Raw genomic sequence first — 55536 nt, forward strand, 5'->3', positions numbered from 1 at the left:
GCGCACAAGGGTGACAAACAGAAAAGGCCGCTCCCCCGGAGCGGCCTTTTTCATGTCCACAAACGATCCGACACCCGAGATTATTCGACGAATAATCTCGCAGCCCGCCACTCAGTACGCCGTTTTCGATCACGGTGAACTGGGTCACAGACAGAATCATTACGCTGGGTCAATCTGTCTGTGTAAATCAAGACAGGGAGTGAGACAAATGCCGTTCCTCAGCAAAACCAATCCCGCCAGGATTATTGAAGCCGTTTACCGGTCGATCGCCCTCTGCGCGATGATGCAGAATCGTGTGAACAAGCTGCACTGAGCTGTCGCAGCCTCGGCCGGATCGTTCTGCCATCGGAAATATGGGCCGGATCAGGCAGTTCCAAGGTCACACTATGCTTGGGTCAGGTCGACGGAGACCACGGTCTCCGCCCGACCATAAGGTCCGCTTCTTCCGTTATCTCGTTCATATGATGCTCAAGGCTCTGGCGCAGCGTCTCGATCTCTTCTTCCGATGCCTTGCGCGGCACCGGATCGTGCCATTCCCGGCACAAGAACACGCCTTCGTTGCGCCAGGGGCGCGGTAGCAGAAGCCGGTCCCAGCTACCCATCTCGCGTCCGTGCCGGACAGAATAGGTAATGCCGAACACCCGCTTTCCTGAACTGCGCGCCCAGATCAGCGGGACAGTGGACGAAACCCGTTCCGGCCCGCGCGGGCCGTCTGCTGCAATCCCGATGGAAATTCCGCCCTTCATCTTGCCCAGAACTTCGCGCGAGAGGGCCACATGGCGTTTGTGGCTGGACATGGCGATGGTATCCATACCGAAGAGTTTCTGCACCCGGCCCACCATGCTGCCTGCACGCGCGGCGGAAGTAATCGAACAGATCCGCCCTTTGTCGAGCGGAAAGAAATAGGGTGATTGCGCCAGACGCTGGTGCCAGAGCACCACGATCACCGGTTCCCCCGCAGCCGCCAATTGGTCCAGTTGCTCATAGCCGATCCGCTGCCATTTGGTGTTGCGATGTATCAGGCGGATATAGGATGCGATCCGTCGGGCAACCCAATTCAGCACTGCTTCGCTGTCGGCAATCTTCTTGCGCAGGCTCATGGCGCCTCCTTCGGTTTGGATCGCTTCTGTCATACCCGACGAGAGGCGCGGTGCAACGCCTTTCCCGGCTCTCTTTTTGCTCCTGCTTGTCGAAAAGGGGCTTGAGTCCGCCGCATCGGTGGCATATCTCCATCGCCACGATAGGGGTATAGCTCAGTTGGTAGAGCGACGGTCTCCAAAACCGTAGGTCGCGGGTTCGAACCCTGCTGCCCCTGCCACTTTCCGACATCTTCATTATTTTGCGACCCAGCGGTTCTGGTGTCACGCTGATTTCTCTGGTCAAACCTTGCGCGCGGCATGAAGAGGTATGCCGTTATGCTGGAACGTCTGTTCCGGCGTCGGTGGCAACCTTCTGTCGAGAGAATTGGCGCCTTGCGAAACTTCGAGTAATTGGTTTCAGAAATCGATAAACCGAAGAAAAATGAAAGCATAGTGAGTGACAGTTTTCTGTACCGGGTCTATAACGTCCGATACAGGAGGCACGAGTCATGGACGCGGAAGCAAGACAGCACGAGATATTGCAGAAGCTGCGCCAGCAGGAGCGGGTTGGGGTCGACGAACTCACCCAGGATTTCGGGGTCAGCAGTCAGACGGTGCGGGCCGATCTGCGCGATCTGCACGACCGCGGACTGCTCAAGCGAACCCATGGCGGCGCGGTGCGGGTCGAGACGGTGTCGAACCGCGAATACGGTGCGCGCCGGCAGCTGCACCGAGGGCAAAAGGCGGCGATGGGGGCGCTGGCGGCAACGCTGATCCCCGATGACAGCTCGGTCACCCTGAATATCGGAACCTCGACGGAACAGGTCGCCCGCGCGCTGGCCGGGCATCGCGGGCTGACGGTTCTGTCCAACAATATCAACATCATCAACCTGTTGATCGGCACGCCGTCCAAGGAACTGGTGCTGGTCGGCGGCGCGGTCCGGCAAAGCGATGGCGCCATCGTGGGCGAGGATGCGGTCGAGTTCATTTCGCGCTACAAGGTGGATTTTGCGGTCATCGGTGCCTCGGCGATGGATGCCGACGGCGCGATCCTGGATTTCGACGCGCGCGAGGTCTCGGTGGCCCGCGCCATACTGCGCAATGCGCGCAGTCGGATTCTGGTCTGTGACGGGTCCAAATTCGACATCGCCGCCCCGGTCCGGATCTGCGATCTGACCGAGCTTGATTACGTGGTGACCGACCGGGCACCACCGGCCGAGTTTCTGCGGCGTGCCGAAGAGGCAGAGACCGAAATTCTGATTGCGGAGTATACCGATGACTGAGACCGACAACCGGGTCTATGACCTCTTTGTCATTGGCGGCGGGATCAATGGCTGCGGCATCGCGCGTGATGCGGCGGGGCGGGGGCTGTCGGTGGCTTTGGCCGAGATGAAGGATCTGGCCTGGGCCACCTCATCGGCCTCGACCAAGTTGTTTCATGGCGGGCTGCGCTATCTTGAATATTTCGAGTTCCGGCTGGTGCGCGAGGCGCTGATCGAGCGCGAGACACTGCTGCGTGCGATGCCGCATATCAGCTGGCCGATGCGTTTCGTGCTGCCCTATCACCCGGATATGCGGTTCGAGAATGACACGCCCACCTCGCGGTTGTTGTCGACGGTAATGCCCTGGATGAAGGGACGCCGCCCGGCCTGGCTGATCCGGCTGGGCCTGTTCATGTATGACCACCTGGGCGGTCGCAAAATCCTGCCCGGCACCCGCACGCTGGACCTGAGCAGCGACCCGGCGGGGGCGCCGTTGCAGGACCGGTTTCGCAAGGCCTATGAATACTCTGACTGCTGGGTCGAGGATGCCCGCCTTGTCGTGCTGAACGCACGCGACGCGGCGGCGCGCGGGGCGCGGATCATGACGCGGACACGGGTGGTTTCGGCCACACGCGCCGCCGATCACTGGGCTGTTACCCTAGAGGATACGGTGACAGGCGAAACTCGCGAGCTCTGCGCGCGCGTGCTGGTCAATGCGGGTGGCCCTTGGGTCGGAGAGCTGATCCATGGCGCGCTGCGGCTCAACTCTTCGGAGCGGGTGAGGCTGGTGCGGGGCAGCCATATCGTGACCCGGCGGCTGTTCGATCATGACCGCTGTTATTTCTTTCAGGGCACTGATGGGCGGATCATATTCGCGATCCCCTACGAGGGAGAGTTTACCCTGATCGGTACCACCGATCAGGAGCATACGGACCCGGGCACAAGACCCAACTGTACCGAGGGTGAGCGGGATTATCTTCTGCGCTTCGCCTCTGACTATTTCAAGCAGCAACTGACGCCCGAGGATGTGGTCTGGACCTATTCCGGGGTACGCCCGCTTTATGATGACGGGGCCAGTTCGGCTACGGCGGCGACGCGCGACTACGTGCTCAAGGTCGATCAGACAGGTGGGGCGCCGGTACTCAACGTCTTTGGCGGCAAGATCACCACCTATCGGCGGCTGGCGGAATCGGCGCTGGACAAGATCGCGCCTTTCTTTCCGGGCCTCTCCGGGAAATGGACGGCGGGTGTTGCCCTGCCGGGCGGTGACTTCCCGGTGGACGGGGTGGCGGCCCTGACCGAGGGCCTGATGCGGCAATACCCGTTCCTGACGCAGGCCTGGGCCGCGCGGCTGGTGCGGGCCTATGGCACCGAGGCGGTAGAGATGCTCGGCAAGGCCGACAGCGCCGAGGCGCTGGGCGAGGATTTCGGCGCCACCATCACCGCGTGCGAGCTGGATTGGGCCGTGTCGCGGGAATGGGTGCGCAGTGCCGAGGACTTTCTGTGGCGCCGTACCAAGCTGGGTTTGCGGCTCACCCCGGAACAGGCGGCGCGGGTCGAAGCCCATATCGCGGCGCGGAGCTGACCCCGCGCCCGTTTATCCGCGCAGGGTGGCAGGCACCCGGGTCGAGATCGACACGCCGCGAATGAACTCTTCGCATTCCTCCGGCGCGGTAATCGGGAGCATATGGCCGCGTCCGGGCAACAGTTCGCATCGCAGGCCGAATTTCTTCATCGGAACACCATGTTGGGTGGGGAGCAGCACCGCGTCCTCGGCCCCGAACAGGATGGCACCGGGGACATCAAGTTCGCGATAGCGCTGTGCCTGTGCCGCTATGCTGGCATCTGCGCCCACCACGTCCTGGGATGCGGTGACAAAGGCCTGTGGCCTGAGCCCGAGCGCGCCACCGGCACGGTCCAGAAAATCTTCGGGGAAATCCTCGGGGGCAAAGACTTGGGTCAGGGTCTGCTCTGCGGTCCAGTTCGCCATCGGTACCGCGATGGTATGCCCGATCAAGTAGCGCAGCCGTTCGTTACGGATTTCCAGCGGGCGGAACACGGCTGGCGGGCCTGCCATGTGATGGGTGAGCGGACAGATCAGCGCCAGCCCGGCCACCTTTCGCGGGCGGTCCAGTGCCATGGCCAGCGCAATCGCGCCGCCCAGCGAATGACCGACCAGCACAGGATCCTTGACCCCCTTGGCATCAAGGAACTCTCCGATCATCCGGGCCTGTTCCGGTAACCCGGCCAAGGCTGCGCCGTCACGGGTGGAATAACCGCAGCCGGGCCGGTCCAGTGCGATGACGTGATGATCCTGTGCCAGTCGGTCAACCAGCGCATAGGTGAAATGCTGCAACTGCCCGGCCAGCCCGTGGATCAACACCAGTGTCTGTTTGGCCGGGTCGCCGGCCTCGACATAGTGGATGGTGCCGCCGGTCACCGGCTGCACCTCGCCGGCCTGCGGTACCAGCGCCGCGCCGCGCCGCGCCAGCGACCGCGTTCTGAGCCAGCCCAATCCCAGCATCACGCCAATCAGGGCAAAGGGCAGGCAGACGAGCAGAAGCAGGGTGGACATGGCAACTCCGGGATCAGGTATGCGACGGGGGCGAGGTTAGATATTGTTCCATCCCGGCGCCAGCCATGCGTTTGCGATATTCGCCTACCGTGCCGGGCCAAAGTGTGGTGTTGCGGCCGGTGCTGTCCTGATACCACGAAGAGCAGCCACCGGCCTGCCAGACCGAGTCCGTCAACCGCTCCTGCATCTCGGCTTCAAACGCGGCCTGCGCCTGTGGTTTCGGCGAGATCGTGGCGAGACGCTGTTTCTGCATGGCATCCAGCAGCCGTCCGATATGTTCGACCTGCGCCTCGATCATCAGCACGACCGAGTTGTGGCCCAACCCGGTATGGGGCCCGAGCAGGACAAAGAAGTTGGGAAAGCCTACGACCGAGGTGCCCAGATGCGCGGACATGCCCTCGGACCAGGCCTCGCGGATGGTCAGCCCGTCGGCGCCGGTGATGTCCAGACGTTCGGCGGCGTCGGTGACGTGGAACCCGGTGCCCCAGATCAGAACGTCGGCCTGAATCCGGGTGCCGTCGGTGGCGATCAGCGTGTCGCCCTCGATCCGCGCCACGCCATGGGGGATCACCTCGACATTTTTCCGGGCCAAGGCCGGGTACCAGTCGTTGGAACTGAGGATGCGCTTGCAGCCAATGCGATAGGGCGGTGTCAGCTTGGCCTGTTCTTCGGGGTCGGGGATGGCATCGGTCAGTGCCCTTTGCCACATGCGCATGGCGAAATCGACGGCCCTCGGCTTGCCGCGAAACACCGCGTGGCGGAACTCGAACACCGCATAGATCAGAGCGCGGCGGATACGTGGCAACAGCGGCAGGCGGGCATATAGCCGCCGTACCCAGGGAGCGATCGGCCCGTCCGGTCGGGGCAGGACATAAGGCGGCGTGCGCTGAAAGATGCTGACACGGGCGGCCTTGGGCGCGATTTCGGGCACGAATTGCACCGCCGAGGCGCCGGTGCCCACGACCGCAATCCGTTTGTCGGCCAGATCGACGCCATGATCCCATTGGGCCGAGTGGAAGGCCGGGCCGGGAAAGCTGTGGGCGCCCGGCAGTTCGGGGATGTTCGGCACATGCAGCGCGCCGATGGCCGAGACCAAGAACCGCGCCGACCAATGCTGCCCCTCGTCGGTTTCGACCTGCCAGCGCGCGCCGTCCCAACGCGCCGCGCGCAGGGTCTGGCCGAAATGGCAGAGGTCATAGAGGCTTTCGTCGCGTGCAACCTTTTGAAGATAGCTTTGTATCTCGCCGCCACCCGCATAGGCCGTGGACCAGCCCGGGTTCGGGTGGCTTGCCAGTGAATAGAGATGCGAGGGCACGTCGCAGGCGACACCGGGATAGGTGTTCTCGCGCCAGGTGCCGCCGATATCATCGGCCTTTTCCAGGATGTCGATCCGGGCAAGGCCGCGCTTGCGGGCCTCCATCGCCATGATCAGTCCGGAAAACCCTGCCCCAACGATGAGCATATCCGTTTCGCGTGTCGCCATTCTGTCCGGCCTCCGCTCCTTGCCTTGATCAAGTCTAGCGGATCCGCGTCGCAGGGACAGAGTCTTGTCGTGGGGTCAATCCGTGGTATTCAGATCGGCCAATCGGGGCAGGGGCAACGCGTCAAGCAGGGCAAAGACCTGTTCGCGGCAGGAAGGCCCGGTCCAGCCCTTGGGCTGGAAGGCCAGGGGCAAATCCGGGTGGCGCAGCGCCACCCGCCGCCAGCGATGCACCAGCAATGTCCGCAGCGTCGCCACCTGAACCGGTGTCAGAAACGCCGGTATGCCCGCCGCCCGCAACGCGGCACAGTCCTGTTGCAAGCTGTGACAGGCCGCCCCCAGATCTTCGGGAAAGAGCCGGGTCTGAAGCCAGCCGGGAACGGCACGCGCGGTGACTTCGAACCCGGCCAGATCGTCGCAATCGCCCGGCACCGGCCCCGACCCCAGCGCCACGGTGCGGCCTAGCCCGGTATAGGTATCGGTCAGCAACAGGTCGTTGAGCGTGTTCAGGCTGCCGCCATCCTCGGCGATCAGGATATGCCAGGTCTCGGGCAACTCAGGTGCGCGGGTATAGATGCGCGGTGTCACCCGGTCCGATTGCGTGCGGCCAAACTCGGACAGGTAATGGACCGAGCTGCGCCCCTCGCGGCTGCTTTCGATCCAGCCGTCCTTGCGCAGCCGGTGCAGGGCCACGCGCATCGCTTCGGGCTTGATACCCATCGGCTGGGTGATGCGGGTCAGTGCGCTGCCCGAGATCCGGTCGCCCTTGCGCCGGGCGAGATCACCGAACAACGAGACGATGATCGACCAGACCCGCTGGTTCTGCGGGTCGGTCAGCCGGGTGACGGCCGTGTCAAACCAAGAGGTATCTCGTATCATGCAGACAGTCTAAGTCGCCCGGACATAAATGAGAATCGCTTTCTGGCCCCCGGCAGCCATGGCCGGGGGCCAGTGCATTCAATAGGCGTTCATGGTCAGCAGCTCGTATTCCGCGACCATCTCGTCATCCTGGTTGGTCAGCGTCACATGCCAGCGGACCTCGCCGTATTCGTCGGTGCGGCGGGTCTTTTTCTTGACTGTCAGGCGCACCTTGATGCTGTCCCCGGCCGAAACCGGCTTCATGAAGCGCAGGCCGTCCAGCCCGGTATTGGCCAGTACCGGCCCCTCGTTCGGCTCGACGAACAGACCGGCGGCGAAGCTGAGCAACAGATAGCCATGCGCCACCCGGCCCGGGAAGAACGGATTCCGCTTGGCGGCGGCGTCATCCATATGGGCATAGAAGGTGTCGCCGGTGAAATGGGCGAAATGTTCGATATCGTCCATGGTGACGGTGCGCGAGGCGGTGTTTAGCGTCTCGCCAATCGACAGTTCGTCATAGCGGCGGGTAAAGGGATGCGCGGGGCCTGCGACCTCGGTCGCGCCGGGCACCCATTTGCCGCCGATCCGGGCCAGCATCTCGGGCGAGCCCTGCACTGCGGTGCGCTGCATGTAATGTTTCACGCCACGCACGCCGCCCATCTCCTCGCCACCGCCGGCGCGGCCCGGGCCACCATGCACCATGTGGGGCAGGGGTGAGCCGTGACCGGTCGATTCCTTCATCGAGTCGCGGTTGTTGATGTAGATGCGCCCGTGAAAGGCGCCCGCGCCCATCACCACATCGCGCGCCACATCGGCGTCATGTGTGATCAGCGAGGTTACCAGCGAGCCGCCGCCGCGATTGGCCAGCGCCACCGCGTGATCCATGTCGCGATAGCCCATGACGGTCGAGACCGGGCCGAATGCCTCGGTATCGTGCACGCGCTGGGCGCGGTCGGGGTCGGCGCAGTGGAACAGCATCGGCGGCACAAAGGCGCCGTTGGCCAGATCGCCGGACAGGCCGGGATCCATGGTGAAGACCTGTTCTGCCTCTTGCCCGATGATCGCGGCCTTGGCCAGCACATCGGCCTTTTGCCCGCCCGAGACCAGCGCGCCCATGCGGGTTGCCTCGTCACGCGGGTCGCCGATCACGGTCTTTGCGAGGCGCGCACTCAGCGCCTCGATCACCGCCTCGACACGCGGCTGGGGCGCGATGATGCGGCGGATCGCGGTGCATTTCTGCCCCGCCTTGGTGGTCATCTCGCGCGCGACCTCCTTGATGAACAGGTCGAATTCGGGCGTGCCGGGTTCCGCATCGGGGCCAAGGATCGAGGCGTTCAGACTGTCCTGTTCGGCCACGAAACGCACCGCGTTTTGCAGGATCACCGGGTTCGAGCGCAGTTTCAGCGCGGTATCGGCGGAGCCGGTGAAGCTGACCACATCCTGGCAGTTCAGATGATCCAACATGTCGCCAAGGCCGCCCGACACCAGTTGCAGGGCGCCTGCGGGCAGAATGTCGGCCTCCAGCATGATGCGCACTGCCAGTTCGGTGACATAGCAGCTGTTGGTCGCGGGTTTCACGATAGAGGGGACACCGGCCAAGAGGGTGGGGGCCAGCTTTTCCAGCATGCCCCAGACAGGGAAGTTGAAGGCGTTGATATGCACCGCGACCCCTTGCAGCGGGGTGCAGACGTGCTGGCCCAGGAAGGTGCCGTTGCGGCTCAGCTGTTCCACCTCGCCGTCCAGATAGATCTGGCCGTCCGGCATCTCGCGCCGGCCTTTGGAGGCGAAGACGAACATGGTGCCGATGCCGCCGTCGATGTCGATCAGGTGGTCGGACTGGGTGGCGCCGGTGTCGAAACTGGCGGCGTACAGTTCGGCCTTGCGGGCGTTCAGCGCCTGACCCAGCGCCTTGATCATGCGGGCGCGGTCATGGAACCCTAGCTTGCGCAGGGCGGGGCCGCCGGTGTTGCGGGCATGATCGAGCATCGCCAGCACGTCGAGCGCGTCATTGCCTGCGCTGGCGATCGGTGCACCGTTGATGGCCGAGGCGATGGTGCGGGCGCCTGCGCCGGGTGCGACCCACTGGCCGGCGGCAAAGCTGGAAATCTGTTGAAGGGCCATGGCAGTCTCCTGTTCCTGTCGCCCGCCAGTCTAACCGGTTCAGGGCGCAAATTGTGAAGGATGGTATTCGCGACCGAACGGTCGGTCAATAAAATTCCAACATAGTGACGCACACAAACGAAAACCGCCGGACCTTTCGGCCCGGCGGATCACGTGTCAGTGACCCATCGCGCCCATCTGCTGGGGTAGGTAGAGCACCACTACCGGCACCAGCACGATCAGTGCCAGCCGGAAGATGTCGGCGATCCAGAACGGCGTCACCCCGCGAAAGATCGTGCCGGTCGAGACGTCGCCTACCACGCCCTTGAGGATGAACACATTGAGGCCCACGGGTGGCGTGATCAGGCTGATCTCGGTCACCACCACCACGACGATACCGAACCAGATCGGATCGTATCCCAGCGAGGTGACCAGCGGAAAGAAGATCGGCACGGTCAGCAGCAGCATCGACAGCGATTCGAACACGCAGCCCAGGATGATGTAGATGCCGAGGATCATCAGGATTACCACAAAGGGCGCCACATCATAGGCGGTGACCATGGCGATCAGCGCCTCGGGTAGGCCAGCGAGGTTGATGAAGTTGGAAAACACCTGCGCCCCGATCAGCACCGAAAAGAGGGATGCGGCGGTAAAGCTGGTCTCTTTCAGCACCTCGAAGGTGGAGCCAACCGTCAGCCCACCCCGGAAAAGCGCGATCAGAAAGGCGCCCGCCGCGCCCATGCCCGCCGCCTCGGTCGGTGAAAAGGTCAGATTCAGCGGGTGAAAGTCGAAGGCGCCATACAGCCCGCCGATCACCAGGAAGAACAGCAAGAGCACCGCCCAGACCGAACCCAGCGCGCGCACCCGTTCGCCCCAGCCCGCACGTTCACCTGCGGGGCCCGCCGCGGGATTGCGCCACACGGTCCAGCGCACGGCAAAGAGGTAGAACAATATGCCCAGGATACCCGGAATGATCCCCGCCATGAACAGCTTGCCGATCGAGGTTTCGGTCAACAACCCATAAATCACCAGAATGACCGAAGGCGGGATCAGGATGCCCAGCGTGCCCCCCGCCGCGATGGACGCGGTCGACAGCTCGTCGGTATAGCCGTAACGGCGCATTTCCGGCATCGCGACCTTGGACATGGTGGCCGCCGTTGCCAGGGACGAGCCGCAGATGGCCGAGAAGCCACCACAGGCGGCAACCGTTGCCATGGCGATGCCACCCCGGAAATGGCCCAGGAATGCGTTCGACACCGCATAAAGCTCGCGCGCCATGCCGCCCTTGTTGACGAAAAGCCCCATCAGGATGAACAGCGGCACCACGCTCAGGCCGTAATCCTGCGCGGTATCCATCACCTGACGGCCCACCATGGACATCGCAGCCTTGAGCCCGCGTTCATCCAGGATCGAACCGCCCCGCTCGTAGGCAAAGCCCAGCGTGCCGACGAGACCCATGGCAAAGACGATGGGCAGGCGCAGCAGCACCAGCACCAGGACAAGTGCAAAACCGATCAGTGCGGCAGTCATTTCAGGGCCTCCGAAAGCAGGCGGGGAGCGAAGAGATGCAAGAGGCCGGTGATGACCAGCGCCACCGCGCTGATGCCCACGGAAATGGCGATGAACCAGCCCACGATATAGGTCGGGATCGCCAGATACTCGGTCACGTCGCCATAGTCGCGCGAGCGTTCGGCCAGGATCCAGACGCGGCTCATCGGCCAGTAGAGCATGATGCCGCTGACCAGATGGATCAGCCCGTCACGGATACGGTCCAGCCGCAGGCGGTGAAACAGGCCATCGGTCAGGTCGACGGCGATCTGGCCATTGGTGACCGAGATGATGGGAAGGACCGAGAACACCAGCACCGCCATCAGGATGCGGGTCAGTTCGGTCGCGGCCTCGATGGGCGCGTTCAGGACGGATCTGAGGATCACGTCGCAGAAGGTCATCACCATCAGGACAAAGAGGGCAAGGCAGGCCACCAACACAGGCGCAAAGCTGGCGTGGCGGGCAAGCCGGATCAGGGACGTCATGGGTTCCTCCGGCGGGCTGGCTGGGGCGGCGAAACACGCCGCCCCGGTGAAAAGGCTCAGTTGGCGGCCATTTCCGATTTGATCAGGTCATAGGCGGCCTGGGCGTCGATCCCGGCGGCGGCGACCTCGGCAATCACCTTCTCGCGCACATCGGCGGCGATGGCGGAGAATTTCTCAAGATCGGCGGCCGAGGCGGCGTTGATTGCGTTGCCTTCGGTGGCCTCGGTCTCGGTCCGCCCGATGGCGTCGATCTCGTCCCAGATCTTGCCGATCTCGCGGCTCAGCGGCTCGCCGAACACCTTTTCTTCCAGTGCCTGCTGGATGTCCTCGGGCAGGTCGGCAAAGCTGTCTTCGTTCATGATGAAGGCGAAGGAGCCGCGATAGAGGCCACCGGGCATCTCATAGACGTTCTGGGCAACCTCGGTCAGCTTGAAGCCCTTGCGCGATTCAAACGGCATCACCACGCCATCGGCAGCCTTGGAGGCGAGCGTTTCATAGACCTTGGGGGCCGGAACCTGGATGCCGGTGGCGCCCAGGGCGGTGCCCACATCGCCGCCGACACCGCCGGGGATGCGCACCTTGAGGCCCGCGATCTGCGCCATGTCGGTAACCGGAGCGGTCGAGTGCAACTGTGCGGGGCCATGGGTGTGCAGCGCGATCAGCTTGACGCCGCGATGCTCGTCGGCCTTGCTCAGATACTGGTCATAGGCACGCCAATAGGCGACCGAAGCGGCCTCGGCCGAACCTTCGTAGCCCGGCAGTTCGATCAGCTTGGTGGTGACAAAGCGGCCCGGCTGGTAGCCGTGGAAGATGATCGACAGATCGGCGGCGCCGTCCTGGATCAGGTCCATCTGCGCGGGGGGCGGGGCGATGCCCAGTTTCAGTTCGGCAGTGACCTGACCGTCGGTGGCCTCTTCGACCATTTCGACGAATTTGGGCCACATCATCGCGTTGATGCCATGGGTCGGGGGCGCCCAGCTGGAGATGGTCAGCGTGTAATCCGCCGCCATCGCGATGGTGCCGCTGACGGCCATCGCCGCCGAGGCCAAAAGGGTGCTGATTTTGGTCAGTTTCATGGGTTTTACTCCTCCCTGAAAACGTGAGTCGAGAATGCGTTAATGGTCCTTTTTGTAACCATCAACGGCGGTTAAATTTCTGCAGAGGGGTTTCCCCCTGTCGCCAAAATCCACGAGCCGGGGCTTTCGTTGGCGACCAATTCCATGATTTTCATGATTTTTTTCCAGCCCTGCCGTTGGGCCAGATGCATCGGCCCGCCCCGGTGCCGGGGAAAGCCGTATCCGTGCAGTTGCACCATATCGACATCCTCGGCGCGCTCGGCGATGCCCTCGGAGACGATTCGCGCGCCTTCGTTGGCGAGCACCGCCAGCAGGCGCTGGGCGATCTCTTCGGCGTTGAACGGGCGACGGGTGATGCCTCGTTTGGCGGAGTAGTCGACGATCAGCGCCTCGACCTCGGGGTCGCGTTCCGGAGAGCGCGATCCTTCGGCATAGCCGTACCAGCCCTTGCCGCTGCGCTGGCCCAGACGATCCATCTCGCAGAGCGTATCGGCGATGCGCTCATAGCGTTCGGCGGGGTCGCGGGTGGCGGTCTGACGTTTGCGGTTGGCCCAGGCGATCTGCAACCCGGTCAGGTCCTGCAACTCGAACGGACCCATTGGCAGTCCCTCGGCCCGCATCGCGGCGTCCACCTCATGCGGCAGGGCACCGTCGGCCAGCAGGTATTCCGCCTCGCGCCGATAGGCGGCCAGCATCCGGTTGCCTATGAACCCGTCGCAGATGCCCGACAGGACCGAGACCTTGCGCAGCCGCTTGCCGAGCGCAAAGCCGGTGGCCAGCACCTCGGGCGCGGTATCGGGGGTGTGCACGATTTCGAGCAGCTTCATCACATGCGCGGGGCTGAAGAAATGCAGGCCCAGGCAGCGCCCCGGGTTCGCGATACCGGCAAAGATCAGCTGCGGATCGAGGTAGGAGGTATTGGTGGCCAGAATGGCATCGGGTCGCATCACGGCGGCCAGATCAGCAAAGACTGCGCGCTTGACGTCCAGATCCTCGAACACCGCTTCGATGGCCAGATCAGCATCAGATGCACCGACATAGGTGTCGGTGGTGCTGAGCCGCGTCAGCATGTCGGCCTCGGCGCTGGGGCTGATCTTGCCGCGCTTGACGCCCGCCGCGACCAGCTCGGCAACCCGCTCCTGCGCCGCCTGTGCCGCCGCCGCGTCGCGCTCGATGACGGTGACGGACAGTCCACCGCCAAGACAGGCCATGGCGATGCCGGCGCCCATCAGTCCGCCGCCGACAAGGGCAACGCGGGTCAGTTCGCGCGGGGCGACCCCGGCGATGGCGTCGGGCCGGGCGACAAGACGCTCGGCAAAGAAGGCATAGCGCAGGGCGCGGCTTTCCTCGGATTTGCGCAGGTCCAGATGCAGGGCGCGTTCGCGCGGCTGGCCCTGGTCAAAGGGCAGGGCCGCCCATTGCAGCGCTTCCAGATTGTGCAGCGGCGCGGCGCGGCCCTTGGCCGCCTTGGTCAGGGCGCGTTTGGCCTCGGTTAGCGCCTCAGGGTCCAGCGCCTGCACCTGCCGCAGCCGGGTCTTTTCCGGGCGAGGCGGCAGGCCCTTGGCAAAGCCCTGTGCGGCAGCCCGCAAATCGCCCTCGGCAACCTGGTCGAGGCCCCCCAGCGCCAGCATTTGTGTCGCATCCAGCATCTTGCCGGAACAGGCCATGTCGATGGCCGCCCGCATGCCGATCAGGCGCGGCGCGCGTTGGGTGCCGCCCGCGCCGGGGATCAGGCCCACATTGACCTCGGGCAGGCCAAACTTGGTGCCCGGCGCGGCGATGCGCCAGGCGCAGGCCAGCGCGATTTCGAACCCGCCGCCCAGGACGGTGCCATGCATCGCCGCGACAAAGGGTGTTTCGCTGTCCTCGATCATCTGCACCACGTCGGGCAGATGCGGTTCCTCGGCGGGGCGGTCGAACTCGGTCATGTCACCGCCTGCGACAAAGGTGCGGCCGGCGCAGGTCAGGATCGCGACGCGGGCGCCCTGCACCTCGGCCACCGCACGGGCCAGCCCGGCACGCACCGGCGTCGAGGTCGCGTTGACCGGCGGGCTGTCGATCTCGACCCAGGCGATATCGCCTTCGCGCCTTACCGTAACCACCTCGTTTTCGCCCATCGCTCCGCCTCCACCGGTCGAGAATCAATTGCGAAGAATTTATTGACCAACCGTTCGGTTTATGCAAGATGGTTGTTGAAACATTCGCAAAGCGGGGCGGAGATGAGCGATACGATTCTTGCGCAAGATCATGGGAACTGGGTGGAAATCACGCTGAACCGCCCGGATCGGCTGAACAGCTTCACCGACGAGATGCATCTGGCCCTGCGCGCCGCGCTTGAAGGCGCGCGCGACAATGGCGCCCGCGCGGTGCTGCTCACCGGGGCAGGGCGCGGGTTCTGCGCGGGTCAGGATCTGGGCGACCGCGATCCGTCGAAAATGGATGGCCCGCCCGACCTGGGCTATACCGTGCGTACCTTCTATGCGCCTTTGGTGCGGCTCATCCGCTCGCTCGATTTCCCGGTGATCTGCGCCGTCAATGGCGTGGCCGCGGGCGCGGGGGCCAATATCGCGCTGGCCTGCGATATCGTGCTGGCGGGCGAAAGCGCCAAGTTCATCCAGTCCTTTGCCAAGGTGGGGCTGATCCCCGATACCGGCGGTTCTTGGCACCTGCCGCGCCTGTTGGGCGAGGCGCGCGCCAAGGGGCTGGCGCTGACCGCGCAACCCCTGCCCGCGAAACAGGCCGAGGACTGGGGCCTGATCTGGCAGGCGCTGCCCGACGACCAGTTGATGACCGAGGCCCGCGCCATGGCGGAACAATTCGCCAATGGTCCGACGCTGGGCTTTGGTCTGACCAAACGCTGCATTCAGGCGGCCTGTGTCGACACGCTCGAAGATCATCTTGAACTCGAGGCCGATGCCATGAAAACCTGTGGCGAAAGCGCCGATTATGCCGAGGGCGTCAGTGCCTTTCTGGAAAAGCGCGCACCAAGGTTTCAGGGTAAGTGAGCATGACACCAAAAGAACGGGCGGAACGGTCGGCTGCGGCCATGTGGTCGGACGACAACGCCTCGAAATGGGCGGGGATGGAGATTACCCGCGTCGACGAGGGGCTGGCGGTGCTGGAACTGACCGTCGCAGCGCACCATTGCAACGGGCATGGCATCTGCCATGGCGGCGTGACCTTCATGCTGGCCGACAGCGCATTCGCCTTTGCCTGCAACAGCCGCAACCAGTCGACCGTCGCCCAGCATAACGTGATCAGCTATATCGCGCCGGGCCAATTGGGCGACCGGCTGACCGCCACCGCGACCGAGGTCAGCCTGACCGGGCGCAGCGGGATTTACGACGTGAAAGTGACCAATCAGGACGGCCGCACCATCGCCGAGTTTCGGGGCATGTCCCGGGCGATCAAGGGCCACCTGTTCGACGAGGACTAAGGCGAGGAGGACGTCATGAAGGACCTGAGCCCCAAGAAAGAAGACCTGGATCCGATCGAGATCGCCTCGATCGACGAGATCCGCGCGTTGCAGCTGGACCGCCTGAAATGGTCGCTGCGCCATGCCTATGACAACGTGCCGATGTACAAGAAGCGGTTCGACGAGGCGGGTGTGCACCCCGACGACCTGCAAACGCTGGCCGATCTGGCCAAGTTCCCGTTCACCTACAAGAACGACCTGCGCGACAACTATCCGTTTGGCCTCTTTGCCGTGCCGCGCGAACAGATCATCCGCCTGCATGCCTCGTCGGGCACCACGGGCAAGCCGACGGTGGTTGGGTACACCAAGGGCGACATCGACAATTGGGCCGATCTGGTGGCGCGCTCGCTGCGTGCGGCAGGTCTGCGCAAAGGCGACATGATTCACAACGCTTATGGCTATGGCCTGTTCACCGGGGGCCTGGGCGCCCATTACGGGATCGAGCGGCTGGGCGCGACCGTGGTACCGATGTCGGGCGGCCAGACCGAGAAACAGGTTGGTCTGATCACCGATTTCAAACCCACCGGCATCATGGTGACCCCGTCCTATATGCTCAACATCCTTGAGCAGTATCACAAGGTCGGCATGGACCCGCGTGAAAGCTCGCTCCAGGTGGGTGTGTTCGGCGCCGAACCCTGGACCGACGCCATGCGGCGCGAGGTCGAGGAGGCGTTCGACATGCACGCCGTCGATATCTACGGCCTTTCCGAGATCATGGGCCCGGGTGTCGCCAACGAATGCGTCGAGACCAAGGATGGCCCGGTCATCTGGGAGGATCACTTCCTGCCCGAGATCATCGACCCGGTCACCGGCGAGGTGCTGCCCGATGGCGAGATGGGAGAGCTGGTCTTTACCACGCTGACCAAAGAGGGCCTGCCGATGATCCGCTATCGCACCCGCGACCTGACCCGGCTGTTGCCGGGTACCGCGCGCAGCATGCGGCGGATGGAAAAGATCACCGGGCGCAGCGACGACATGATCATCCTTCGCGGCGTCAATGTCTTCCCCAGCCAGGTCGAGGAACAGGTGATGGCCACGGGCGGTATTGCCCCGCATTACCAGATCGAACTCTACAAGGCCGGTCGGATGGACGCGATGCGCGTCTTTGTCGAGGCGCTGCCGACCATGACCGACGAGCTGAGCAAGACCGCCGCGGCGCGGATGCTGACCAAGCGGATCAAGGACATCGTTGGCGTTTCGACCGAGGTTGTTGTAGGCAACCCCGGAGATGTCGAACGCAGCCAGGGCAAGGCCAAGCGCGTCGTCGACAACCGCGACAAGGAGTAGGGTTTGGCCAGAACGATTGCCAAGGACCACGATCAGAAGCGCGCCCAGATTTTGAAGTCTGCGGCGCGCGTCTTCGCGCGCGAGGGGTTCGACCGCGCCTCGATGACCCAGCTTGCGCGCGAATGCGGGATATCAAAGGCCAATATCTATCATTATTACGACAGCAAGGATGCGATCCTGTTCGACATCCTCGAAACCTATCTGCACGATTTGCGCGACCGCATCTGCGGGATCGAGATCGACGGTCTGAGCGGGCCGCAGCGGTTGCATACCGTGGTGCGGGAGATCCTGTTGGCCTATCAGGGTGTGGATGACGAACACCGGGTGCAGACCAGCGGCATGTCGGCCCTGCCGGTCGAGCAGCAGAAACAGCTGCGCGGCTACCAGCGCGACATGATCGGGTTTCTCAGCGATATCCTGAACGGCATCGCGCCCGAGACCTTTGCCGGCAACCCCGGCAAACTGCGCGGCGCCACCATGTCGGTCTTTGGCATGTTGAACTGGTATTACATGTGGAATTCCGGCGCCGACACCGCCGCGCGCGAGGAGTATGCCCGCATGGTCAGCGACCTCACGCTGCACGGGCTTAAGGGTCTCTGATCACGGGAAAGAGACGCCCGGTACCGCTCTCCACAGGCGGGCTTGCGCGTCCCCGGGCGTGCTGCGCAAGAGTTGCCGCGTTGGTTTGATGCGCTACAGGGTGCTTCTCGTTTTGACAGTCCGCAACGTGGACGGAGCGGACTGTCAGGACGCTAACCTAACGGTCCTCTTGCTTGGTTTGCAAAAATGCGGAGACGCTTGCCTGCTTCGTTACGCGCCGCTGAAATTCCGGGCCAGGAAATCCAGAAGCCGCTCGGGGTGATGGTTGAAATAGGTGTAGGCCTCGAACCGCATGCCCGTGCCATAGGCAGGCTCATGATCGGGACCGATCCAGATAACCTCGGTCTCGGCGGTCGCGGCATCGATGATCTGTTGGACGTCGTTCTGACCTGTTTCTGTGTCAAACGTGTAGCGGTCTGCTTCGACCTGCGCAAAGAGGATGGGCGCCGTCACGCTCGGGACCGTTTCCAATGCGTTTGCGTAGCCAAAGCCATATTTGTCCTGCTGGATCTGCTGGACACGTTCAACGATATCGAGCCCAAGGGTCGCTCGGATGATGCGATCCGTGAAACTGTAGGAAATTGTCGGCTGGTTGGCGACCACAGCTCGGATCTGCGGGTTGGCGAACAGTTCCGGCGCGTTCTGCCATGCAAGGAAGGTTGCGTTCGCCCCCATGCATTGCGACAGGAAGATGATCTCGTCATCGCCGAAATCAGGGTGGCTGGTGACGTAATTCAGCGAGGCGACAACGTCCTGCCATTCCGTCACGCCCGCGCCCACGGGGGCCTCGACACCGCGCGATTTGCGGCCCAGCCCCCCGTCGCTTTCGCCCTGCCCCCGGTGATCATACATGACCACGTTATAGCCAGCGTTATGTATGTGCCGAACCATCGGCAAGAACTCAGCCTCGACACCATCCAGACCCTTAACCGACCCGTAGCGCGTGGTCGTCAGCGGATGATTGAGAATGACTGTCCGATCCGAAGGTGTCGCTGCGCGGATTTCCCAGGCGCTGAGGCGGATGCCATCTGCGGTCACAAACTCCACGTCCTGATAGTCCATGCCATAGTCAGCGGGTGTCTTGGGATTATCCAGTCGCGCAGGGGCCACCCGCATGTTGACGATCATCCGTGCCACCAACGTGTCTCGCATGCCAAAGGGGTTCGTGAACCAGAACGCTGCGGCCAGCACCACAAGCCCGGCAACCGCCCCCAGTCCGTATACCATGATCTTGATCATCTTCTTCCTCATATGTGCAGTGCATATTTACACTGCACATATGCTTGTTGACTGCCTTGCGCAAGGGGCGGGGGAAAGTTTACGTTGCACATATGAGGACAGAGCAGAAAGAACCGACGCGTTATCACCACGGGAACCTGCGGCAAGCCCTGCTGGCCGCAGCAAGGCGTCTGCTAGAGGCCGAAGGCCACAGCAACCTGTCCTTGCGCAAATGTGCCGATGCAGTAGGGGTCAGCGCGACAGCCCCGCAAAACCATTTCCCGAACAAGGCGGCACTCCTCACCGCCCTGGCGGCAGAGGGTTACGCCGAACTGGAAACCTACATGCGCAATGGCATAGACGACACCGCGGACCGCCATGCCCGCCGCAACGCAGCCCTCTTGGGCTATGTCGCGTTCGCGCAGGATCATCCGGCGCTGTACGAGTTGATGTACGCGCGCGACCGGGTCTCGTCAAACGATCCGGAACTGTTGCGCCATGTAAGAGCCTGTTTTGCGATACTGGCAGAAAACTCCAAGGACTTCGGGCGTTTCGACGGTGATGACGAGAAAGTCGCGGCCCGGCAGCAGATGTTCCTCTGGAGCCTCGTTCACGGTTATTCGCAGCTTTTGACAGCCAACCGGTTCAAGAAAGAAAGCATGCTTGGAGAAAGCATCCTCGACATTCTCCCCGATCTGCGCTCCTGATAGCGGACGCTGATATACAGCGTAGCAACAAACTTGTCGGGCTCAACCCTGCCATACACCCATCCAATCGGGTTGTATCCGTGTCCGCACCCATGGCGTTAACCTGGAAAGCCAAGGGCGGAACCATCCGGCGCGCTCAGCGGTGCCATTCTCGCAGAACCTGCGGGGAGCAAGTCGGGTGGTTCGAGGCCGACGGATCGGGCCGGTCTCCGAGTGCGATACCGGGGCGCCCGGGGCGCCCCGGCGGCAATTCACGGGCGTTTCAGGCCCAGGCTTTCCAGCAGGTTGGCGGCTTCGGCCTCCCAGCGGGTGCGCATCTCGGCATTGCCGGTGCGGCGCAGGCCCATGGCGCGCAGTGCCTCGGTCCGGGCCGCGCTGCCGGTGCCAAAGCTGGCGGCGACGCGGGGCCACCAGTAATCGGCAGAGGCTTGCAGGGCCTCGGCACCGCCGTCTTCGACCAGCTTTGCCGCGCCTTCCAGCGCCAGTTCACCGTGGCGGGTCTCGATCGGTGCAATCGCGCGGAAGGCCTCGGCCAGCGGCTGGTACGAGATCATGGTGAAATCGGCCAGCTGCACCACCACGGCACGTGCCATCAAAAGGTTCATCATCACCGCGTCGGCCCAGCCCTGGATCGGGTAGTTGAATACCGCCAGGCGCATATCCTGCTCGGTCCGGGCGGCGCCGATATCGGCATCCCGCTCCAGCCGCGCGGTCCAGGGGTGATGCGTGGCATAGCGCTGGGTGTCGGCCCCGAACTCACCCATGATCCGCAGCACGCGGTCGGCATTGTCGGTCTTTTCCAGCACGATCTTGGCGGCGGCGATGCGCTCCTTGATGCCCGGCCCCTGGTTGATGATGTCGGCGAACCCTGCCGCACCGGCCAGTTCGCTGTCCACGAAGGTGGCCATCAGCTTCATCAACTCGGCGCGATAGCGTGCGGGCACGTTGGTTGGATTGGTCAGCATCCCGCCAGCGGCGAGATAGCTGTCGATCGTCATATCTTCGGCCATGTCTCTCTCCTCACTGGTCGTAGTCGACAACAACATTGTCGGTCAGCGGATAGGCCTGACAGCTGAGCACATAGCCCTTCTCGACCTCGTAATCCTCAAGCGCGTGGTTGGCGACCATCTCGACCTCGCCTTCCAGCACCCTACAGCGACATGTTGAACAAACTCCTGCCTTGCAGGCATAGGGCGCGTCCATGCTGTTTTGCAGGGCCGCATCCAGGATCGACAGGTCCTTGGGCATGTCAAAGCTCTGGGTGGCACCGTCCAGCGTGACGGCGGCGCGAGTCTGGTTCGCCCCTTTGGCCGCCTCAGCCGAGACCGCCTTGCGCTTGGCCCGGCCGGGCTGGGCGCTGGCGAACAGTTCGAACTTGATCTGCGCGTCGCTCAGCCCGTGCGAGCGCAGGGCGGCGGCAATGCCCAGCATCATCGGTTCAGGCCCGCAGATAAAGGCGGTGTCGACATGCTGGATGTCGATCCAATGCTCGAACAGCTGGCCGCATTTCTCTTCGGTGACCAGGCCGGTGAACAACTCGATCTCCTGCGCATCCGTCTCCAGGATATGAAGCACATTGAACCGGCCCATGTAGAGGTTCTTGAGATCCTCCAGCTCCTCGCGGAACATGATCGTGTTCACGCCCTTGTTGGCATAGACCAAGGTGAACTCGGACCGGGGCTCGCGCGCCAGCGTGGTCTTGATGATCGACAGCACCGGGGTGATGCCCGAGCCACCGGCAAAGCCCAGATACTGTTTCTCGGCGCCGGGATCGAGCGGGGTGTGAAAGCCCCCCATCGGCGGCATCGCCTGAACCGAATCGCCCACTTTCAGCTCTTCGTTGGCCCAGGTCGAGAAGGCGCCGCCATCGACGCGCTTGATCCCGATCTGGAGCACACCGTCATCCTTGCCCGAACAGATCGAGTAGGAGCGGCGCAGCTCTTCGCCATCGAAGGCGCGGCGGAATGTCAGGTATTGGCCTTGGGTGAAATCAAACTCGCTTGCCGCTCCATTGGCGGGTTTCAGCGTGACCACGACAGCGTCGCGGATCGTCTTGTGGATGTCGGTGACTTCCAGATCGTGAAAGCGTGCCATCCGGTCCTCCTCAGATACATTTGAAATAGTCGAAGGGTTCCAGGCAGTCGGTACAGCGCCAATGGGCCTTGCAGGGGGTCGAGCCGAACTGGCTCACCTTTTCGACCGCTTTGCTGCCGCAGCGCGGACAGCGTTCGGGGCCGCCGGCGGGGCGGGGCGGGGCGATGCCGTATTCCTCCAGCTTCACCTTGCCCTTGTCGCTCAGCCAGTCAGTGGTCCAGGCGGGCGATATCTGGGTCTTGACCCGGATATCCCTGACCCCCCGGTTGCGCAGCGCAGTCTCGATATCCATCGAGATGATCGCGGTCGCGGGGCAGCCCGAATAGGTGGGGGTGACGGTCACGGTCAATGTCTCCCCCTCCCAGGCGACGTCGCGCACGATGCCCAGATCGACGACCGAGATCACGGGGATCTCGGGGTCTGGAACGGTGTCGAGCCAATCCCAGACCTGCTGTTCCGACGGTTGTGCCATGGTCTTACCAGCGCGCGCCGGGATAGGCGCGTTGCAGCCATTGCATGCTGGTCAAGAGATGGCCCAGATGCTCTGTATGCATGCGCCCGTCGCGACCGCCCTTGTGGGCGAAACCCGATTTCGGGATGTTCAGCGTCGCCTCGACCATTACCTCGGTCAGGATTGCGTCGTAATCGGCGCGCAGGCTGGCCGGATCGGGGGCAATGCCCGCTTCGACCATCTCGGCATCCACCGCGTCGCCGGTGAACAGCTCACCCACGTAAGGCCACAGGTAATCCAGCGCCTCTTGCATGCGCGCATGGCTTTCCTCGGTGCCGTCGCCCAGGCCGATCACCGTGTCGCGCGAGCGTTCCACGTGATAGGTGACCTCTTTCACCGCTTTTTCGGCGATGGCGGCGACACGCTCGTCCGAGGACCCCTTGAGCCGCTCAAGCATCAGCTTGTGCCAGCTGTCGAACAGGAACTGGCGCATCAGGGTGCGGCCGAAATCGCCGTTGGGCACCTCGACCAGAAGCGCGTTGCGGAAATCCCAGGCGTCGCGCAGAAAGGCCAGATCGTCGGCGCTCTTGCCGTCGCCCTGTACCTCGCCGGCGAGGGCCAGCCACATCTGGGTCTGGCCGATCAGGTCCAGCGCGGTGTTGGCCAGCGCGATATCCTCCTCCAGCACCGGTGCGTGACCGCACCATTCGCTGACCCGGTGGCCAAGGACCAGGGTATTGTCCCCCATCCTGAGCAGGAATTGCAGGAATGCGTCGTCGCGGGTCATTACATGGCCCCCACTTCTTCGGGAATGTCGAAGAAGGTCGGGTGACGATAGACCTTGCTTTCGCTGGGCTCATAGAGCGGGCCCTTGTCGCTGGGCGAGCTGGCGGCGACATGCTGCGCCTCGACCACCCAGATGCTGACGCCTTCGTTGCGGCGGGTATAGACGTCGCGGGCGTTCTTGATCGCCATTGCCGCGTCGGGGGCGTGCAGGCTGCCCACATGGCGGTGGCTCATGCCGTGCTGGCCGCGGATAAAGATTTCCCACAGGGGCCATTCGTTTTTCATCAGTCGATCTCCTCCTGACTGGGCGCGGGGCAAGAACCCGGTGGCAATACCCCGGAGCCGCGCGCTGCGATGCTTTGCGTTTTGTGTCTTCGGTCTTACTCGGCCGCCATCCGGGCGGCCGCTTTCTTGCGGGAATGGGCCAGCAAACCGTCGCGCACCCATTGGCCGTCGTCCCAGGCCTTGCGGCGGGCTGCCAGGCGGTCGGTGTTACAGGGTCCGTTGCCCTTGATCACGTTGAAGAATTCCGACCAGTCCGGATCCGAGAAATCGTAATGGCCGCGCTCTTCGCTCCACTTGATATTCTGGTCAGGCAGATCGAGGCCCAAGTACAGGATCTGCGGCACCGTCTGGTCCACGAATTGCTGGCGAAGCTCGTCGTTGGTCTTGATCTTGATCTTCCAGGCCATCGACTGTTCCGAATGGACCGAGTCCTTGTCCGAGGGGCCGAACATCATCAGTGCCGGGAACCACAGCCGGTTGACCGCGTCCTGTGCCATCTTCTTCTGCTCCGGCGTACCAAACGCCATCGCCATGATCGCGTGATACCCTTGGCGGGCATGAAAGCTCTCTTCCTTGCAGATGCGGATCATCGCGCGGCTGTAGGGGCCGTAAGAGGTGCGCTGCAACGCCACCTGGTTGATGATTGCCGCCCCATCGACCAGCCAGCCCACCGCGCCGATATCGGCCCAGTTGAGTGTCGGGTAGTTGAAGATCGAAGAGTATTTCATCTTGCCCGACAGCAGCATCTCGACCAGTTCATCGCGGCTGACACCCAGGGTCTCGGCAGCAGAGTAGAGGTAGAGTCCGTGGCCTGCCTCGTCCTGCACCTTGGCCAACAGGATCGCCTTGCGCTCCAGCGTCGGCGCACGCGTGATCCAGTTGCCTTCGGGCAGCTGGCCCACGACCTCGGAATGGGCGTGCTGGCCGATCTGGCGGATCAACGTGCGGCGATAATCCTCTGGCATCCAGTCCTTGGGCTCGATCTTTATATCCGCGTCGATCTTGTCCTGGAACGCGCGTTCCTCGTCGGACATGTCCTCGCGGGATTTAATACCATCGCTGGCGGTCTTGATCATCTGCGCATACATTCGGGCTCTCCTCCCTTACACACGTTCCAGGATCAGGGCTGCGCCCTGACCAACTCCGACGCACATGGTACAGAGCGCATAGCGCCCACCGGTGCGTTTCAACTGATAGGCCGCGGTCATCACCAAACGCGCGCCCGACATGCCCAGCGGGTGGCCGATTGCGATGGCACCGCCATTGGGGTTCACATGCGGCGCATCGTCGGCAACCCCCAGTGCCCGCAGAGTCGCCAGACCCTGCGAGGCGAAGGCTTCGTTCAACTCTATCACATCCATCTGCCCGATGGTGAGCCCCGCGCGTGCAAGTACCTTGCGGCTGGCGGGAACCGGGCCGATGCCCATCACGCGCGGCTCGACGCCTGCGACAGACATGCCCACCACGCGGGCGATCGGGGTCAGTCCGTTCTTTGCGGCGCTGGCTTCGTTGGCCATCAGGATCGCGGCGGCGCCGTCATTGACACCCGAGGCATTGCCTGCGGTCACACTCTTGTCAGGGCCGTTCACGCCCTTGAGCTTGCCCAGCTGCTCGGCGCTGGTGCCGGGGCGGGGGTGTTCGTCGGTATCCACCACGATGGCGTCGCCCTTGCGCTGGGGGATGGTCACCGGGGTGATCTCGTCGCCAAAGACGCCAGCCGCATGGGCAGCCGCCCAGCGGGCCTGGCTGCGGGCGGCGAAGGCGTCCTGATCGGCGCGCGAGATATCGTAGTCCTCGGCCACGTTATCGGCGGTCTGCGGCATCGAGTCGGTGCCGTACATCTCGTGCATCTTCTTGTTGATGAAGCGCCAGCCGATGGTGGTGTCATAGACCGCGTTGGCGCGGGTAAAGGCGCTGGTGGCCTTGGGCATCACGAAAGGCGCCCGGCTCATGCTCTCGACACCGCCGGCAACGACCATGTCGTAATCGCCGGCCTTGATAGCGCGGGCGGCCATGCCGACCGCATCCATGCCGCTGGCACAAAGGCGGTTTACCGTGGTGCCGGGCACATCGACCGGCAGTCCGGCCAGCAGAGCGGCCATACGGGCGACGTTGCGGTTGCTTTCACCAGCCTGATTGGCGTCGCCATAGATCACATCGTCGAGGCTGGCCCAATCCACCTGCGGGTTGCGCGCGACCAGGGCGGCCAGCGGCACGGCGGCCAGATCGTCGGTGCGTACCTGGCTCAGGGCGCCACCATAACGTCCGATCGGGGTGCGCTGCGCGTCGCAGATGAATGCGTCCATGGTCATGTTTTCTCCGTCTCCTCCGCCACCATTAGGTGACCGCTTGGTCGGGTAATACGATGGAAAACGATTCGCGGCAAGTTAAATGTAACAGAGACAAGTCATGAATTGAAATTCGGTAACATGTTGGCTGACGCGACCCGCGAAACGGGTCGGACCAGAAAATTCGTCGAATTTTCTGGTCAAATTTTCTTTGAAAATTTGGTGCGGTCCTGCCGGGTCACACGCGGTCGCTCAGCACCCATCGGATGATGTCCGCACGCCGCAAGCCGCGTGCGGCCAACTCCGCATCGGTCAGGGCGGACAGGGCATGGATACGGCGGAGCCGCGCGTTTGCCTCGCCGATGCGGACCAGAGCGTCGAAGATGCCTGCCAAGATATCGCCCAGCACGTGGTGCAGGGTCGCTAGCGAGCGGAGGTGGAGGGTCGACTGGGCCATGGCTCAATCCTGATCTTTGGCTAATCCGAATTGGCCGACTGTATAAACTGCTCGGTCCGGATGTGCCATGTCGCGGGAGGCATAGCTGCCGTGCATCGCACGCAAATCTGCGGCGAAAACCCTTCTTTTCGATGCTGCGCTCAGGCCTTGAAGAGGTCGTCCACAGGCACCTGCAATCCCGTTACGATACCATTGGTCTGCATTGCCATGCCGATCACTGCCAACATCTCGCTATGTTGCACAGGCGTCATGCCCTTGGCCCGCGCCGCAGCGGTATGGGAATGCACGCAATATTCACAGCCATTGGCGGTCGAGACGGCGACATAGATCATTTCCTTGACAAGCGGGTCGAGCGTGCCGGGGCCCATAACCACCTTCAGACGATCCCAGGTGGCGCGTAACAGCGCTGGGTCATGCGCCAAGGCCCGCCAGAAATTGTTGACGTAATCGGTGCCTCGGGTGGCGCGGATGTCGTCGAAAACGGCCAGCGCCTCGGCGCTGGCCTCCTCATCACTCAGCAGCGGGACAGTCGCCATGGATCAGACCATGGCGAAGATGCGGGCAGGGCCACCCGAGCCGCCGCGATGATTGGGGGCGCCGACGATCAGGGTGGCGCCGCTGGCGGGTACCTTGTCCAGGTTGGCCAGGTTCTCGATGCCATAGCGGTTGGTGGGCAGCCAGGCGTAGTGGGTGGCGAAATCGGCCGAGGGGCCGTGATCGAGCGACAGCGTATCCACCGCCATTGCAACGGCACCGGTTTCTTCGATCAGCATCTGCGCCGCCTCGACATGGAAGCCGGGGAAATGCATCTTGCCTTCGCTGTCGGCGTTGCGGAAGCCGGGCCCGCCTGTCCTGCCGCCCCAGCCCGAGTGCATCGCCACACAGGCGCCGTCGGGGATCGGGCCGTTGGCGCTGATCCAGGCCTTGAGGTCATCCGGCGTCACCTGGGCATCGGCATCCGCCGCGGCCTTTTCGTGGATATGCACCACGCAGAGCGGGCACACGAGATTGGCAAGTGGGATCTCGTCCACCGACTGACCATCGGCCGAGAAATGCAGCGGCGCGTCAACATGGGTACCGGTGTGTTCGTTCACACTGAGCGTGAACAGGTTGAACCCGTGTTCCTTGAAATTGAAATTCTGGGTGGCCTCGATCCCGGGCGCCCCGAAATAGGTCGGAAATTCGGCGTCGTAAATATGGGTCATGTCGACCACGCCGCCATGCCCGGCCGCCATGGCCGCAGGCGCCGTGGCGGTTCCCAGTGCCGCGCCGGCCGCCACGGCGGCGCTGGCCTTGAACAGGTCCCGGCGGGACAGCATCCGCTCCTTGACCGCGTTCATCACGCAAATGTCACACATTATCGTCTCCCTGGTTTGATGTTTCTGCAGCGATAGGTCCTGCCTGCCTACGGGCAGCGTAGCACAGATGCGTCGAATTCCAGCCATGTCTTTGGTGCGTATCGCAAAACCGGGTCACATTTGCGCATGCCGCGGCGTTGCGCGGCCTGCGGGCAGCGCGTAACCTGCGGGCCGATGCGGGAGGCATGAGCAATGGCGGGACAGACGGAGCAGGTGATCAACGGGGTGCTCGAGGATATCGAGCACGGACGGCTTGGCCCCGGCGACGTCTTGGAGGAGCCTGCGCTGATCGACCGCCACGGCGTGTCGCGCACCCCGGTGCGCGAGGCCTTCATCCAGCTCGAAACCCTGGGCCTCATTCGGAGGTTGCCGCGCAAGGGGGCTGTGGTGTTCAAGCCGACGCTCGAGGAGTTCCTGGCCATTCTCGAGGTCCACGCCCGGCTTGAAGGGCTGGCGGCGGGGCTTGCGGCGCGGCGGATGAACGCCGCGCAGGCGGCCGAGCTGGAGGCGGTGGTGGCCGCCTGTGAGGCCCACGCCCGAGACAAGGGTGACGGTGATCCTTTTGATTACTATCGGCTTAACCTGAAGTTTCACGAGACCGTCGCGCTGGGCGCGGGCAATCCCTATCTGGTCGAGATGATCAAGACACATGCCCGCAAGCTTTTGGCCTATTATCGGGCGCGCTACAGCTATCCGGGTTCGATCCCAGCCTCGGCGCGGGAACACCGCGAAATCGCCACGCTGATCTTTGACCGGCGGCGGGAGGAGGCCGAGGCGGCAATGATCCACCATGTGCAGTTCGATCAGGTGACGGTGATGGACCTGCTGGCCGCGCTGGGGTGATCTCTCCGTGCGGCGGCACAAGGCGTGCTGTCGGGATATGAGTATTTCTGACCAGAAAGAAGCGGCAGGGCTGGTATACCCTATTCGGGGCGCGCCTGTTCGAAGAAGCGCGCGATGCTTTCGGCAAAGGCGGCCATGTCCGATTGCTCGGAGAGCGAGGCCAGGGCGCGGGCACAGGTCTCTTCTCCCAGTTCCTCGGCCATTTCCTCGGTCAGGGCCTCGACGAAGTCATGGGTCATCTCTGGGTGGTGCTGGGTGGAATAGATATGTTTGCCAAGCACGAAGCCGGTCACCGGGCAATCCGGCCCTTCGGCAATCACGCGTGCGCCCTGTGGCAAGGCGGTCACCTGCTCCATGTGAGATCCATAAAGCCTGACCTCGTCCGGCAGGTCGCGCGTCCAGTCTGGGCGCTCCAGCATCCGGTTGCGGGTAAGCCCGTGCACCCAGCCGCCCGGATTGCGTCCGATGGTGCCGCCCAGCGCCAGCGCGATGGCCTGATGGCCGAAGCAGGCGCCAAAGACCGGCAGGTGGAGTGCGTACATGTCGCGAATCAGGTCCAGCAGTCGCGCGATCCAAGGCGCGTCGTCCAATACCGAGGCGGGACTGCCGGTGATCATAACTCCATCGATCCCGTCGAGCGTTTCGGGAAACTGCCCGTCCTTGACCAAATAGGCCGTGGTGCTCCAGTCGGGTCGCGCCATCTGGATCAGCTCGGCGAATTTCTGTTCGTCCTTGGGGTGGCGTTGGGCGAAATCACTTTCGTCCGTATTTGTCATCAGGATCGCCAGGTGCATGATTTTCCCCGAGAGATTTTCGTTTACATATTTAAGACCTCTTATAATATACAACCGTTCGCAACATGAGGGAAGGTGAAAAACATGACGGTCTGGACCCCCACCGATGACGGTTATGCCGATCTGACCAGCCATGACGCCTTTGCCGGGGGGGCGCCGCACAACACCTTTGCCCGCCTGCGCCGCGAGGATCCGCTGCACTGGACCGAATATGCCGATGGGCAGGATTTCTGGTCGGTCACCCGCCATGCCGACATTGCCGAGATGAACAAGAACACCGCGGTGTTTTCCTCGGCCCGCGGCATCCGGATGGAGGATCAGAGCTATGAGGAATACCTGGCCCGCCGCACCTTTCAGGAGACCGACCCGCCCGAGCACAGCCAGACCCGGATGAAGCTGATGAAGGCCTTCTCGCGCACCACCATGGCGCAGTACGAGGATGACATCCGGGCGATCTGCGTCGATATCCTGGACGAGGTGCTGGACAAGGGCACGTTCGACGCCACCAAGGAAATCGCGCGCCAGCTGCCGATGCGCATGCTCGGCCGTATCGTCGGCCTGCCCGATGCCGATCTGCCCTGGCTGGTGGAAAAGGGCGACGCGCTGATCGCCAATACCGATCCCGATTTCACCACCCATGTGCTCGACAAGCTCGACACCGACGAATACCGGATGATGCCCTTCAACTCGCCCGCCGGGGCCGAACTGTACCTCTATGCCAAGGACCTGATGGAGCAGAAGGAGAAGGCCGGCGATACCTCGGGCGTGCTGCACATGATCCTGCAACCGTCCAAGGATGGCTCGGTCATCAGCGATACCGAGTTCCGCAACTTCTTTTGCCTCGTGGTGGCGGCAGGCAACGACACCACGCGCTATTCCATCGCCGCCGGTATCCAGGCCATGTGCCACCAGCCCGAGCTGCTGGAACAGATGCAGGCGGGCGGCGACATCTGGGACACCGCCCCGGACGAGATCATCCGCTGGGCCACGCCCGCGCTCTATTTTCGGCGCACCGCGCTTCAGGATCACGAGATGCATGGCAAGACGATCCGGGCAGGCGACAAGGTGCTTTACTGGTGGTCCTCGGCCAATCGCGACGAGACGGTGTTTGACGACCCGTTCCGCGTCGATCTCTATCGCAACCCGAATCGGCATCTGAGTTTCGGCCAGGGCGGCCCGCATGTCTGCCTGGGCATGTGGCTGGCCCGGCTCGAGGTCAAAGTGCTGTTCCAGGAGCTGGCCAAGCGGTTAAGCTCGATCGAACCGGCTGGACCGCACAAGTTCCTGCGCTCGAATTTCGTGGGCGGGATCAAGGAACTGCCGGTCAGCGTCCGCCGCGCCTGACCCGGCATCAGAACAGGCTCAACAGGGAGGAGCCCCAACATGAAAGACAGATTGCGCGCGATGTTCTGTGACCATCTCAGCGTGATGCGGGGCAAATACCTGCCCAATTCCAAGATCGCCGACAGTTCCACCCGGTTCTGCCGCTCGACCTTTGGCGTGCATTACGACCGCGACCTGCTGGACGCGCCCGGCGCGATGATGAAGCAGGGTCTGCCGGATATGGAACTGAAATGGGTCCATGACGATATCCGTGACAGCTGGCATACCGGCACCAAGGTGGTTCTGGGCGATCTCTATGACGATCAGGACCAGCCGCTGCCGCTCTGCCCGCGCGGGGCGCTGAAACGGGCGGTGGCCGCCTGGCAGGCGCACGGTCTCAGCCCCAAGGTGGGGATCGAGCTGGAATGCTTCGCGCTTCAGGCCGACGATAACGGGCGGCTGGTGCCCTATGACGCGCCGGGCGGCGTGGTCTATGGCACCGGTCCCTTTGCCGATCCGATGCGGTTCAACGACCGGATCTGGGCGATGGCCGAGGAGATGGGATTCTCCCTCGACATGATAACCGCCGAGTTCGACAGCCCGCAGTTCGAATACACGCTGACCTTTGACGATGCGCTCAAGGCGGTGGACGATATCGTGCTGTTTCGCCTGATGGCGCGCGAGATCGCGCTGGAATACGGCATCGTGCTGACCTTCATGCCGAAACCGATTGCCGAGGCGGGCGGGTCTGGCATGCATATCAACTTCTCCTTCCAGGATGCGACCGGCGCCAATGCGCTGTCCTCCGGCCCGCGCGGCGGGCCCGAGCATATGAACGATCTGGCGTGCGGCTGTCTGGCGGGGCTCTTGCACCATCACAAGGGGCTGGCGGGGCTGATCGCGCCGACGGCCAATTCATACATGCGGCTGCAACCCGGCTCGCTCTCTGGCTACTGGCAGAACTGGGGCGGCGATCACCGCAACGTCACCACGCGCATCAGCTCCGAAGGTGGCGCCAAGGCGCGGCTGGAACACCGGATGGCCGATGCCTCCGCGAACCCCTATACCGCCGTGGCCGCCGTGTTGCAGGCGGCACGGCTGGGGGTCGAGAACGGTCATGCGCTGCCGCCGATGGAAACCGGCGACGGGTTTGACACCACAGATGCCAAGGAAGGCACAGCCATCGATCTGGCCGGAGCGGTCCGCGATCTGGAGCGTGACACCGTACTGGCCCAAGCGGTGGGCGCCGAGTTGGTCGCCAACCATATGTTCATGAAACAGAAGGAAGTGCGCAAGACCCGCGATCTCGAAGGCGATGCGCTGCGTGACTTCTATGTCTACTTCATCTGAGGAGCTTGCCATGCGCGTGACCTGGAAATTGGCCGACGGCCGCGAGATTGCGGCCGAGGTCTCCCCCGGCCTGTCGCTGATGGAGGCGGCGCAGGCCAATAACGTGCCCGGCGTGATCGGCGAATGCGGTGGCTGCCTCAGCTGCGCCACCTGCCATGTGGTGGTGGATCCGGACTGGGCCGACCGGACCGGCGCGCCGGGTGAGTTCGAGGACGCCATGCTCGACATCACCGCCGCCGAGCGTCAGCCGCGAAGCCGCCTCAGTTGCCAGATCGAGGCGCATCCAGATCTCGACGGGCTGGTTTTGCACGTGCCCGAGGCCTGACAACCGCCGACACTTGTTCAGCGCATGGCTCTGCCCCTTTCACTTTGCCGAAAATACTCCCGCCGGAGGCATCCCAAACCAGCGACAGACGCCTCATTTTCCAAGGCGAACAACGCATAAGGCTTGCCTTTTCGCCCCTTGAAACACAGGATGCGCGCAAGACAAGCATAAGGTGAGGCAAGGCAGTGCCCGAAACGAATTCCGTCGCCGCCGAGTGTCTGGGCGTCAAGGTCCCGGCCTCGCGGTTTCTCAACGAGACCCGGATCGAACGCATCAACTCCGCCCGCTATGAGGGGCAGGAAATCGTGGGCGCGCTGCATGTCACCGGCCCCAAGGACGTGGTGCTGGAAATCGGCGCCGGGCTTGGCATTGTCGGCGCGGTGGTGGCCAAGAACGCCAAGCCGAAATCGGTGACCTCGTTCGAGGCCAACCCCGAACTGGTGCCAGAGATCGAGGCGCTTTATGCGCTCAACCGGCTGGGCAAGAAGATCAGTCTGCGCAACCAGATCCTGATCAGCGCGCCGGACCGGCCCGAGAGCATGCAGTTTCACATCCGCAGCAGCTATCTCGGGTCATCGCTCCTCAACCCGACCGAGCGGCCCTCGACCGTGGTCGACGTGCCCACTGCCGATTTCGCGGAGGTTTGCGCCGAAACCGGCGCCACCGTTCTGATCATGGATATCGAGGGGGGCGAGCTGGAGCTACTGCGTCATGCGGATCTGAGCCAGTTTCGCGCCGTCGTGCTGGAGTTTCACCCCGAGGTCTATGACATCGCCGGCATGCGCGAATGCAAGGGTATCCTGAACGCGGCCGGGTTCGAGAAGGTGAGCGAGAAGTCCACCCGCACGGTTTGGACCTGCCTGCGTCCTGACGCCTGACCCTAGGCCGCGCCGGGATAGTCCGGTGGACAGAACCCGCCGGTGCGCTGGGTCAGGTCAAGTGCCGCCGCCTTGAGTGCGGCGCGCACGCGGCTCTTGAGTTCGGCGGTCATCCGCGACACAGGCGCCGCCACCGCCAGTGCCCCGATCGGGCGCTGGTCGGCGCCAAAGATCGGCGCCGCGTGGGAATGCACATCCGCTTCGAACCCGCCCACTGATTCCGCGATACCGCTCTCATGTGCCTCGGCCAGCGCTTGGCGCAGGCGCGCGGGGTCGGTTTCGGTCTGGGGCGTGTGTTTGACCAGCGGTGCCGAGAGCGCGCGCCTCACCACCTCTTCGGGCGAGAAGGCGAGAAAGGCCAGGCCCGACCCGGTGGCATGCAGCGACAGGATCTCGGCATCCTCCATCGCCACGCGGGTGCCGTGGTGGCTGCTATAGGCATGGGTCAGCGTGGTCAGCTGCCCATTGCGCTGGATCGACATATGCGAGGTTTCGCCGGTCTCGTCGCACAGGCGCCGCAGCACGTCGCGCGACACCGACAGCAGCGGCACCGCCGCCTCGCGCAAAGCGGCCAACCGCAGCACTTCGGGACCCAGCCGATAGGCCCGGTCGCCGTTCATCTGTTCGACGAACCCCGCCGCCTGAAGCTCGGTCATCATGCGATAGACCGTCGCCTTGTTCATGCCCGACAGGCGCGTCAGCTCGCTCAGGCCCATCTCGAGCCGCCCGTGGTTGAACAATGCCAGCAGGGACAATGCCTTGGAAACCGTTCCCATCCTGCCTTTCCGTCACCGAACTGTGCGAAACATGGGCGTTTCGCGATTTCAGGGCGCCTTTTGGCAGAAATAGTTGACAGATGGTAGTCTCGCCTGTCAATCTGTATTTAAACCGCAGGTTCAAATAATGAACCAATCCTGCGGAAGGGAACCGAACAGGGAGGACAACATGACAATCAAGACCAAGATCGCGGGCGCCCTTGCGACCGCAGCGATTGCGCTGAGCGCCGGCATCGCCGCAGCGGAATACCCCGAGAAACCGGTGAATTTCATCGTGCCATGGCCTCCGGGTGATCTCGAGGATGTGTTGACCCGCATGATCGCCGATGATTTCCAGGAGAAATACGGTGTCGCGGCAGCCGTGGTGAACAAGCCCGGTGGTGGCGGTGGCCCCTTCCCGGGTGCCATCGAGGTCGCCAACGCACCCGCCGATGGCTATACCATCGGCTCTTTCGTGATCGGGGTGCCAGTGATGGGCCATCAGATCGACATCGCGCCGCTGACGCCCGCAAAATTCGACCCGCTGGGGATTTTCCTGACCTATCCCTTTGTCATCGCCACCTCGGGCGACGCGCCCTATAGCAGCATGGCGGAGCTGGCCGAATACGCCAAATCCAACGACGTAGCACTGGGCCATTTCGGCGATGTGCTGACGCCGACGCAGGTGACCAAGGCGTTCGCCAAGAATGCCGGTTTCGAATGGGGATCGGACGCGGCCTTTGATGCGCTCGACTGCAACACGCTGGCCTCGGGCGATGCGGATGTGATCAACACCACGCTCCAACTGATCCTGCCCTGTCTGGACAGCGTCAAGGTGCTGACCTCGATCACCGACGAGCGCATCCCGCTGGTGCCGGATGCGCCCGCCATCGGCGAACTGGATGCCGATCTGAACATTGCGCTTTGGAACGGCCTGTTCGTGACCAAGGACACGCCGCAGGATGTACGCGACAAGATCGTCGCCGTGGCCAAGGAGTCGATGATGAGCGATCGCGCCCAGGCGGTGGCCAAGGAGACCGGCGCGCTGGTCTATTGGCAGGACGCAGGCGAGAGCGCCGCGCGCATCGAAAACGACATTGCCACCATGGCCCGTATCGGCGGCCTGCTGGAATGATCCCGACCAGGCCGGGGCCATGTGTCCCGGCCTCTTTCTTTGCCGGAACCCTGCCTTATGCCCACTGAACGCGAGCGCCGCTTTGTCGGTCCCCGGCGCGCCCAGCTGATCTTTGCCCTGTTCTTTGTCGCGGTCTCGATCCTGCTGCTCAGCCAGATCGGCAGCCAGACGAAATGGGTAGAGAAATCCAAGCTCTTCGCCCAGCCTCGATTCTGGCCAGCGGTTGGTTTGGGCGGCATGGCCCTGCTGGGTGCGATGCACCTTTACCTTCTACCTTGGCGCAAGGTGACACGCTATGACTGGTGGGAGCTGCGCAAATGGAACCAGGTTCTGGAATTCGCGTCTTGGTTCATGGCCTATGTCGTACTGGTGCCGCGGATCGGCTATCTGCCGGGAACGCTGGTGTTTGTGCCGCTCCTGACCTGGCGGATGGGTTACCGTGATCGCCGGATGCTGGGCCTGTCGGTCCTGTTCGCGGTGGCGGTGGTGGTGCTGTTCAAGGGGCTGTTGGGGGTCAAGATCCCTGGTGGTGCGATCTACGAGTACCTTCCCGGCGCATTGCGCAGCTTCTTTATCCTGTATCTCTGATGGACCTGCTTCTTTCCGCTCTCGACATCCTGACGCGCTGGGACGTGGCGCTGGCGCTTCTGACCGGCTCGGTCGGCGGGGTTCTGATCGGCGCCATTCCCGGTGTCGGCCCTGCCGTGGCCATCGCCATCCTGCTGCCGGCCACCTTTTCGATGGACCCGATCGTCGGACTGACGGTGCTGTTGGGCATCTATGGCAGCTCCATGTACGGCGGTGCCATTCCCGCCATCCTGATCAACACACCCGGCACCGCGGTGAACGCGCTGACCACCTATGACGGCTATCCGATGACCGCGAGGGGAGAGCCGCGCCGGGCGCTGAGCCTGGCCTATTCCGCCAGCTTCTTTGGCGGCATCTTCTCGGTGATCTGCCTGATACTGTTTGCGCCAGTGCTGGCACGGGTGGCGCCCTATTTCGGCAGTCGCGAGATCTTTCTTGCCGCCCTTCTGGGCATCATCCTGATGGTGGTGGCCCATCGCGGCCAGACCCTGATCGCGGGGGCGCTGGCGGCCTTTGGCGTCTTCATCCAGTCGATCGGGCTGGAGCCGGTGAAATACACCTCGCGCTATACGTTCGACCAGCCGTTCCTGTCGGGCGGCATCAACCTGATCGTGGTGGTGCTGGGCCTGTTCGCGCTTAGCCAGGCCTTTGTCCTGCTCACCTCGGAGGATGAGAAGATCCGCATGACCCGCCTGAGGGGCGGCATGTTCCAGGGCCTGCGCGAGTTGGCGCGCCACCCGCGGGTGGCGACCGTATCGGCCAGTTTCGGCGTGGTGATGGGAATGATCCCGGGCGTCGGCGAGTTCACCGCGCAATTCATGTCCTATACCTATGCGCAGCGTTCGTCCAAGCGGCCGCAGGATTTCGGCAATGGCTCTTCCGAAGGGCTGATCGCCGCCGAGACCGCCAACAACGCGGTGCCCGCCGCGGCAATGGTGCCGCTCTTGGCACTGGGCATTCCGGGCGAGGCGCTGACCGCGATGATGCTGAGCGTGTTCTACGTGCATAACGTGGTGCCCGGCCCGGGCCTGTTCCAGAACCAGATGGATTTCGTGGTGGCGCTCTACCTCGCGCTCCTCATCCTCAACGTGCTGGTTCTGGTGTTCCTGCTGTTCGCCACCCGGTCGCTGATCCAGGTGGTCCGGATCCCCAACCGCTTTCTGGGGGTCTGTATCCTGACGCTCAGCTTTGTCGGGGTCTATTCGCTGCGCAATTCGGCCATCGATTGCGTGATGGCCGCTCTGTTCGGGGTGCTGGGCTATATCCTCAAACGCCTGTCGATGCCCTCGGTGCCGATCATCCTGGGCATGGTTCTGGGCGGCATCATGGAGGTGAAGCTGCGCGCTGGCATGGCCCGGGTCAAGGAGCCGCTCGATTTCATCGACCGTCCGGTCGCATTTCTGCTGTTCCTTGCCATCGTGCTGGTGCTGATCGGCCATTTCCGCCGGGTTCTGCGCGAGCGGGCCGAGATCAAGGCCGCCGAACGGGGTGCGCTGAGATCGGGGCACCGGTTCGGCCAGATGCTGGCGCGGCGGCGCGGGCGCTTTGTCAAGGACCGGTTCAAGCTGGTGCGCGCCCGCCATGCCAAGCGGCTGCGCGCGCTCAAGGACCTGTTCTAGGGCCGCATCCGCGCGGCGTCGGACTCCTACCGGACCCTACGTCGCTTTGGCCATTCCCCCTTGATCTCGGATGCGCGGCGGATCACCCTGCCAGCGCGCGGAACGCCATTTCGCAGATTGAAACAGGGAGGAGAGGCCCCATGCCCGAGGCCATCGGATACGAACGCGTTGGAGATATCGTCATTCTGGCGGCCGACAATCCGCCGGTCAATGCGCTGGGTCATGCGGTGCGTCAGGGGCTGGCCGACGGGCTTGACCGGGCCGAGGCCGAGGGCGCGCGCGGGGTGCTGATCTATGGCACCGGGCGGACCTTTTTCGCCGGGGCCGATATTCGTGAATTCGGCAAGCCCCCGAAGGAGCCGCACCTGCCCGAACTGTGCAACCGGATCGAGGCCTCACCGCTGCTTGTCGTTTCGGCGCTGCACGGCACCGCGCTGGGTGGCGGGCTCGAGGTCGCGCTGGCCACCCATTACCGGATTGCGGTGCCTCAGGCCAAGGTCGGGCTGCCCGAGGTGCATCTGGGCATCCTGCCCGGCGCCGGTGGCACCCAGCGGCTGCCGCGTGTGGCGGGGGTCGAGGCGGCGCTCGACATGATCACCACCGGTCGCCATGTGCGCGCCGACGAGGCGTTGCGCCTGGGGGTGGTCGACCGCGTCGCCGAGGGTGAGCCGCGCGAAATCGGCCTGAGCTACCTGCGCGAACTGCTGGACGAGGGCGCCCCGCGCCGCCCGGTCGGTGAAATGCCCGCGCCCGCGCCGGTCGATTTCGACGCGGTCTATGCCGCCGTGCTGAAAAAGGGCCGGGGCCAGCTGTCGCCCGCTACTGCCGTGCGCGCGGTGCAGGCGGCGTGCGAGGCCGAGAGCTTTGCCGCCGGGCTGAAGCGAGAACGCGAGTTGTTCATGGAGCTCATGAACTCGGACCAGCGCGAGGGGTTGATCCATGCGTTTTTCGCCGACCGGGCGGTGAGCAAGCTGCCGGAACTGGAAGGTGTGGCGCCGCGGCCGCTGGCGGCAATCGGCGTCATCGGTGGCGGCACCATGGGCGCGGGCATCGCCACCGCCGCGCTGTTGTCGGGGTTGAGCGTCACGATGCTGGAGATGTCACCCGAGGCCGCCGAGGCCGCAAAGAGCCGGATCGAGGGCAATCTGTCGGGCGCGCTGAAACGCGGCAAGCTGACGTCGCAGCAATTCGACAACCTGACCACCAAGGCGCTGACGCTGGCCACCGATTACGCGGCCCTTTCCGAGGCCGATCTGGTGATCGAGGCGGTGTTCGAGGATATGGAGGTCAAGAAACAGGTGTTCACCAAGCTCGACGCCGTGTGCAAACCGGGCGCGGTGCTGGCCTCGAACACCTCGTATCTCGACATCAACCAGATCGCGGCGGTGACCAGCCGTCCGCAGGATGTGCTGGGGCTGCATTTCTTCTCACCCGCGCATGTGATGAAGCTTTTGGAGGTCGTGATTGCCGACCAGACCGCGCCCGATGTGGCGGCCACCGGCTTTGCTCTTGGCAAGCGGCTGGGCAAGGTCTCGGTCCGGGCCGGGGTCTGTGACGGGTTTATCGGCAACCGCATCCTGTCGGTCTATCGCACCTGCGCCGATCACATGATCCTGGACGGGGCATCGCCCTATGAGATCGACGAAGCGCTGGAAGAGTTCGGGTTCGCCATGGGTCCGTTCGCAGTGGCCGACCTGGCCGGGCTGGATATCGGTTGGGCCGTGCGCAAGCGCAAGCGGGCCGAGGGGCTGGACCCGCGCGCCCGCGACAGCGCCTATGCCGACAAGCTGTGCGAGGCGGGGCATTTCGGACAGAAGACCGGCAAGGGCTATTACGACTATGCCGCCGGTGCCAAGGCACGCGTGCCGAACCCCGAGGTAATGCCGCTGATCGAGGGTGAACGCGCCGCGCAGGGGATTACTCCGCGCGCCTTCAGCAAAGACGAGATCGTGCGCCGCTACATGGCGGCGATGGTCAACGAGGCTGCCAAGGTGGTGGGCGAGGGCATCGCGCGCCGTCCGCTCGACGTGGATGTGACCCTGCTCTACGGTTATGGCTTTCCGCGCTATCGCGGCGGGCCGCTGAAATGGGCCGATATGCAGGGGCTGCCCGAATTGCTGGCCGATATCAAACGCTGGGCGGGGGAGGATGCCTATTTCTGGCAGCCCGCGCCGCTCTTGGAAAAACTGGTGGCCGAGGGCCGCTCTTTCGACGATCTGAACAAGGAAGCCGTGTCATGAAACAAGCCGTTATCGTATCCACCGCCCGGACCGGGCTGGCGAAATCCTTTCGCGGGTCGTTCAACGTGACCCATGGGGCCACCATGGGTGGCCATGCGGTTCAGGCGGCGGTGTCCCGCGCGGGGCTGGATGGCTCGGAGATCGAGGATTGCATCATCGGCTGCGGGTTCCCCGAGGGCGAGACCGGCAGCAATATCGGCCGCCAGATCGCCATTCGCGCAGGCCTGCCGATCACCGCATCGGGCATGACGGTGAACCGGTTCTGCTCGTCGGGCCTGCAAACCGTGGCCCTGGCGGCGCAGGCGATCACCGAAGGCGGCTCCGGCCCGATGGTGGCAGGCGGGGTCGAGAGCATCTCGATGGTGCAGCCCAAGACGCGCCCGGCGCCCGAGGCTTGGATCCAGGAGCACAAGCCCGCCATCTACATGGCGATGATCGAGACGGCGGATATCGTGGCACAGCGCTATGGCCTCAGCCGTGAGTATCAGGACGAATACTCGCTGCGCAGTCAGCAGCGCATCGCGGCGGCGCAGGCCGAGGGCAGGTTCGCCGACGAGATCGTGCCGATGGTCACCAAGATGGCGGTCAAGGACAAGGAAAGCGGCGAAATCTCGATGCATGAGGTCACCGTGGACCGCGACGAATGCAACCGCCCCTCGACCACGCTGGAGGGTCTGGCGGGGTTGGAGCCGGTGCGGGGCGCGGGCAATTTCGTCACCGCGGGCAATGCCTCGCAACTGTCGGATGGCGCGGCCGCATTGGTGCTGATGGAGGCGAAAGAGGCCGAGCGCCGGGGGCTGGAGCCGCTGGGTGCGTTCAAGGGGTTCTGTGTCGCGGGCTGTGAGCCGGACGAGATGGGCATCGGGCCGGTGTTCGCGGTGCCGCGCCTTCTGGAGCGGCACGGGCTGAAGGTCGACGATATCGACCTGTGGGAGCTGAACGAGGCCTTTGCCAGCCAGTGTCTCTATAGCCGCGACCAGCTGGGCATCGACCCGGAGAAATACAACGTGAACGGCGGCTCGATCGCCATTGGTCACCCGTTCGGCATGACGGGTGCGCGGATGACCGGGCATCTGATGCTGGAAGGCAAGCGGCGCGGCGCCAAGCTGGGCGTGGTCAGCATGTGCATCGGCGGCGGCATGGGCGCGGCCGGGCTGTTCGAGATCTTCTGAGCGGGCGTGTGCGTCCGGTCGGGCCATCGAGGCCCGCCCGGACGCGGCCCGGCGCGGGGCGCCGGGCAAAGCCGCCCGAAACGGGCGGCAAGGGAGGAAAGCGGATATGGACCTGAACTACAGCGACGAGGAACAGGCGTTTCGCGCCGAGGTGCGCGCCTTTCTGGCCGAGAACCTGCCGGCGGAGGTGTCGGACAAGGTGCGGCGCGGCATCAGCCTGGGCAAGGAAGGCCATGAGAAATGGCATGCCACGCTGAATGCGCGCGGTTGGCTGGCCTATAACTGGCCGCGCGAATTTGGCGGGGCCGAGTGGAACGCGGTGCAGCGGCACATCTTTGAAGAGGAATGCGCCGCCGCCTATGCGCCCCGCATCGTTCCCTTTGGCCTGTCGATGCTGGCGCCGGTGTTGCAGAAATTCGGTACCAAGGAGCAGCAGGACCATTACCTGCCGCGCATCCTGTCGGGCGAGGATTGGTGGTGTCAGGGATATTCCGAACCCGGTGCCGGGTCCGATCTGGCCTCACTGAAAACCCGCGCGGTGCGGGACGGGGACCATTACGTGGTCAACGGGCAGAAGACATGGACCACGCTGGGCCAATACGCCAACTGGATATTCTGCCTGGTGCGCACCGACCCCGAGGCCAAGCAGCAGGAAGGCATCAGTTTCCTGCTGATCGACATGACCACGCCGGGCATCACCGTGCGCCCCATCGTGCTGCTGGATGGCACGCCCGAGGTGAACGAGGTGTTCTTTGACGACGTGCGGGTGCCGGTCGAAAACCTGGTGGGCGAGGAGAACAAGGGCTGGACCTATGCCAAGTACCTGCTGACCCATGAGCGCACCAATATCGCAGGCGTGGGCTTCAGCCAGGCGGGACTGGACGCGGTCAAGCGTATCGCCCGGATCGAGACGGCCAACGGTCGTCCGCTGATCGAGAACCCGCATTTCGCCGCCCGTCTGGCCCAGATCGAGATTGACCTGATGGCGATGGCCACCACCAACATGCGCATCATCAGCCAGGCCGCCAGTGGCCAGGCGCCGGGCGTCGAAAGCTCGATGCTCAAGGTCAAGGGCACCATCATCCGGCAAGAGATCAACGACCTGACCCGCCGCGCGGTGGGGCCCTATGCGATGCCCTTCGCCTCGGAAGCGGTCGAGGGCGACAATGCGCCCATCGGGCCGGACTATGCCGGACCGGTGGCGGCGCATTATTTCAACAATCGCAAACTGTCGATCTTTGGCGGATCGAACGAGATCCAGCGCGGGATCATCGCCAAGGTCAAGATGGGGGGCTGAGGGACATGGATTTCAACCTGACCGAAGAACGCCAGATGTTGCAGGATACTCTGCGCCGCTATCTGGCGGATCGTTACACGACATCCGTCCGCAACACGATCCTGGAGAGCGACAGCGGCATGAGCGCGGATATCTGGGCCGGGCTGGCGGAATTGGGCGTGATCGGGGCGCTGTTTGCCGAAGAAGACGGCGGGTTTGGCGGCGCAGGCTTCGACATCGCCACCGTGTTCGAGGAACTGGGCCGCGCCGGCGTGGTCGAGCCGATGCTGGACAGTGCCATTCTGGGCGGGCGGCTGATCGCGGCGCTGGGCGACGATACCCAGCGCGGGCTGCTGGAGGAGATCATCGGCGGGGCGGCGCATCTGGCGCTGGCCCATGGCGAACCAGCCAGCCGCTATGACCTGACGCGGGTGGAAACCACCGCCCGCGTCGAGGGCGACGGGATCGTTCTGAACGGGCGTAAGGCGGTGGTGGTGAATGCCGGGGCCGCAGGGCACCTGATCGTCTCGGCCCGCGAAAGCGGCGGGATCTTCGATCTCGACGGTATCTCGCTGTTCCTGGTGCCAGTGGGAACGCCGGGCTTGACGCTGCATGGCTATCCGATGCTGGCAGGAGGCCGCGCCGCCGAGGTGACGCTGGACACTGTCCGCCTGCCGCAATCGGCGCGGCTGGGCGCGGCGGGGGCCGGGCTGTCGCCGCTGATGGATGCGATTGCCGCCGCCAATGTGGCGCTTTGCGCCGAATGCGTCGGCGCCATGCAAAGCGCGGTGGAACTGACGCGCGGCTATCTGATGACGCGCAAGCAGTTTGGCCGCCCCATCGGCACGTTCCAGGCGCTGCAACACCGGTTCGCCGACATGCTGATCGAGCTGGAACAGGCGCGCTCGGCCCTGATCAACGCGAGCGGCCACCTGGACAGCGCCGACCGCGACCGCCAGATCGCCGCCGCGCGCAACCTGATCGCGCGGGTGGGCCGATTGGTGGCCGAAGAGGCGATCCAGATGCATGGCGGCATCGCCATGACCCAGGAATACGAGCTGGCCCATATCGCCAAGCGCATCGTGATGGCCGATCACCGGTTCGGCGATGCCGATTACCATCTGGAGCGGTTCATTGCCCTCAGCGCCGCCTGACCTGCCCGCATCCTGGACGCGCGAGAAATCCGGCTGCCAGTCGATGGTGGGTTACGAGCTGGACCATGACCGGACCGGCATCAGCCGGGCCTGTCACCTCGACCTTGGGCCGCAGCATCTGAACTATCACGGCATCCTGCATGGCGGGCTGGTGTCGATGCTGTTGGACGTGGCCTGTGGCCAGACCGCATCGGCCATGTTCCGGCCCGAGGATCCGATCCCCGTAGTGACCGTCTCGCTCAACGTGCAGTTCGTGGCGGCCGCACGGGGCGGGCGGGTGACGGCGGTGGGCATCCCCTCGGGCAATGGCCGCACGCTGGCCTATGTGAACGGGGAATTGCGTGACGAGGACGGCCGCCTGCTGGCCACGGCGGCGGGTGTGTTCAAGCGCGGCAGCCTGAGGAAGAAGACATGACGCTGGCGCGCGTGGACGACCGGGGCGACCGGCTGGTCGTGGTCAACATGAACAGTGCCCGACGCGGTGCGCTGTCGCCCGATCTTTATGCCGCGATTGCCGAGGCAATGGAGCGGGCGGCGGAACCGCGTATTCGCGCGGTGATCCTGTCGTCCGAAGGCGGGTTCTTTTGCGCGGGCGGCGACCTGAACGTGCTGATTGAGCGGCGTCAGCTGAGCGAGCCGGAGCGGCGCGGCAAGGTCGATCTGTTGCACGACCTTATCCGCGCCATCCGCGCCTGCCCGGTGCCGGTGATTGCGGCGGTCGAGGGCGGCGCCGCGGGCGCCGGTGCCTCGTTGGCCTTGGCCTGCGACCTGCTGGTTGCAGCCGAGGGTGCGAAATTCACCGCCGCTTATGTCAAAGCAGGGCTGGTGCCCGATGCCGGGCTGACCTCGGCGCTGGCGCGGATGCTGCCCCGGCAAATGGCGATGGAGATGTGCCTGCTGGCCCGCCCGATCACCGCTGGGCGCATGGCGGAGCTGGGCGTTGTAAATCTGCTGGCCGCGCCGGGCGAGGCCGAAGCGCAGGCCCATGTGCTGGCCGACGCGCTGGCGCAGGGACCGCGCAACGCGCAGGGCGTGATCCGGCGGATGGTGGCGGAGGCTTATGAAGCGAGCGAGGCGCAGCAACTGGACGCCGAACGTGACGCCATGGCCCGCGCAGCGGGTGGGGACGAGGCCGCCGAAGGGATCGCGGCCTTTCTGGAAAAGCGCAAGCCCCGGTTCTGACCGGGCAACAGGGGATCAGGCGATGGAGAAATGGCACGACTACCCCGGCGCACAGATCGCCAGCCGCCCCGATGCGCCCGCGTTTTCCGACAGTGGCGGCGCGGACTGGAGCTATGGCGATCTGGACCGCGCCATTTCGGCGCTGGTGGACGTACTCGCCGCAAAGGGCGTGCAGTCGAATGACCGGGTGATGATCCTGGCCGAGAATTGCTGCGCGGTGGTGGCCGCGCTCTTTGCCGCCTCGCGGCTCGGGGCCTGCGCGGTGCCGATCAACGCGCGCCAGACCGGGCCCGAGGTGGACAAGATCATCGCCCATACCGAACCCGCCGCAATCCTCTGCGCCTCGGACATTTCGGCGGATGCCGCCGCCCATGCCGCGCGTCTGGGCGCACACCCGATCGAGGGCGCCTTTGGCCGGATGCATCTGGCGACACCCCACAACAGCAACCCCGATCCGGTGCTGAGCGATGTGGCGGTGATGCTGTTTACCACCGGCACCACCGGCACGCCCAAGGGGGTGATGCTGACCCATGGCAACCTGCGCTTCGGCGGCCGCAGTTCGGCGGTGTTGCGCGACATGACGACGGATGACGTGATCTATGGCGTGCTGCCTGTCACCCATGTGTTTGGCCTCGCCTCGGTGGTGACGGCGGCCACCTGTATCGGCGCTCCCGTCCGGCTCGATGCGCGGTTCACCGCTGCGCGCAGCTATGCGGCGCTGACCTCGGGCGTGACGCTGTTTTCCGCCGTGCCGCAGATGCATGCGCTGTTGATGCAATACGCGCGTGAACAGGGGTATGATCACCTGCCGGGCGGCACGTTGCGCTATACCTCCTCGGGCGCGGCGCCGCTGGATCCTGCGTGGAAACGCAAGGCCGAGGCGTTTTATGGCGTCGCGCTGCAAAATGGTTATGGCCTGACCGAGACCACTGCCGGTGTGTCGGCCACGCGCAACCGGATCGGCCTGCCGGATATCTCGGTTGGAAAGCCGCTGCCGCAGGTCGAGGTACGGCTGGACGAAGATGTGTCCGGCGGCGGCGATGGGGTCGGCGAGGTGCTGACCCGCGGCCCGCATGTGATGAAGGGCTATTACCGCAACCCGCAGGCCACCCAAGCGGCGATACAAGACGATTGGTTCCGAACCGGCGATCTGGGCCGATACGACGAGCAGGGAAACTTGCACATTGCCGGGCGCAGCAAGGAACTGATCATCCACGGGGGCTTCAACGTCTACCCGCCCGAGGTCGAGGCGGCGCTGAACGACCATCCGAAGGTGATCCAGTCGGCAGTGGTCGGGCGCATGGTCGGAGGCGACGAGAAGGTGGTGGCCTTTGTCCAGATCGCGCCGGATGATGCGCCCGATCTCGAAGAATTACGCGCCTTTGCCGCGGCACGCCTCGCCGGTTACAAACGCCCCAGCCAGATCGTGCTTGCCACGTCGCTGCCGGCCGCACCGACCGGCAAGATACTCAAGCACAAGCTGCTCGACCATTTCGCCGACAGACTGGAGTGAGTGCGGGCAGCGGCCATTTGGACGCCCCTTGCGCGTCGCCCAAGCCTCCGGCGGCAGTATTTCGAACCAGAAAGAAGCGGGAGTGCCGGCAAGATCAGTGACGCGTTAAGCCGCCTAGCGGTAGAGCGCGGCGTAACGCGGGGCGAAGAACCGCACGAATTTTCTGACTTCGGGCCGCTTCCATGCCTTGGGGGCCACCAGCAGGACATGCGGCCGCGACAGTTCCTCGATCGGTCCGAAGCATGGCATATAGGCCGGGTCGTCCGACACTAGCCGCAGGTTGATCAGGCCCAGCCCATGCCCCGCCCGTATCGCGGCATGAACCAGGTCGATCTCGGAGAATGTCTGTACGATCTGCTCAGGTGCCACATGCCGCGCCAGCCATTCATAGAGCCGGGGTGGCACCCCTTCGCGCCGGTAGCCGATGAAGCGGTGCCCTCGCAGAGCATCCGCAGAGGAGGGCAGGCCGTATTTCGCCGCGTAAGCGGGTGATCCGAACAGGCCCCATTGCGCGATGCTGATCGGACGACAGATCAGATCCGGGTCAGGTTCGCGCATGGCCAGTCGCAGTGCGATATCCGCCTCACCCGCCATCAGGTCGAGAACCCGGACATCGGGCAGAAACTCGAACGCTATTGCGGGGTTGGCCAGCGAGAATGCGCTGAAGATCGCCTGTGCCCGCGTCGAGAAGTTGCCGCTATAGGCGGTGATCCGGATCGGGTGCGAACAAGCGAGCGTGCTGGCCTGTTCGGCAAGCTTTGCGATGGCGGCCTCGACCGCTTCTGCCGCGGCGACGAGTTTCCGGGCAGAGGCGGTTGGGTGAAATCCCCGCGTGTCGCGCTCGAACAGGGTCAGGCCGGTCTCGTGTTCCAGCACGTCTATGCGCCGGGCCACGGTTGGTTGCGACATGCCCAGGCGGCTTGCGGCGGCAAGGGTCGATCCCTCTTGCAAGACGGCAAGAAAGACACGCAGGTTGGACCAGTCGCGCAGCCCGTTATTCATTTATGTAGAACAGCACAAAATTGCGCCTGATACCAGCGTGGTGTGGCCAGGGCTAAGCTGAGCGGGACTTTGACAAGGAAAGGACACGCTACATGCCCGCGCTCTGCCAGCCGTTCATCTTCTTGCGCAATCCGCTTCACAGCCTGTTCGGTTCCAAGCCGCAAGAGCCCCGTCCCGCCCCTGAGAGCCGATCCGCCCAGCGTCATCGACGGGAGTTCATTGACGAGATGCTGACCCGATCGCCGGACTCGTTTTCCAGCGCCTACGATATCGAAACTGCTATGCTGCTCTGCCCCGACCGGTTCTGATGCCCGGCTCAGGGTGCGCTCCCGCGCCTGCTGGCCTGAAATATCAGGCCCAGACACCTTCGGCGGCGGCGCGAATCTCGGCAATATTCTGACCATAGACGCCCGGATTGTCGACCGAACCGCCGCGGAACACCGCCGAGCCCGCAACCAGCACATCGGCACCGGCCTGCGCCACCAGGGGTGCGGTTTTCGGGTCCACACCGCCGTCGATCTCGATATGCACCGGCCGGTCGCCGATCATCTCGCGCAGGCGGGTGATCTTGGTGGTCATGTCGATGAATTTCTGGCCGCCAAAGCCCGGGTTTACCGTCATCACGCAGATGAGGTCGGTGAGATCCAGCAGATGCGCCACCGCCTCGGCCGGGGTACCGGGGTTCAGCGCCACGCCCGCCTTCATCCCCGCGCCACGGATCGCCTGCAAGGTGCGGTGGATATGCGGACCGGCCTCGACATGCGCGGTCAGGACATCTGCGCCTGCATCGGCATAGGCGTCGATATAGGGATCGACCGGCGCTATCATCAGATGCACGTCCATCACCGTCTTCACATGCGGGCGGAACGCCTTCACCGCCATCGGGCCAAAGGTCAGGTTCGGCACGAAATGGCCGTCCATCACGTCCACATGCACCCAGTCGGCGCCTTCGGCCTCGATGGCGCGGATCTCGGCGCCGAAATTGGCGAAATCGGCGGACAGGATCGACGGGGCGATCTTGATCTTGCGGTCAAAGCTCATTGCGGCCTCACGGTGGATTGCAGAGTCGCCCGCCCTATACAGGTTCCTGCCCCCTTTGGGTAGGGTCAGGCACCCGGCGCTAGCCGGGGCGCGTTACAAAACTTTCACCCCCCTGACACATCGGCTTCGTCTGGCGGGCATAGCACCCCCCATCAGCAAGACCGGGGGAAAGACGTGCTGCGGATCGACAAACTGACCAAACGGTTCGGTGACAATATCGCGGTGAATGCCGCGACGCTGGATGTGGACAAGCCCTGCATGATCGGCATCATCGGCCGCTCGGGCGCGGGGAAATCGACGCTGTTGCGGATGATCAACCGGCTGAGCGACGCCAGCGACGGCCGCATCCTGTTTGAGGATCGCGACGTGACCCGCCTGCGCGGGGCCGAGAAACGGGCCTGGCAGGCGCAATGCGCGATGATCTTTCAGCAGTTCAACCTGGTGCCGCGCATGGATGTGGTCTCGAACGTGCTGCACGGCACGCTCAACCGACGCTCGACCCTGGCCACCATGTTCAACCTTTACCCGACCGAGGATATCCACCGCGCCATCGACATTCTCGACCGGCTCGGCATCGCCGCCCATGCGGCCAAACGGGCCGAGGCGCTGTCGGGCGGCCAGCAACAGCGCGTCGCCATCGCCCGCGCCCTGATGCAGGACCCGGCGATCATCCTAGCGGACGAACCGATTGCCTCGCTCGACCCGATGAACGCGCAGGTGGTCATGCAGTCCCTGCGCCGCATTCACGAGGAGGACGGACGCACCGTCATCGCCAACCTTCACACGCTGGATACTGCGCGCCGCTATTGCGACCGCGTGGTCGGCATGCGCGACGGGCGCATCGTGTTCGACGGGTTGCCCGAACAACTCACCACCGGCGTTGCGCGCGAGATCTATGGCGCCGATGCCAGCTTTTCCGAGGCCGCGACCTCGACCGAGATCGACACGCTCGATGCCCCACAAGCCGCGCCGCAGCGCGCCGGGGCCACGGCCTGACCCTTTTCCACCGATCCCGGCCTTGGGATGGGCCGGACCAACCAACCGGAGATACCAACCATGAAAAAGCTTGTTGCAGTTCTGGCGGCCACCACCGCCCTTGCCACCCCGGCGCTGGCGCAGGAGATCACCGAATTTCGCATCGGCATACTGGGCGGCGAGAACGCCCAGGACCGCATGAATTCCAACGAATGCCTGCGCGAGAAGGCCGAGGAACTGCTGGGCGTCGAGACCAAGCTCTTTGCCCCTGCCGATTACAACGGCGTCATCCAGGGCCTGTTGGGCGGCACCATCGACATGGCCTGGCTGGGCGCCTCGGGCTATGCCAAGACCTATCTCAGCGACCCCGAAGCGGTTGAACCGATCCTGGTCAAGGTCAACAATGACGGCGGCTATGGCTATTACTCCATCGGCTTTGCCCGCAAGGACAGCGGCATCACCTCGCTGGCCGACATGAAGGGCAAGGTGTTCGGCTTTGGCGATCCGAACTCGACCAGCGGCTTCCTGATCCCCTCGATCGAGATCCCGCAGGAAACCGGCGCCACCATGACCTCGGGGGATTATTTCGGAGAGGTCAAGTTCACCGGCGGCCACGAACAGACCATCGTTGCGGTCAGCAATGGCGAGGTTGACGGCGGCGTGACCTGGGCCGACGGTCTGGGCGCATGGGAAGACGGGTTCAACTCGGGCGCCCTGCGCAAGGCGGTCGATGCCGGTCTGGTCGACATGAACGATCTGGTGCAGATCTGGCAGTCGAAACCCATTCCCGAAGGCCCGTTTGTCGTCCGCAAGGCGCTGCCTGCCGATGTGAAGGTTAAGATGACCGGCCTGTTGGCCTCGCTCAAGTCGATGGACGAGGAATGCGCCTATGGCGTGCTGCAGGGCGATGCCAAGGGCTTCATGCCGATCACTCATGACGCCTATGAAGTGATCATCGAGGCGCGCAAGCTCAAGTCAAACTGATCCGGCTTACCCTAACAGCGGGGTCCGCACCATGCGGACCCCGTTCCTGCATCGGGAGCATTACATGACAGACCTGACCGCCGGGCAAGGCGAGCTTGCCCGCATCCGCGAGGACTATACCGCGCTGACCCGGCGCAAACGGGTCTACGGCGGTATCCTCCTGATCCTCTTTGTTTCTCTGATGGCGGCGGGGTTTCACACCGCCGACGACCGCAACGCGGGCGGGTTCGTCGATGGCTGGCGGCGCATCTTCGACTATCCGGCCGAGGTGCTGTCCGAGGCGCTGGAGAAATCGGCGCAACTGCCCGGCCATCTGGTGCATTTCTTGCCCGCGCTGATCGAAACGCTGAACATTGCCGCCGCCGCCACCCTGATCGGCACGTTTGGCGGCACCGCTCTGGCGCTCCTCTCGACACGCGGTCTGGCCTATTGGCCGCGCCTTATCCCGCTTTTCCGCCGCATCGCCGATATCTGCCGCGCGGTGCCCGAGATCGTGATCGCGCTGGTGCTGATCTTCGTCCTCGGCGGCGGCCCGGTCCCCGCGATGATCGCCATCGCCATCCACACCGCCGGGGCACTGGGCAAGCTCTTCTCCGAGGTTGCCGAGAATTCCTCGCTGAAACCGGTCGAGGGGTTGGAATCCACCGGCGCCAACTGGGCGCAGCGGATGTATCTGGGCGTGATCCCGCAAGTGGGCCCCAACTTCGTCAGCTACGCGCTCCTCAGGTTCGAAATCAACATCCGCGCCTCGGCCATCCTTGGCTTTGTCGGGGCGGGCGGCATCGGGTATGAGCTGCGCAACGCCATGTCCTGGGGGCAGGGACGTTACGACGAGGCGGCGGCGATCTTCCTTCTTCTCTTTGTCACCATCGTCGCGGTGGATCAGATCTCGGACCGTCTGCGCGCCCGGCTGACCCATGGCGCCCGGGCAGGGGTCACGACATGAGCACCGCCGCCACCAATCTGGAATTGAACCATCTCAAAGAGCGGGCCGATGGCCTGTTCGCCCGCAAGCGGCTGCTGGCCCTTGGCCTGCCCGCGCTGGTGCTGGCCTATCTGGCCTATATCTTCTTTGCCTTCGACATGCCGGGGCTGGTCGCGCGGGCCAATTGGGACAACGGCCGCACGCTGATCGCCGACAGCTACAGCTACAAGACCCATGTCACCCGCGATAACCGCACCGGCGACGTGTCGGTCGCTATCGAGGGCGAGCGCAAGGGGAGCTACCCCGAAGGCACCGGACCCGTCTGGGTCGCCTTGGGTGAAACCACCGTCATCGACCTCACGGGCGGCCATATCGTTCGCTTCAGCCCCGAAACGGTGGAATACGACATCCCCGGCTACGGCACCCTGCGTGCCACCCCGACCCGGGGTCAGGGCGTGGTGACCGAACTGCCAACGGGCGATCTGCCCGACTGGATCAACATTTCGAAAAACCGCATCACCGTCACCACCGAGGCTGGGCGCTTGACGGTGACCCGTAACCGATCGGAAGTGTTCCGCTATTTCACCGGGTGGGAGCTATTCTGGTTCACCCTCGACAGCCCTTATCACGGCCTGTCCCCGGCCGAGTTGGCCCGCCGCGCGACACAGGGCGAGGCTGGCGCGATCTGGCACGATTTCTGGACCAACACCATGTGGCGGCATGGCGACGTGGCCTGGGCCATTGGCGAGACCATCCTGATGGCCTTTCTCGGCACCTTTGGCGCCGCAATCATCGCCCTGCCGCTGGCCTTTCTCGCTGCGCGCAACTTCAACCCGCTGGCGCCCTTCCGTTTTGCGGTGCGTCGCGTCTTTGACTTCTTGCGCGGGGTCGATGCGCTGATCTGGACCGTGGTGCTGGCCCGCGCCTTCGGCCCCGGCCCGCTGACCGGCGCGCTGGCGATCCTGGTCACCGACAGTGGCACCTTTGGCAAGATCTTCTCCGAGGCGCTGGAAAACGTCGATGACAAACAGATCGAGGGCGTGCAATCCACCGGCGCCAATGCCGCGCAGCGCTATCGTTTCGGGGTGATCCCGCAGATCACCCCGGTGCTGCTCAGCCAGGTGCTCTATTTCCTCGAATCCAACACCCGCAGCGCCACCATCATCGGCGCCATCACCGGCGGCGGCATCGGACTCTTGCTGACCCAGGCGATCATCACCCAGAAGGATTGGGAAGAGGTCGCCTATTACATCCTGCTGATTGTGTTTATGGTCATGCTGATGGACTGGCTGTCGGGCTGGCTGCGCGCTCGCCTGATCCGGGGCGAGACGGCAAAGCCGCGCAAACGGCACGCCGCACTCCAGCCAGATCCGCTTCTGCTGCCCTGATCCCTGCAAGGACCCAAACCAATGGCCCGTCTCAGCGCCGAAGCCCCCTTCCTGCATCCCGGTTGCCAGATCACCGACAGCCGCTTTGGCGCCTATGTCGAGATCGGCGCCAATAGCCGCCTGACCAACACAACATGGGGCGACTACAGCTATTGCGACCGCACTTGCGACATTGCCAATGCGCATATCGGCAAGTTCGCCAATATCGCCAGCTTCACCCGTATCGGCGCCACCGATCACCCGATGGAAAAGGCTTCGCTGCATCATTTCCATTATCGTTCGGCCGATTACTGGGACGATGCCGAACACGATGCCGACTGGTTCGCCCATCGCGCCGGTCGCACCGCCACCATCGGCCATGATACCTGGGTCGGCCACGCCGCGATCATCAAGCCCGAGGTCACCATCGGCCATGGCGCGGTCATCGCCTCGGGCAGTATCGTGACCAGGGATGTGGCGCCTTACACCATCGTCGGCGGCAATACCGCGCGGCTGATCCGTCGCCGTTACCCCGAGGATGTGGCCGAGCGGATGATGGCACTGGCCTGGTGGGACTGGGACCATGCCCGCCTTCGGGCCGCGCTGCCCGATTTCCGTAGCCTGCGAGCCGAGGCGTTTTTGGAGAAATACGCCTGATCTGCTGACATGGGACCTTTTTCGCGAAGGTGTTGCCTGCGCCCGGAAATGCGGCAAACTCGGATCAAAGCTCCCAACGGCGGGCTCATCCGGGAGAGACATGCTCAACCCTTCACCTCGTCGCGCGTACTGCATGGTCTTGACGACGGGCTGGCGCAGAGCACAGGCCGCGCCGTCGCCCGGCGAGCGCTGGCGGAGTGCGATCTGCCTGCCGAGGCGCTCGACAACCCGCGCCTCTAGATTTCGCAGATGGAAGAGTTGCTCTTTCTGCACCAGATCGCCGGGCTATCCGCATCACGCCACCCTGACGCTTGCGGTGGCGCTCAGCATCGCGCCCCCCTATATCGGCAACTGCCACCGCCGCATGGTCGCATTCAACTTCCCCAAATCCCGCAAAACCGCCAGAAACGAGGCGTTCTTTGGCTGCGACGTCCGGTTCGACGAGCCCGAGCGGCTGTTCTTCGACGCCGAGGTCAAGTTTGCCCGCTGCGTCGTTCCGGCCGCTGGCGACCTGACCCTGTCCGATGTCGCCCGCGACGCATTTGGTTCGGCGCTTCGATCTTAGCTTTTGCCGACACTGTCCCGGTCACAATTGTCAAACCCGAAAGCGAACGCTTTCAGTCGATGTTGCTGATCAACGAAGAGCATTCGATGCCTCCCGCCGTGCAAGAGGACGGGACGTTCACCATTCCACCCTCGCTGGTCGGTCCCCGTTACATGGCGGTGGTGATCCGCACCTTTTCCGACCCCAACAATTAAGGCACCCCCTATACAATCACGGCCAAGGACGTGCCGGTCGACGGGTTCTGGTCGGTCACCGTCTACAATGCCCAAGGCTTTGTGGAGGCCAACGATCTCGGCGTCTATTCCTACAACAACGTCACCGCCAAGCCGAACGCCGACGCCGGTTATACAATCAACTTCGGCGGCTGCGCGGACGGGCGCATCAAACTGCATTCCGATCATGCAGGGCTGGAACTATGCCATCCGCCTCTACCAACCCCGCCGCGAGATCTTGGACGGAACCTGGAGATTCCCCGATTTTCAGCCTGCGGGCTGATCCGACGCACCCCGCCGCGCTTGTCTCGGGGTGCCTCGTATGCGACGCTCGGAATGGAACGCCATCGCTTCCCCGGAGACGATCATGAAACACCTGCCTTCCACAGTTTTTGCGCTGGCTCTCGCAGCGGCGGCGCCGCTCGCGGCCCAGCAATCCGACTGGCGATACGAGGCGACGGTCTATCTCTTCACCGCAGAGACCGAGACCGGCGTGACCACGCCCACCGGCACCCTCGAGGGTACGCTCAGCTTCAAGGATGCGCTCGACAATCTCGACTTCGCCTTCATGGGCGCGTTCGGTGCCACCAACGGCCAATGGAGCTTTCTGGCCGATTACATGCTGACCGACATCTCCTTTGGCAATCCGACGCCGGGCGGTGCTTTTTCGGGCATCAACACGGCGGCCAAGACGCAGGTGTTTAACGCCTATGCCGCCTACCGCGTGCATGAAACCCCCGATCTCGCCGTTGATCTTGGCGCCGGTCTGCGCTGGTTTGACACAAGGACCACGCTGACGGCGCTGCCGGGGATCCTGCCAGGGCGTACCGTTGTGGCAAATGACAACTGGGTCGATCCAGTGATCGCGCTGCGCGCCCGGGTGCGCCTGTCCGAAAGGTGGAACGGCACCGCCTTCTTTGACTATGGCGGCTTTCAGAGCGACAGCGAAAGCTGGCAGGTACTCTTGACTGCCGATTATGCGCTGAACGACAACTGGCGGCTACGGTTCGGCTATCGCCACCTGTCGGTCGATCACACGCTGTCGAGCGGCAATGACTACACCTTCCAGCAATCCGGTCCGGTCTTTGGCGCCACCTACCGGTTCTGACAGCGCTTGGCCTTGCCGCCCTGCTGTCCTAAGACCGGCGCACACAGCCGGAGACCGACATGACCAGCGACTGGATTGCCCTCGACTGGACCACCACGCGCCGCCGCCTCTGGGTGATGCGCGGTCGTGACGTGCTGGACGAGGCCGTCGATGACGGCCCGCGCCCCGCCGATGCCGCCTCGATCCTGACGCTAGTGGCCGGACGGCACGCCGGGCAGGGGGTGCCGGTCATTGCCTGCGGTCCGCTTGGCCCGGTGCGCGATGCGGTCCCCTGTGCGCCTCTCTCGGGTGGGCTCTGGCAGATCGACCTCGGCGATCCCCGTGTGGCGCTGAACGCGGTGCCGGGTCTTGCGCAAGCCGAACCCGCGGACATGATGCAGGGTGATGAAACCCGCATCGCCGGGTTCCTGGCCCTCAACCCCGGCTGGGACGGGGTGATCTGTCTGACCGGCGAAACCAGCCGCTGGGTGCATGTCAGCGCCGGTGAAGTTGTAAGTTTCCGCAGCTTCCTCTCGGGGGCGATACTCTCGTCGCTGGCCGCTGGGACGGTCCTGGGTCGATGGATGGGCGCGGCGGGGTTGGATGCCGGAGCTTTTTCCGATGCGGTTGCCGATGGCCTGTCGCGACCTGAGCAGATTCTGGCCCGCCTCTGGAGCGCCCATGCGGCCGCCACATTGCAGGGGCTGCCGGAAGAGGCTGCCCGCGCGCGCATTCTGGGCGGGCTGATCGGGGCGGAACTGGCAGCGACCCGACCGTTCTGGTTGGGACAGCAACTTGCGGTAATGGGAGAGGGCCGGATGCCCCGCCTCTATGTCGATGCTCTGGCCGCACAGGGGGCACCCGCGACCCAGGCCGATGCGACCCGGATGACCCGGCAGGGGCTGATCGCCGCATGGGAGGCGATCACCGCTTGAGCTGTGCGCCGACCACGGGCAAAAGTCTTCCGATCGACACAAGGGGCGCCAGATGAGCTTTACCACCGAAATCGAAGTCCGGTTCAAACATTGCGATCCGGCCGGCATCGTGTTCTTCCCGCGCTATTTCGAAATGATCAACGACGTGGTCGAAGACTGGTTCGCCACCG

The 55536-nt window shown here is 64.0% G+C and carries 57 protein-coding genes, 1 tRNA gene and 1 pseudogene (1 of these 59 only partly in view); 35 read left to right on the forward strand and 24 right to left on the reverse strand.

Annotated elements, in window-relative coordinates:
• Positions 1-395 precede the first annotated feature (395 nt).
• Positions 396-1100: a lysophospholipid acyltransferase family protein gene (locus tag AC2FL1_RS10990; protein ID WP_496829200.1), complete on the reverse strand. Its 705-nt coding sequence runs from the start codon at positions 1098-1100 to the stop codon at positions 396-398.
• 142 nt (positions 1101-1242) lie between these two features.
• On the opposite strand from AC2FL1_RS10990, the gene AC2FL1_RS10995 reads away from it, so the two are divergent.
• From AC2FL1_RS10995 to glpD, 3 genes are all read left to right on the forward strand, one after another.
• Positions 1243-1318 (forward strand) — tRNA-Trp (locus tag AC2FL1_RS10995).
• Positions 1319-1588: 270 nt separating this feature from the next.
• Entirely contained in the window at positions 1589-2362 is a 774-nt protein-coding gene (locus AC2FL1_RS11000) for a DeoR/GlpR family DNA-binding transcription regulator (RefSeq protein ID WP_496829198.1), read from the forward strand.
• Positions 2355-3926 (forward strand): glycerol-3-phosphate dehydrogenase, encoded by a 1572-nt coding sequence (gene glpD, locus AC2FL1_RS11005; protein ID WP_496876944.1) that lies wholly within the window; start codon positions 2355-2357, stop codon positions 3924-3926. The genes AC2FL1_RS11000 and glpD overlap by 8 nt, the downstream gene beginning before the upstream one ends.
• 12 nt (positions 3927-3938) lie before the next feature.
• Here glpD and AC2FL1_RS11010 read toward each other — a convergent pair whose 3' ends face one another.
• From AC2FL1_RS11010 to AC2FL1_RS11045, 8 genes are all read right to left on the reverse strand, one after another.
• Positions 3939-4916 (reverse strand): alpha/beta hydrolase, encoded by a 978-nt coding sequence (locus AC2FL1_RS11010; RefSeq protein WP_496829194.1) that lies wholly within the window; start codon positions 4914-4916, stop codon positions 3939-3941.
• Between the two features lie 13 nt (positions 4917-4929).
• Entirely contained in the window at positions 4930-6399 is a 1470-nt protein-coding gene (locus AC2FL1_RS11015) for a flavin-containing monooxygenase (RefSeq protein ID WP_496876945.1), read from the reverse strand.
• Between the two features lie 75 nt (positions 6400-6474).
• Entirely contained in the window at positions 6475-7275 is an 801-nt protein-coding gene (locus AC2FL1_RS11020; RefSeq protein ID WP_496876946.1) for a PaaX family transcriptional regulator C-terminal domain-containing protein, read from the reverse strand.
• A gap of 78 nt (positions 7276-7353) precedes the next feature.
• Complete coding sequence (gene paaZ / locus AC2FL1_RS11025; protein WP_496876947.1) at positions 7354-9375, reverse strand: phenylacetic acid degradation bifunctional protein PaaZ; 2022 nt, start codon at positions 9373-9375, stop codon at positions 7354-7356.
• A 156-nt stretch (positions 9376-9531) separates the two neighbouring features.
• Positions 9532-10884, reverse strand: a complete 1353-nt coding sequence (locus AC2FL1_RS11030; protein WP_496876948.1) for a TRAP transporter large permease — start codon at positions 10882-10884, stop codon at positions 9532-9534.
• Positions 10881-11387, reverse strand: coding sequence for a TRAP transporter small permease (locus AC2FL1_RS11035; protein ID WP_496876949.1), 507 nt, complete (start codon positions 11385-11387; stop codon positions 10881-10883). The genes AC2FL1_RS11030 and AC2FL1_RS11035 overlap by 4 nt, the downstream gene beginning before the upstream one ends.
• A gap of 56 nt (positions 11388-11443) precedes the next feature.
• Entirely contained in the window at positions 11444-12463 is a 1020-nt protein-coding gene (locus AC2FL1_RS11040; RefSeq protein WP_496876950.1) for a TRAP transporter substrate-binding protein, read from the reverse strand.
• Between the two features lie 71 nt (positions 12464-12534).
• Entirely contained in the window at positions 12535-14580 is a 2046-nt protein-coding gene (locus AC2FL1_RS11045) for a 3-hydroxyacyl-CoA dehydrogenase NAD-binding domain-containing protein (RefSeq protein ID WP_496876951.1), read from the reverse strand.
• A gap of 102 nt (positions 14581-14682) precedes the next feature.
• Between AC2FL1_RS11045 and paaG the strand changes: the two genes are divergently transcribed.
• From paaG to AC2FL1_RS11065, 4 genes are read left to right on the forward strand one after another with little or no spacing between them, the layout of a single operon-like run.
• Positions 14683-15468 (forward strand): 2-(1,2-epoxy-1,2-dihydrophenyl)acetyl-CoA isomerase PaaG, encoded by a 786-nt coding sequence (paaG, locus tag AC2FL1_RS11050; RefSeq protein ID WP_496876952.1) that lies wholly within the window; start codon positions 14683-14685, stop codon positions 15466-15468.
• A 2-nt stretch (positions 15469-15470) separates the two neighbouring features.
• Positions 15471-15899: a hydroxyphenylacetyl-CoA thioesterase PaaI gene (paaI, locus tag AC2FL1_RS11055; protein ID WP_496876953.1), complete on the forward strand. Its 429-nt coding sequence runs from the start codon at positions 15471-15473 to the stop codon at positions 15897-15899.
• A gap of 15 nt (positions 15900-15914) precedes the next feature.
• Positions 15915-17225, forward strand: a complete 1311-nt coding sequence (gene paaK / locus AC2FL1_RS11060; protein WP_496876954.1) for a phenylacetate--CoA ligase PaaK — start codon at positions 15915-15917, stop codon at positions 17223-17225.
• A 3-nt stretch (positions 17226-17228) separates the two neighbouring features.
• Positions 17229-17825, forward strand: a complete 597-nt coding sequence (locus AC2FL1_RS11065) for a TetR/AcrR family transcriptional regulator (RefSeq protein WP_496876955.1) — start codon at positions 17229-17231, stop codon at positions 17823-17825.
• 210 nt (positions 17826-18035) lie between these two features.
• Here the strand turns inward: AC2FL1_RS11065 and AC2FL1_RS11070 are convergent, their stop codons facing one another.
• Entirely contained in the window at positions 18036-19064 is a 1029-nt protein-coding gene (locus tag AC2FL1_RS11070) for an alpha/beta hydrolase (protein WP_496829172.1), read from the reverse strand.
• Between the two features lie 92 nt (positions 19065-19156).
• Here AC2FL1_RS11070 and AC2FL1_RS11075 point away from each other — a divergent pair, with 92 nt between their 5' ends.
• The gene (locus AC2FL1_RS11075) at positions 19157-19750 is read left to right on the forward strand and encodes a TetR-like C-terminal domain-containing protein (protein WP_496876956.1); all 594 of its coding nucleotides are present in this window, start codon (positions 19157-19159) and stop codon (positions 19748-19750) included.
• Between the two features lie 251 nt (positions 19751-20001).
• Here the strand turns inward: AC2FL1_RS11075 and AC2FL1_RS11080 are convergent, their stop codons facing one another.
• From AC2FL1_RS11080 to AC2FL1_RS11125, 10 genes are all read right to left on the reverse strand, one after another.
• Positions 20002-20760, reverse strand: coding sequence for a Phenylacetic acid catabolic protein (locus AC2FL1_RS11080; RefSeq protein WP_496876957.1), 759 nt, complete (start codon positions 20758-20760; stop codon positions 20002-20004).
• A gap of 10 nt (positions 20761-20770) precedes the next feature.
• On the reverse strand, positions 20771-21844 hold the full coding sequence (paaE, locus tag AC2FL1_RS11085) for a 1,2-phenylacetyl-CoA epoxidase subunit PaaE (RefSeq protein ID WP_496876958.1): 1074 nt from the start codon (positions 21842-21844) through the stop codon (positions 20771-20773).
• A gap of 10 nt (positions 21845-21854) precedes the next feature.
• Positions 21855-22316 (reverse strand): 1,2-phenylacetyl-CoA epoxidase subunit PaaD, encoded by a 462-nt coding sequence (gene paaD / locus AC2FL1_RS11090; RefSeq protein WP_234140095.1) that lies wholly within the window; start codon positions 22314-22316, stop codon positions 21855-21857.
• 4 nt (positions 22317-22320) lie between these two features.
• Entirely contained in the window at positions 22321-23082 is a 762-nt protein-coding gene (paaC, locus tag AC2FL1_RS11095; RefSeq protein ID WP_496876959.1) for a 1,2-phenylacetyl-CoA epoxidase subunit PaaC, read from the reverse strand.
• Positions 23082-23366: a 1,2-phenylacetyl-CoA epoxidase subunit PaaB gene (paaB, locus tag AC2FL1_RS11100; protein WP_011046505.1), complete on the reverse strand. Its 285-nt coding sequence runs from the start codon at positions 23364-23366 to the stop codon at positions 23082-23084. Before paaB ends, paaC begins: the two co-directional genes overlap by 1 nt.
• A gap of 95 nt (positions 23367-23461) precedes the next feature.
• Positions 23462-24454, reverse strand: coding sequence for a 1,2-phenylacetyl-CoA epoxidase subunit PaaA (gene paaA, locus AC2FL1_RS11105; RefSeq protein WP_496876960.1), 993 nt, complete (start codon positions 24452-24454; stop codon positions 23462-23464).
• Positions 24455-24469: 15 nt separating this feature from the next.
• Positions 24470-25672, reverse strand: a complete 1203-nt coding sequence (gene pcaF / locus AC2FL1_RS11110) for a 3-oxoadipyl-CoA thiolase (protein WP_496876993.1) — start codon at positions 25670-25672, stop codon at positions 24470-24472.
• Positions 25673-25892: 220 nt separating this feature from the next.
• On the reverse strand, positions 25893-26111 hold the full coding sequence (locus AC2FL1_RS11115; protein ID WP_496829157.1) for a DUF1127 domain-containing protein: 219 nt from the start codon (positions 26109-26111) through the stop codon (positions 25893-25895).
• Between the two features lie 140 nt (positions 26112-26251).
• Positions 26252-26647: a carboxymuconolactone decarboxylase family protein gene (locus tag AC2FL1_RS11120; RefSeq protein WP_496829155.1), complete on the reverse strand. Its 396-nt coding sequence runs from the start codon at positions 26645-26647 to the stop codon at positions 26252-26254.
• Positions 26648-26650: 3 nt separating this feature from the next.
• On the reverse strand, positions 26651-27469 hold the full coding sequence (locus tag AC2FL1_RS11125) for a cyclase family protein (protein WP_496829153.1): 819 nt from the start codon (positions 27467-27469) through the stop codon (positions 26651-26653).
• A gap of 192 nt (positions 27470-27661) precedes the next feature.
• On the opposite strand from AC2FL1_RS11125, the gene AC2FL1_RS11130 reads away from it, so the two are divergent.
• Positions 27662-28312, forward strand: coding sequence for a GntR family transcriptional regulator (locus AC2FL1_RS11130; protein ID WP_496876961.1), 651 nt, complete (start codon positions 27662-27664; stop codon positions 28310-28312).
• 80 nt (positions 28313-28392) lie between these two features.
• Here AC2FL1_RS11130 and AC2FL1_RS11135 read toward each other — a convergent pair whose 3' ends face one another.
• Positions 28393-29106 carry a type 1 glutamine amidotransferase gene (locus AC2FL1_RS11135; protein ID WP_496876962.1) on the reverse strand — a complete coding sequence of 238 codons (714 nt, stop codon included), beginning with the start codon at positions 29104-29106 and terminating at the stop codon, positions 28393-28395.
• An 84-nt stretch (positions 29107-29190) separates the two neighbouring features.
• Here AC2FL1_RS11135 and AC2FL1_RS11140 point away from each other — a divergent pair, with 84 nt between their 5' ends.
• The 4 genes from AC2FL1_RS11140 (at position 29191) to AC2FL1_RS11155 (ending at position 32982) form a co-directional block, all read left to right on the forward strand.
• The gene (locus AC2FL1_RS11140) at positions 29191-30450 is read left to right on the forward strand and encodes a cytochrome P450 (RefSeq protein ID WP_496876963.1); all 1260 of its coding nucleotides are present in this window, start codon (positions 29191-29193) and stop codon (positions 30448-30450) included.
• 39 nt (positions 30451-30489) lie between these two features.
• Positions 30490-31779: a type I glutamate--ammonia ligase gene (locus tag AC2FL1_RS11145; protein WP_496876964.1), complete on the forward strand. Its 1290-nt coding sequence runs from the start codon at positions 30490-30492 to the stop codon at positions 31777-31779.
• Positions 31780-31789: 10 nt separating this feature from the next.
• On the forward strand, positions 31790-32104 hold the full coding sequence (locus tag AC2FL1_RS11150; protein ID WP_496876965.1) for a 2Fe-2S iron-sulfur cluster-binding protein: 315 nt from the start codon (positions 31790-31792) through the stop codon (positions 32102-32104).
• Between the two features lie 185 nt (positions 32105-32289).
• Positions 32290-32982 carry an FkbM family methyltransferase gene (locus tag AC2FL1_RS11155; protein ID WP_496829141.1) on the forward strand — a complete coding sequence of 231 codons (693 nt, stop codon included), beginning with the start codon at positions 32290-32292 and terminating at the stop codon, positions 32980-32982.
• A gap of 2 nt (positions 32983-32984) precedes the next feature.
• Here the strand turns inward: AC2FL1_RS11155 and AC2FL1_RS11160 are convergent, their stop codons facing one another.
• Positions 32985-33758, reverse strand: coding sequence for an IclR family transcriptional regulator (locus AC2FL1_RS11160; RefSeq protein WP_496876966.1), 774 nt, complete (start codon positions 33756-33758; stop codon positions 32985-32987).
• Between the two features lie 169 nt (positions 33759-33927).
• Between AC2FL1_RS11160 and AC2FL1_RS11165 the strand changes: the two genes are divergently transcribed.
• The 10 genes from AC2FL1_RS11165 (at position 33928) to AC2FL1_RS11210 (ending at position 45616) form a co-directional block, all read left to right on the forward strand.
• Entirely contained in the window at positions 33928-34872 is a 945-nt protein-coding gene (locus AC2FL1_RS11165; protein WP_496829137.1) for a tripartite tricarboxylate transporter substrate binding protein, read from the forward strand.
• Between the two features lie 57 nt (positions 34873-34929).
• On the forward strand, positions 34930-35460 hold the full coding sequence (locus AC2FL1_RS11170; RefSeq protein ID WP_496829135.1) for a tripartite tricarboxylate transporter TctB family protein: 531 nt from the start codon (positions 34930-34932) through the stop codon (positions 35458-35460).
• On the forward strand, positions 35460-37079 hold the full coding sequence (locus tag AC2FL1_RS11175; protein WP_496876967.1) for a tripartite tricarboxylate transporter permease: 1620 nt from the start codon (positions 35460-35462) through the stop codon (positions 37077-37079). The genes AC2FL1_RS11170 and AC2FL1_RS11175 overlap by 1 nt, the downstream gene beginning before the upstream one ends.
• Positions 37080-37219: 140 nt before the next feature.
• Positions 37220-39319, forward strand: a complete 2100-nt coding sequence (locus AC2FL1_RS11180; protein WP_496876968.1) for a 3-hydroxyacyl-CoA dehydrogenase NAD-binding domain-containing protein — start codon at positions 37220-37222, stop codon at positions 39317-39319.
• A complete protein-coding gene (locus tag AC2FL1_RS11185; protein WP_496876969.1) occupies positions 39316-40491 on the forward strand; it encodes an acetyl-CoA C-acyltransferase in 1176 nt (391 codons plus the stop codon). The genes AC2FL1_RS11180 and AC2FL1_RS11185 overlap by 4 nt, the downstream gene beginning before the upstream one ends.
• A gap of 106 nt (positions 40492-40597) precedes the next feature.
• Positions 40598-41788: an acyl-CoA dehydrogenase family protein gene (locus AC2FL1_RS11190; protein ID WP_234217131.1), complete on the forward strand. Its 1191-nt coding sequence runs from the start codon at positions 40598-40600 to the stop codon at positions 41786-41788.
• A gap of 5 nt (positions 41789-41793) precedes the next feature.
• Positions 41794-42921, forward strand: coding sequence for an acyl-CoA dehydrogenase family protein (locus AC2FL1_RS11195; protein WP_496876970.1), 1128 nt, complete (start codon positions 41794-41796; stop codon positions 42919-42921).
• Positions 42902-43336: a PaaI family thioesterase gene (locus AC2FL1_RS11200; protein WP_496876971.1), complete on the forward strand. Its 435-nt coding sequence runs from the start codon at positions 42902-42904 to the stop codon at positions 43334-43336. The genes AC2FL1_RS11195 and AC2FL1_RS11200 overlap by 20 nt, the downstream gene beginning before the upstream one ends.
• Positions 43333-44103 (forward strand): oxepin-CoA hydrolase, alternative type, encoded by a 771-nt coding sequence (locus tag AC2FL1_RS11205; RefSeq protein ID WP_496829121.1) that lies wholly within the window; start codon positions 43333-43335, stop codon positions 44101-44103. The genes AC2FL1_RS11200 and AC2FL1_RS11205 overlap by 4 nt, the downstream gene beginning before the upstream one ends.
• Before the next feature lie 22 nt (positions 44104-44125).
• Positions 44126-45616, forward strand: a complete 1491-nt coding sequence (locus AC2FL1_RS11210; RefSeq protein ID WP_496876972.1) for a class I adenylate-forming enzyme family protein — start codon at positions 44126-44128, stop codon at positions 45614-45616.
• A 114-nt stretch (positions 45617-45730) separates the two neighbouring features.
• Here the strand turns inward: AC2FL1_RS11210 and AC2FL1_RS11215 are convergent, their stop codons facing one another.
• A complete protein-coding gene (locus tag AC2FL1_RS11215) occupies positions 45731-46618 on the reverse strand; it encodes a LysR family transcriptional regulator (protein ID WP_496876973.1) in 888 nt (295 codons plus the stop codon).
• A 92-nt stretch (positions 46619-46710) separates the two neighbouring features.
• Here AC2FL1_RS11215 and AC2FL1_RS11220 point away from each other — a divergent pair, with 92 nt between their 5' ends.
• Positions 46711-46926, forward strand: a complete 216-nt coding sequence (locus AC2FL1_RS11220) for a hypothetical protein (protein WP_496876974.1) — start codon at positions 46711-46713, stop codon at positions 46924-46926.
• A gap of 43 nt (positions 46927-46969) precedes the next feature.
• On the opposite strand, the gene rpe is transcribed toward AC2FL1_RS11220, so the two are convergent.
• The gene (gene rpe / locus AC2FL1_RS11225; RefSeq protein ID WP_496876975.1) at positions 46970-47659 is read right to left on the reverse strand and encodes a ribulose-phosphate 3-epimerase; all 690 of its coding nucleotides are present in this window, start codon (positions 47657-47659) and stop codon (positions 46970-46972) included.
• Positions 47660-47833: 174 nt separating this feature from the next.
• Between rpe and phnC the strand changes: the two genes are divergently transcribed.
• The 11 genes and pseudogenes from phnC to AC2FL1_RS11280 form a co-directional block, all read left to right on the forward strand.
• A complete protein-coding gene (phnC, locus tag AC2FL1_RS11230) occupies positions 47834-48655 on the forward strand; it encodes a phosphonate ABC transporter ATP-binding protein (RefSeq protein ID WP_496876976.1) in 822 nt (273 codons plus the stop codon).
• A 60-nt stretch (positions 48656-48715) separates the two neighbouring features.
• Positions 48716-49618 carry a phosphonate ABC transporter substrate-binding protein gene (phnD, locus tag AC2FL1_RS11235; protein WP_496829110.1) on the forward strand — a complete coding sequence of 301 codons (903 nt, stop codon included), beginning with the start codon at positions 48716-48718 and terminating at the stop codon, positions 49616-49618.
• Between the two features lie 64 nt (positions 49619-49682).
• Positions 49683-50564: a phosphonate ABC transporter, permease protein PhnE gene (gene phnE / locus AC2FL1_RS11240; RefSeq protein WP_496876977.1), complete on the forward strand. Its 882-nt coding sequence runs from the start codon at positions 49683-49685 to the stop codon at positions 50562-50564.
• Positions 50561-51931: a phosphonate ABC transporter, permease protein PhnE gene (phnE, locus tag AC2FL1_RS11245; RefSeq protein WP_496876978.1), complete on the forward strand. Its 1371-nt coding sequence runs from the start codon at positions 50561-50563 to the stop codon at positions 51929-51931. Before phnE (AC2FL1_RS11240) ends, phnE (AC2FL1_RS11245) begins: the two co-directional genes overlap by 4 nt.
• Positions 51932-51952: 21 nt before the next feature.
• Complete coding sequence (locus AC2FL1_RS11250; RefSeq protein WP_496829104.1) at positions 51953-52567, forward strand: LbetaH domain-containing protein; 615 nt, start codon at positions 51953-51955, stop codon at positions 52565-52567.
• Positions 52568-52883: 316 nt separating this feature from the next.
• Positions 52884-53132 (forward strand): hypothetical protein, encoded by a 249-nt coding sequence (locus tag AC2FL1_RS11255; protein WP_496829102.1) that lies wholly within the window; start codon positions 52884-52886, stop codon positions 53130-53132.
• A gap of 59 nt (positions 53133-53191) precedes the next feature.
• Positions 53192-53326 (forward strand): hypothetical protein, encoded by a 135-nt coding sequence (locus AC2FL1_RS11260; protein ID WP_496876979.1) that lies wholly within the window; start codon positions 53192-53194, stop codon positions 53324-53326.
• A 15-nt stretch (positions 53327-53341) separates the two neighbouring features.
• Positions 53342-53482: pseudogene (locus AC2FL1_RS11265) on the forward strand (DUF1214 domain-containing protein); the annotation flags it as partial.
• 229 nt (positions 53483-53711) lie between these two features.
• Positions 53712-54452, forward strand: coding sequence for a porin family protein (locus tag AC2FL1_RS11270; protein ID WP_496829096.1), 741 nt, complete (start codon positions 53712-53714; stop codon positions 54450-54452).
• Between the two features lie 59 nt (positions 54453-54511).
• Complete coding sequence (locus tag AC2FL1_RS11275) at positions 54512-55366, forward strand: 2-dehydro-3-deoxygalactonokinase (RefSeq protein ID WP_496876980.1); 855 nt, start codon at positions 54512-54514, stop codon at positions 55364-55366.
• Positions 55367-55418: 52 nt separating this feature from the next.
• Positions 55419-55536: the start of an acyl-CoA thioesterase gene (locus tag AC2FL1_RS11280; RefSeq protein WP_496876981.1), read on the forward strand. Its footprint extends 287 nt past the window's final position; the window shows 118 of its 405 coding nt (coding positions 1-118); its start codon is at positions 55419-55421; the stop codon falls past the right edge of the window.

The sequence above is a fragment of the Ruegeria sp. YKSF070 genome, assembly GCF_059612725.1.

Bases quoted from the DNA above. Each gene is read 5' to 3' on its own strand.
- AC2FL1_RS10990 (WP_496829200.1), bottom strand. From the start codon at position 1,100: ATGAGCCTGCGCAAGAAGATTGCCGACAGCGAAGCAGTGCTGAATTGG.
- AC2FL1_RS11000 (WP_496829198.1), top strand. From the start codon at position 1,589: ATGGACGCGGAAGCAAGACAGCACGAGATATTGCAGAAGCTGCGCCAG.
- glpD (WP_496876944.1), top strand. From the start codon at position 2,355: ATGACTGAGACCGACAACCGGGTCTATGACCTCTTTGTCATTGGCGGC.
- AC2FL1_RS11010 (WP_496829194.1), bottom strand. From the start codon at position 4,916: ATGTCCACCCTGCTTCTGCTCGTCTGCCTGCCCTTTGCCCTGATTGGC.
- AC2FL1_RS11015 (WP_496876945.1), bottom strand. From the start codon at position 6,399: ATGGCGACACGCGAAACGGATATGCTCATCGTTGGGGCAGGGTTTTCC.
- AC2FL1_RS11020 (WP_496876946.1), bottom strand. From the start codon at position 7,275: ATGATACGAGATACCTCTTGGTTTGACACGGCCGTCACCCGGCTGACC.
- paaZ (WP_496876947.1), bottom strand. From the start codon at position 9,375: ATGGCCCTTCAACAGATTTCCAGCTTTGCCGCCGGCCAGTGGGTCGCA.
- AC2FL1_RS11030 (WP_496876948.1), bottom strand. From the start codon at position 10,884: ATGACTGCCGCACTGATCGGTTTTGCACTTGTCCTGGTGCTGGTGCTG.
- AC2FL1_RS11035 (WP_496876949.1), bottom strand. From the start codon at position 11,387: ATGACGTCCCTGATCCGGCTTGCCCGCCACGCCAGCTTTGCGCCTGTG.
- AC2FL1_RS11040 (WP_496876950.1), bottom strand. From the start codon at position 12,463: ATGAAACTGACCAAAATCAGCACCCTTTTGGCCTCGGCGGCGATGGCC.
- AC2FL1_RS11045 (WP_496876951.1), bottom strand. From the start codon at position 14,580: ATGGGCGAAAACGAGGTGGTTACGGTAAGGCGCGAAGGCGATATCGCC.
- paaG (WP_496876952.1), top strand. From the start codon at position 14,683: ATGAGCGATACGATTCTTGCGCAAGATCATGGGAACTGGGTGGAAATC.
- paaI (WP_496876953.1), top strand. From the start codon at position 15,471: ATGACACCAAAAGAACGGGCGGAACGGTCGGCTGCGGCCATGTGGTCG.
- paaK (WP_496876954.1), top strand. From the start codon at position 15,915: ATGAAGGACCTGAGCCCCAAGAAAGAAGACCTGGATCCGATCGAGATC.
- AC2FL1_RS11070 (WP_496829172.1), bottom strand. From the start codon at position 19,064: ATGATCAAGATCATGGTATACGGACTGGGGGCGGTTGCCGGGCTTGTG.
- AC2FL1_RS11075 (WP_496876956.1), top strand. From the start codon at position 19,157: ATGAGGACAGAGCAGAAAGAACCGACGCGTTATCACCACGGGAACCTG.
- AC2FL1_RS11080 (WP_496876957.1), bottom strand. From the start codon at position 20,760: ATGGCCGAAGATATGACGATCGACAGCTATCTCGCCGCTGGCGGGATG.
- paaE (WP_496876958.1), bottom strand. From the start codon at position 21,844: ATGGCACGCTTTCACGATCTGGAAGTCACCGACATCCACAAGACGATC.
- paaD (WP_234140095.1), bottom strand. From the start codon at position 22,316: ATGGCACAACCGTCGGAACAGCAGGTCTGGGATTGGCTCGACACCGTT.
- paaC (WP_496876959.1), bottom strand. From the start codon at position 23,082: ATGACCCGCGACGACGCATTCCTGCAATTCCTGCTCAGGATGGGGGAC.
- paaB (WP_011046505.1), bottom strand. From the start codon at position 23,366: ATGAAAAACGAATGGCCCCTGTGGGAAATCTTTATCCGCGGCCAGCAC.
- paaA (WP_496876960.1), bottom strand. From the start codon at position 24,454: ATGTATGCGCAGATGATCAAGACCGCCAGCGATGGTATTAAATCCCGC.
- pcaF (WP_496876993.1), bottom strand. From the start codon at position 25,672: ATGGACGCATTCATCTGCGACGCGCAGCGCACCCCGATCGGACGTTAT.
- AC2FL1_RS11115 (WP_496829157.1), bottom strand. From the start codon at position 26,111: ATGGCCCAGTCGACCCTCCACCTCCGCTCGCTAGCGACCCTGCACCAC.
- AC2FL1_RS11120 (WP_496829155.1), bottom strand. From the start codon at position 26,647: ATGGCGACTGTCCCGCTGCTGAGTGATGAGGAGGCCAGCGCCGAGGCG.
- AC2FL1_RS11125 (WP_496829153.1), bottom strand. From the start codon at position 27,469: ATGTGTGACATTTGCGTGATGAACGCGGTCAAGGAGCGGATGCTGTCC.
- AC2FL1_RS11130 (WP_496876961.1), top strand. From the start codon at position 27,662: ATGGCGGGACAGACGGAGCAGGTGATCAACGGGGTGCTCGAGGATATC.
- AC2FL1_RS11135 (WP_496876962.1), bottom strand. From the start codon at position 29,106: ATGCACCTGGCGATCCTGATGACAAATACGGACGAAAGTGATTTCGCC.
- AC2FL1_RS11140 (WP_496876963.1), top strand. From the start codon at position 29,191: ATGACGGTCTGGACCCCCACCGATGACGGTTATGCCGATCTGACCAGC.
- AC2FL1_RS11145 (WP_496876964.1), top strand. From the start codon at position 30,490: ATGAAAGACAGATTGCGCGCGATGTTCTGTGACCATCTCAGCGTGATG.
- AC2FL1_RS11150 (WP_496876965.1), top strand. From the start codon at position 31,790: ATGCGCGTGACCTGGAAATTGGCCGACGGCCGCGAGATTGCGGCCGAG.
- AC2FL1_RS11160 (WP_496876966.1), bottom strand. From the start codon at position 33,758: ATGGGAACGGTTTCCAAGGCATTGTCCCTGCTGGCATTGTTCAACCAC.
- AC2FL1_RS11165 (WP_496829137.1), top strand. From the start codon at position 33,928: ATGACAATCAAGACCAAGATCGCGGGCGCCCTTGCGACCGCAGCGATT.
- AC2FL1_RS11170 (WP_496829135.1), top strand. From the start codon at position 34,930: ATGCCCACTGAACGCGAGCGCCGCTTTGTCGGTCCCCGGCGCGCCCAG.
- AC2FL1_RS11175 (WP_496876967.1), top strand. From the start codon at position 35,460: ATGGACCTGCTTCTTTCCGCTCTCGACATCCTGACGCGCTGGGACGTG.
- AC2FL1_RS11180 (WP_496876968.1), top strand. From the start codon at position 37,220: ATGCCCGAGGCCATCGGATACGAACGCGTTGGAGATATCGTCATTCTG.
- AC2FL1_RS11185 (WP_496876969.1), top strand. From the start codon at position 39,316: ATGAAACAAGCCGTTATCGTATCCACCGCCCGGACCGGGCTGGCGAAA.
- AC2FL1_RS11190 (WP_234217131.1), top strand. From the start codon at position 40,598: ATGGACCTGAACTACAGCGACGAGGAACAGGCGTTTCGCGCCGAGGTG.
- AC2FL1_RS11195 (WP_496876970.1), top strand. From the start codon at position 41,794: ATGGATTTCAACCTGACCGAAGAACGCCAGATGTTGCAGGATACTCTG.
- AC2FL1_RS11205 (WP_496829121.1), top strand. From the start codon at position 43,333: ATGACGCTGGCGCGCGTGGACGACCGGGGCGACCGGCTGGTCGTGGTC.
- AC2FL1_RS11210 (WP_496876972.1), top strand. From the start codon at position 44,126: ATGGAGAAATGGCACGACTACCCCGGCGCACAGATCGCCAGCCGCCCC.
- AC2FL1_RS11215 (WP_496876973.1), bottom strand. From the start codon at position 46,618: ATGAATAACGGGCTGCGCGACTGGTCCAACCTGCGTGTCTTTCTTGCC.
- AC2FL1_RS11220 (WP_496876974.1), top strand. From the start codon at position 46,711: ATGCCCGCGCTCTGCCAGCCGTTCATCTTCTTGCGCAATCCGCTTCAC.
- rpe (WP_496876975.1), bottom strand. From the start codon at position 47,659: ATGAGCTTTGACCGCAAGATCAAGATCGCCCCGTCGATCCTGTCCGCC.
- phnD (WP_496829110.1), top strand. From the start codon at position 48,716: ATGAAAAAGCTTGTTGCAGTTCTGGCGGCCACCACCGCCCTTGCCACC.
- phnE (WP_496876977.1), top strand. From the start codon at position 49,683: ATGACAGACCTGACCGCCGGGCAAGGCGAGCTTGCCCGCATCCGCGAG.
- phnE (WP_496876978.1), top strand. From the start codon at position 50,561: ATGAGCACCGCCGCCACCAATCTGGAATTGAACCATCTCAAAGAGCGG.
- AC2FL1_RS11250 (WP_496829104.1), top strand. From the start codon at position 51,953: ATGGCCCGTCTCAGCGCCGAAGCCCCCTTCCTGCATCCCGGTTGCCAG.
- AC2FL1_RS11260 (WP_496876979.1), top strand. From the start codon at position 53,192: ATGTTGCTGATCAACGAAGAGCATTCGATGCCTCCCGCCGTGCAAGAG.
- AC2FL1_RS11270 (WP_496829096.1), top strand. From the start codon at position 53,712: ATGAAACACCTGCCTTCCACAGTTTTTGCGCTGGCTCTCGCAGCGGCG.
- AC2FL1_RS11275 (WP_496876980.1), top strand. From the start codon at position 54,512: ATGACCAGCGACTGGATTGCCCTCGACTGGACCACCACGCGCCGCCGC.